We start from the raw sequence: 56734 nt of genomic DNA on the forward strand, positions 1-56734 counted from the left end.
GAGCGCGCCCTCATGCTCGACATCGGCCGCAAGTACTTCAGCCCGGACTGGATCAAGGCACTCATCAGCGAGATGGCCTACCTGAAGATGAACACGCTCCAGCTGCACATCTCGGAGGGGCTCGGGTTCGGCGTCGAGTCCGAGACCCACCCGGAGATCGCATCCCCGCAGCACCTCACCAAGGCCGAGGTCCGGGACATCCTCGACTTCGCGCGGGCGCACCACGTGCGCGTCCACCCGGACGTGGACAGCCCCGGCCACATGGACCACATCCTGGCGTTCCACCCGGAGCACCAGCTGGTGCTCCGCGACGGCACCCGGCACCCGGGGTACCTGGACATCAGCCGGCCGGGCGCGCGGGCGCTCGTGCGCGAGATCGTCGAGGAGATGTGCGAGCTTTTCGACGGCACGGTGTTCCACCTCGGCGGCGACGAGTACTTCCCCGCGCCGTGGCAGGGCACCGGGCCGGACGTGATTTCGGACGAGTCGGCCCCGCAGCTCGTCGACTATGCCCGGCAGGTCACGGGCAACCCGGCGGCGACGGCGCTCGACGCCTATGAGGCCTACCTCAACGAGCTCGCCGGGCTGGTCCGCGCGCACGGGTTCACGCCCCGCGTGTGGAACGACGACATCCGCCCGGGCGAAGGGGTGTCGCGGATCGACCCGCGCACGCAGGCGGACGTGTGGATCCGGTGGAACACGAGTAAGCCCACCGCGGCCGACTACGCGGCCGCGGGCCACGACCTGATCAACTCCAACGGTGACTACCTGTACTTCATCCTGACGTCGGAAGGGCTGGGCCAAGGGCCGTACAAGAACCCCCGGGGGATCTACGAGCGGTGGACTCCCCGGACCTTCATGGGCGCGGCTGGCAGCGCCGGTGACTTCGAGCTGCCGGCGGGGAGGCCCGTGGTCGGCGCCCATCTCTCCGTGTGGTGCGACTCGCCCGACGCCATGACGCAGGAGGAGGTCGCGGAGCAGCTGCAGGAATGGCTCCAGGTCTTCGCCCAGCAGGTCTGGGGCTCGCCCCGGCCGGTGGAGTCCTTGGCCGAGCTGAGGTCGGTCGTGCTCTCGGCCGTCGGGACCGCCCCTGCCTGACCCCGGGCCCTGGCCCCGTACAGTCGCGTCCGCACCACGAACCTGTCCTCCGGGACGCACGCGCCCATCGTCGGTTCGCGGGCTGGGTCGCCGCGGCTCCGTGGGACATCCCCTCCTGAAGGACGTCGAGTACTGGGGCATGCTGCGCGACGACCCGAGCGCGATGGAGACCCTGTTCGCGGTCTTCGCCAACGTGCTCGAGCTCGATGACCAGGGCAAGCCGGTGATCGAGAAGGACGCCGAGCGGCGGGCCGCGGGCGTGGCTCCACCGGTACTGCACCGGCCGGTTGCCCGAGGGCGAGGCGGATCGCGAGGCCTGGGAGGTTGCGCTCCACCGAGCGCGGCGCGTGCGGCACTTCCCGGCCGGTCCCGCCCTCGCGGGCACGGTGCCCTACCCTCGGCCCGTGGCCACCGACCCGCTCGCCCCCGCCACCCCTGTCGCGCCGGGGCGGGAGGCGCGCGCGCTCGTCGACCGGCACGCGCGCATGGCCGGCGCGGCGCAGTCCGTGCTCGACCACCTCGACGGTGCGGTCGTCGCCGTCGCCGCGTGGGTGCACGACGACGAGCGCCGGCGGGTGCGCGAGGAGCTCGCCCGCATCGACAGCGCCCGCCTGGGCGAGATGACGGAGCGCAACCTGCGCCTGGCCGCCGTCCAGGCGGCGGGGTACCTGACCGCCGCGGACCTGCTCGACGTCGAGGCGCGCGACCTCGCGGCCCTGCCCGGCGTGGGCGACACGACGGCGCGCGGCGTGGTGGCCGCCGTCGCGCAGCTCGCCGGCGCGGCCGCCGGCCTGCAGCCGCTGCGCATCGGGATCGACCGGGCCGGGCTGCCCACGCCCGACGGCGCCGAGCGGCTCCTGGCGCTCCTGCACCGGGTGATGCGGCTGCGGCCGCTCGTCGAGCCGCACCGCACCGCGCTCATCGACTACGCCTCGACCGTCGCGGCCGCGCTGCCGGCGGCGCGCCGCGCCCGCCACGCCGCCCGGCTCTGGCTGGCCCTGCCCGGCACGCGCCGCGCGGCGGCCGCCGCCCTCGCCTCGCTGCAGGCGTGGGACGCCTCGCCCGTCCTCGCCGACCTGCCCGCGACGCTCGACGCGCTCGGCGCCGCCGTCCGGGAGCCCGACCCCGGCGTGCTCGACCTCGCCGCCGACTTCGAGCGGCGCTCCGCCGAGTACTACACGACCCTGGTCGGCATCGTGCCGCAGGCGCAGGACGCCCTCGCCGCGCGCGGGCTCCTGCCGCAGGCCCTCGTCGACCGGGTCGGCGCGCACCCGCTCGACCTCGGCGCGATGCGGGTGTCGCTGCGCGGGTACCAGGAGTTCGGCGCGCGGTTCGCGCTCAACCAGGGCAGGGCGCTCCTCGGCGACGAGATGGGGCTCGGCAAGACCGTCCAGGCGCTCGCGGTGATGGCGCACCTGGCGGCGTGCGGTGAGCGACGGTTCCTCGTGGTCTGCCCGGCGAGCCTGCTCGCGAACTGGGCGCGGGAGGTGGAGCACCGGACCACGCTCACGGCGCACCGCCTGCACGGGGAGGGGCGCGACGCCGCGATCGCGGCGTGGGCCGCCGAGGGCGGCGTGGGTCTCACCAGCTTCGAGGGGCTCCCGGCGGTGCCGACCGACGTGGGCGAGGTGGGCCTCGTCGTCGTCGACGAGGCGCACTACGTGAAGAACCCCCGCACCCGGCGGGCGCGGGCGGTGGGCCGCTGGGCGCGCCTCGTGTGGCGGCTGCTGTTCCTCACCGGGACGCCGATGGACAACAGGCTCGACGACTTCCTCGAGCTCGTGCGGGTGCTGCAGCCGGACCTGGTCGCGCAGCTCCCGGCGCACCTGGGGCTGCTCGGCCCGGACGCGTTCCGGCGCACCGTGGCGCCGGCCTACCTGCGTCGTAACCAGGAGGACGTGCTGGTCGAGCTCCCGGGGATCATCGCCGCCGACAGCTGGGTGGACCTGACCCGCGGCGACGACCGCGCCTACCGCGACGCCGTCGCCGCGGGCAACCTCATGGCGATGCGGCAGGCTGCGTGGTCGGCCGGCGCGCACGGCGACCCCGCCGCCTGCGCCAAGCTCTCGCGGCTGCTCGAGATCGTCGATGAGGCGCGCGACGAGGGCCGCAGCGTCGTCGTCTTCTCCTACTTCCGGGCCGTGCTGGACACCGTGGCCGCGACCCTGGGCGCCCGCGGCGCGCGCGTGCACGGCCCGCTGACGGGCGACGTGCCGGTCGCCGACCGGCAGGGGGTGGTCGACGCGTTCGGCGCCGACGACGGCGGCGCCGTGCTGGTGGCCCAGATCTCCGTGGGCGGGACCGGGCTCAACCTGCAGGCGGCCAGCGTCGTGGTGCTGTGCGAGCCGCAGCTCACGCCCACCGCCGAGGAGCAGGCGGTCGCGCGGCTGCACCGGATGGGCCAGGTGCGGTCGGTCCACGCCCACCGGCTGCTCGCGGAGGACGGCGTGGACGAGCGGGTCGTGCAGCTGCTGGCGGGCAAGCAGCAGGTGTTCGACGACTACGTCCGCACGTCGAGCGTGGCGGCCGCCGCGGTGGCCGCGGTGGACGTCACCGAGGGCTCGCTCGCGCGCGACGTCGTGGCCTGGGAGCAGGCGCGCCTCGGGTACGGGCCGTGGTGGGTGGGCCTGGAGGACGGGGAGGGCGTGGCGGGGCGGGCCGCCGGCGGCTGACGCCCAGGATCAGCCGGCCGCGCGCCCGTCCGGCGCCGCGGGCAGCCGCCGGTCCGCCCACCCCGCCAGGAGCGCGAGCAGCAGGAACATCGCCGCCACGAGGCCGGCGTTCACCAGCGCGCGGCCCAGGCCCAGCTCTCCGACGTCGAGGAACGGGTACGGGTACCAGCCGACGGCCGCGCCCCGCACGAACGTGTAACCGATCCACGCGAGCGGCCCCACCACCGACCAGGCGACGGTCCGGGCGTCCACCCGCGGCCGCGGCCCGGCGAGCAGCCACACGACGACCGCGAGCACGGGCGAGGCCATGTGCAGCAGCACGTTCGACAGCTGCCCGGCCTGCGTGAGGCCGGGCACGGTGCCCGCGAGCACCGTGTTGTAGACGACGCCCGTGACGACGATGCACAGCAGGGCGTCGAGGTGGACGACGCGCAGCAGGCGGCCGTCGCGGGCGGGGTCGAGGGCGAGCAGCACCGACACGACGCCGACGCCCACGTTGGACAGGACCGTGAAGTAGGAGAACAGGCGGACCAGGCGCTCCGCCGTCGTGCCGGCCGCGCCCGGCCCGTCGACGAGGGCGATGACCAGCTCCATGAGGACGCCCCCGAGTGCCGGCAGGGCGACCAGCAGGTGCCCGGCCGACGCGGCCCGACGGCTCACGAGACGCGGCCCACCCAGGCCATCGCCTGCTTCACGATCGTGCCCTGCCCGTGGATCATCTCCGCCTGCACCGTGTCGCTGCAGGCCTCCTCGGGGGTGACCCACGCGAGGTCGAGTGCGTCCTGCTGCGGGCGGCAGTCGCCCGTCACCGGCACGACGTACGCCAGCGACACCGCGTGCTGGCGCGGGTCGTGGTAGGCGGTGATGCCCGGGGTGGGGAAGTACTCCGCCACCGTGAACGGCTGCGGCGACGCCGGGACCTGCGGCAGCGCCACCGGCCCCAGGTCCTTCTCGATGTGCCGCAGCAGCGCGTCGCGCACCCGCTCGTGGTAGAGCACGCGTCCGGAGACCAGCGCGCGCGTCATCGTGCCGAGCGGGGTGACGCGCAGCAGCAGCCCGACGGCGACCACGTCGCCCGAGTCGTCGACGCGCACCGGCACGGCGTCGACGTAGACGAGGGGCAGCTGCGCGCGCACGGCCGCGAGGTCCTCCGGCGTGAGCCAGCCGGCGGGCTGCGGCTCGTCGGGGTAGAACTCGTCGTCACCAGGGAACTCGGCCGTGTCCGTCACAGGTCGTTTCTACCAGCCCGCACCCCGCCCCACCCCGCCGCAGCGCGCGGGGACGGGTGCCCCGGGAATACTGAGGAGCGTCCCGGCGCTGTGCGCAGGAGACCCCCTGATGGAAGGACACCCATGGCCACCGTCGAGCTGACCGACGACACGTTCGAGAAGACCGTCACCGACAACGACATCGTGCTCGTCGACTTCTGGGCCGAGTGGTGCGGCCCGTGCAAGCAGTTCGGGCCGGTCTTCGAGGCGTCGTCCGAGGAGAACGCGGACGTCGTGCACGCGAAGATCGACACCGAGGCGCACCAGCGCATCGCCGCCGCCGCGGGCGTGAGCGCCATCCCGACGCTCATGGCGTTCCGCGAGGGCGTGCTCGTCTTCAACCAGGCCGGCGCGCTGCCCGCCCCCGCTCTCAAGCAGGTCGTCGAGGCCGTCAAGGGCCTCGACATGGACGAGGTGCGCTCGCAGATCGCCGCCGCGAACGACGGCGCCCCGCAGGCCTGATCGCCGCGACGCCGGCACCACGCACGACGGCCGCCCCGGGGCTTCCCGGGGCGGCCGTCGTGCGTGGTGCTCCATGTCGGGGGATCGAACTAGTGTTCGATGCATGGGTCGGCGCAGAACGTACACCGAGGAACTGCTCGCGGACGCAGCGGCGAACGCCACCTCCTACGCGGATGTCCTTCGGTATCTCGGCGTCCCGCTGCGCAGCGGCTCGTACAGTCACATCGCCAAGAGGATCAAAGAGTTCGGTATCGACACGAGCCACTTCACGCGCCAACGGCGTAAGTACACGGCTGAGGTGCTTTCGGCTGCGTCTGCGCAGTCCGACTCGGTCGCCGGCGTCCTTCGTCGCCTGGGGTTGACGCAGACCGGCGGCACTCATGCCCACATCAGCCGGATGCTGAAGAGACTGGAGATCGACACAAGCCATTTCCGCCGCGACCAGGGATCGCGGCGAGTCGGTAGCAGGTTGTCGGCGGCGGACGTCTTGGTCCGTGACCTGTCGGCGACGAGGAGGCGCCCGCCGCACCAGCTGCGCAGGGCGCTGCTCGAGGTCGGCCGGGCGTACGTCTGCGAGGGATGTGGGTGCGACGGTCAGTGGCGGGGCGCGCCGCTCACGCTGCACGTCGACCACATCAGCGGGGAGTTCCGGGACAATCGGGCGGAGAACCTACGCTTCCTGTGCCCCAACTGTCATGCGCAGACGCCGAACTTCGCAGGTCGGTCGCGAGGGCGGCACGGCCCGACGCGTGGTGTGGTCGGCCGCGCAGGCCCTGACGAGAATGCCGCCTAGCTACACTGGCGCCCGCTGGCCGGAGTGATGGAATTGGCAGACATGCGGCGTTTAGATCGCCGTGCCCTCAGGGCGTGCGGGTTCGACCCCCGTCTCCGGCACTCTCGCGAAGACCCTCAGTCGAGGCCGAGGGTCTTGCGCACCCGGGCGACGTGCCCGGTCGCCTTGACGTTGTACTGGGCCACGACGATGGTGCCGTCGGGGTCGACGACGACGGTGGAGCGGATGACGCCCACGTACGTCTTGCCGTAGTTCTTCTTCTCGCCCCAGGCGCCCCACGCCTCGAGCGCGGTGTGCTCGGTGTCGGCGAGGAGGGGGAACGTCAGGGCGTCGCGCTCGGCGAACTTCGTGAGCTTGTCCACGCCGTCGGGGGAGACGCCGACGACCGCGTAGCCGGCGCCCTGCAGGGAGGCGAGCGAGTCGCGGAAGTCGCAGGCCTCGGTGGTGCAGCCCGGCGTCATGGCGGCCGGGTAGAAGTACACGACGACGCCCTTGCGGCCCGGCTCGGCGAGCGCGTCGGCCAGCGAGAAGGTGCCGGTGGTGTGGCCGGTGCCCGTCGCGTCGGGGAGGACGGCGGGCAGCTCGAGGGCGGGGGCGGCGTCGCCGACGGCGAGACGGGTCACGGGGGCTCCTTCGGGATGCGTGCTTGAGGGCTGCGTGCGGTCGCCCGGCGACGGGTCGCGGGCGCGGGCTCGGCGTCGAGCCTAGACTCCCCGGTCGTCTAGCGTGGGGCCCGTGACCGACGCCACGCCCCGCACCACGCCCGACGGCAAGCCGCTGCCCATCCGGATGCTGCACGACCGGCTGCTGGTGCAGCCGGAGGTCGACTCGTCCGAGCGGCAGTCGACGGCGGGGCTCGTGATCCCCGCGACGGCGTCCGGGCCCAAGCGGCTCGCGTGGGCCCAGGTGGTGGCGAAGGGCGAGCACGTGCGCCAGGTGGCCGTGGGCGACCGCGTCCTCTACGACCCGGAGGACCGCGCCGAGGTGGACCTCGGCGGCACCGACTACGTGCTGCTGCGCGAGCGCGACGTGCACGGCGTCACCGAGACCGACGACGACTCGGGCGCGACCGGCCTCTACCTCTGACGGTCGCCGCCCCTGGCGTCCGTGCCCGCCGTCGCTACGGTGGGCCCATGACCGGCGACGACGCCCGACCCGCGGACCCTCTCGACCTGCTCGCGCTCGACGACGAGCTGAGCCCCGCGGAGCGCGCGACGCGCGACCGCGTGCGGGCGCTGGTGGACGAGCACGTCCGCCCGCACGTCGCGGGGTGGTTCGCGGACGGCGTCTTCCCGCGCGACCTGGTGCCCCGGCTCGCGGAGGCGGGCCTGCTCGGCATGCACCTGGAGGGCTACGGCTGCGCCGGCCGGTCGGCGGTCGAGTACGGGCTCGCGATGGCCGAGCTCGAGGCGGGCGACTCGGGGATCCGCACGTTCGTGTCGGTGCAGGGCTCGCTGGCGATGTCGGCGATCGCGAAGCACGGGTCGCCGGCACAGCGCGAGCGGTGGCTGCCGGGGATGGCGGCGGGGGAGACGATCGGCTGCTTCGCGCTCACCGAGCCCGCCGCCGGGTCCGACCCGGCGGCGATGCGGACCACCGCGACCCGCGAGGGCGACGCGTGGGTGCTCTCCGGCCGCAAGCGCTGGATCGGGCTCGCGTCGATCGCGGACGTCGCCGTGGTGTGGGCGCGTGCGTCGGACCCGACCGAGGGCGAGCACAGCGCGGAGGCGCGGCCGCGCGTCCGCGGGTTCCTGGTGCCGACCTCGACGCCCGGTTTCGTCGCGACCCCGATCGAGCCGAAGCTCTCCCTGCGGGCGTCCGTCCAGTGCGACGTCGTGCTCGACGACGTACGCCTGCCGGCCGACGCGATCCTGCCGCTGCACCCGGGCCTGGCCGGGCCGTTCGCGTGCCTCGACGAGGCGCGGTACGGCATCGCGTGGGGCGCGACCGGGGCGGCCCGCGACTGCCTGGACTCTGCGCTGCGGCATGCGGGGGAGCGGGTCCAGTTCGGCCGGCCCCTGGCGGCCTTCCAGCTCACCCAGGCGAAGCTGGTGGACATGGCGCTCGAGGTCTCGCGGGGGCAGCTCCTCGCCCTGCGCCTGGGGCGGCTCAAGGACGCCGGGCGGCTGGAGCCGCACATGATCTCGGCGGGCAAGCTCGCCAACGTGCGGGGCGCGATCGAGGTGGCCCGGACCGCCCGCACGGTCCTCGGCGGCGACGGGATCACCCTCGAGCACCCGCCGATGCGGCACGCCGCGAACCTCGAGTCGGTGCGCACGTACGAGGGCACCGACGAGGTGCACACGCTGATCCTCGGCCGGCACCTGACGGGCGTGCAGGCGTTCCGCTGAGCCGGCGCGCGCGCGACGGGCGGCTGTCGCCGAGGTCACAGACCTGACCGGGCACGACGGTTTCTCGACACGTGCTGACGGCTGGTAATGTTTCACACCGCCGGCGCCATTAGCTCAATTGGCAGAGCAGCTGACTCTTAATCAGCGGGTTCGGGGTTCGAGTCCCTGATGGCGCACCAGCAACGAGGTCCTCGCTCCGCGAGGGCCTCGTCGTGCGAGGACCGCCCGGGCGCGAGCCGTGGGCGTCCTCTGGCCACGCGCCATTAGCTCAATTGGCAGAGCAGCTGACTCTTAATCAGCGGGTTCGGGGTTCGAGTCCCTGATGGCGCACCACCCAGCCCCGTCCGGCATCGCCGGGCGGGGCTTCGTCGTCCCCGTCCGCCTGTCGAGACCACGTCCAGACGTCGTCCAGAGTTCTCCCGGTCGCCCGCGGCACGCACCGGAAAGTTCACCCGGCCTGGGAAACCTGGTGCCCCGGGTGAGCCCGGGCTGCCTGGCGGGAGCGCCCTTCCCCTCATCGACGACAGGAAGGACGGCACGCTGATGCGGCCGAACCCCTCAGGACGCCTGCGCGCGTCCACCGTCGCCGCGTGCGTCGTGGCGGCGTCGCTGGCGATACCGAGCGCCGGCCTCGCGCCGGCGACGGCGACGCCCACGAGCCCGCCCGGGACCCCGGCCGCGAGCCGGACGGCGGACGCGACGGGCGACACCACCGACGGCCGGTTCCCCGGGTTCCCCGGCTGGCCCGACGCCCCCACGACGTCGGACGGCGCCGCGAAGCACGGCACGCCGGGCAAGCCGGGGAAGCCGGGCAAGCCCGGGACGGCGCCCACGCTGACGCCGAAGGACGGCGCCCACCTCTCGGGCACCACCCGGGTCGCGGCGGCCCCGACGACGGCAGGCGACCCGGTCGGGCGGATCACGGTGGACGGGGCGGACCTGCCCGGCGCCGCCGCGACGGCCGGCACGTCCGCGCTGACGTTCGACGTCGGCAGCAACTCCGCCGACGTCGCGTTCGGCAACTACCTCGTGGTCAACGGGCACCGCGTGGCGCAGGAGCGCACGTGGGTGTCGGAGCGCGTCGAGGTGCCCGTGCCCGACGAGTGGCTGGTGCAGGGCGCCAACACGGTCGAGATCCACGCCGGCGGGATCGACTCCTCGTGCGGCGTGAACTTCGACGACTTCGTGGTGTCGGAGGTGCAGCTCGAGCTGCTCGGTGAGACCGCCGTCGACACCGGCGACGCGTTCACCTACTCGATGGGCGACGGCTCCTGCGGCAGCAACACCTCCTACGTCAAGGAGGCGACGGTGACGTTCGAGGTCGCGGGCGTGCCGGGGGCCACCACGGGCCTCGCCGCGGACGTCGACACGACGGCCCTCGCGAACGGCGCGCACGAGATCGTCGCGACCACGCGGTCCGGCGCGAGCACGACGCACACCGTACGGGTCAACAACTCCCCGGTCGGCGCGCCCGCGCTCTCGCCGGAGGACGGCACGCTGACGCGCGGCGTGCAGACGGTGACCGCCTCCGCGGCCGCGGACGGCGAGGGCGGCACGGCGTCGCTCACGGTGGACGGCGAGCCCGCCGCGGGTCCGCCGACCCTCGGCGACGGCGTCTCGGTGTTCTCGTTCGACGTCGGCACCAACTCGATCGAGACCCGCTACCAGAACCACCTGGTCGTCAACGGCACGCAGCTCGACCTGCGCGGCCCCGGTGGCCGTGACCTCGTCTCCGAGCGGGTCCAGGTGGGCGTCCCGAACCGCCTGCTGCACCCCGGGAGGAACACGATCGTGCTGGTCGCGGGCGACGTCTCCTCCTCGTGCGGCGCGAACCTCGACGACTTCACGGCGTCGGACCTCGCGCTGAGCGTCGCCGACGGCACGGTCACGCCCCCGGCCGACCTCCAGGCCACCTACGCCATGGGCGACGGCAGCTGCGGCTCCAGCACCTCCGCGCTGCCGAAGGTCGAGCTCGACTGGACGATCGACGCGGCCGGCGAGACGGCGTTCCCGGCGCTGGGCCACGGCGAGGCCACCGTGTCGTTCGCCGTCGGGTCCAACTCGCTCGACGGGTCCGCGAGCAACCTGCTGCGGATCAACGGCGTCGAGCGTCGCATCGACCAGACGATCGTGGGCGGCCGCGGGGAGATCACGTTCCCCAACGAGTGGCTGCTGCCCGGCTGGAACGAGGTCGACGTCGTCACCGGCGCGTTCGGGAACGACTGCAACCTGGACGACTTCACCATCTCCGACGTCGTCCTGACGCCGGCGTCGGGCACGGCGCAGCAGCAGAACGCCGCGGCGTCGTACGCGCTCGGCGACGGCACCTGCGGGTCCAACCTCAACTCCTTCCGCCAGGTCGACCTCCACTTCCTCGTGGACGCCCCGGCGCGCGGCCTGCGTGCCGACGTCGACACCGCGGACCTCGAGGACGGCGAGCACGAGCTCGCGGCGACGTCGACCACCGGCGAGCGGGCGACCCGCGTCCTCGAGACGGACAACACGGCGCCGAAGGTCGCGTCCTCGACGCCGGCCGCCGGTGCGAAGCTCACGAGCACCGTCCCGCTGGCGGTGGAGCTCACCGACCCCCGCGGCGTGGTCGGCGACCCGCAGGTGACGCTCGACGGCGAGGCCGTCGCGCTCGGCGCCCCGGTCGGGCCCGGCCTGCCCGCGGGCGAGCACACGCTGCGGGTGGCGACCTCCGACTCGCTCGGCAACAGCGCCACGCGCGAGATCACGTTCACGAGCGCCGGCGTCCCCGACGTCCCGTCCGACCTCGCCCCCGCCACCGGGACGACGGGCGCCGGGACCTCGGTGCAGCTCTCGGCGCGCGTGGCAGGCCCGGACGGCGGCAAGGTCACCGCGTCGTTCGCGCAGGCCGACGTGCTGCTGCCGGGCGAGGTGCGGCAGGGCACGGCGGACGCCGTGCCGACCGAGCTGAACCCGCGCGGGGCCACGAAGGCCTCCGCGAAGGGCCTGGCCGCCGGCGACGGGAAGACGCTCGCGTCCCCGCAGGCCGACGACGTCGCCTACCAGCGCTTCGACGTGCGGGTGAAGACCGCCGAGGAGCACCCGGTGGTGCGCTGGAGCGGCACCGCCGACCCGGCCCGCGAGGTCTCCCTGCTGGTGTGGGACGTGAAGGCGAAGGCCTGGGACACGATCGCGGCGTCCCGTGGCCAGGCCGAGGGGGACACCGTCCTGGTCGCGCCGGCCGGCCCCGAGCACCGCGACCGCGGCGTCGTGCACGTCATGGTCGCGGCCACGGACCCGTTCGCGGACGACCTCGACGCGGGCCCGGAGGGCTTCGCCGACCCGGCCGACTACGACTTCTCCATCGCGCACATGACCGACACCCAGTACCTGTCGGAGGGCGCGGTCGAGCCGGAGACCGCCGAGGAGCGGGCCGTCTGGGAGTCCGCGTACGCGGGCGTCACCGACTGGATCGCCGAGAACGCCGACGAGCGCAAGATCGCGTTCGTGTCGCACACCGGCGACCTCATCGAGAACAACATCCGCGAGCCGAAGGACGACGCCACGCGCGACGAGGTGACCGGCGAGTTCGAGGTCTCCTCCCGGCTGCAGGCGACGATCGACGGCATCCCCAACTCGGCCGTCGCGGGCAACCACGACAACTGGTCGGGGGCGGCCGGTGGCGCCGACTCGTACAACCGGTACTTCGGTCCCGACCGCTACCAGGCCGCGGCCGAGTCGTGGGAGAACGCCGAGTACGGGTCGTGGCGCGAGGGCGACAACTCCAACCACTACGTCCTGTTCTCCGCCGGCGGCCTGGACTTCGTCGCCGTCGGCATGGGCTACGGCGTCACCCGCGAGGAGGCCGAGTGGGCCGACGGGATCTTCGAGCGGTACGCCGACCGCAACGGCATCCTCATGACCCACGCGTACCTCGAGGCCAGCACGCAGGAGGACGGCCGGGACGCGGGCTTCGCCGCGCCGGACGGCTCCCCGCTGTACAAGTACGTGGTCCAGCCGAACGACAACGTCTTCCTCGTGCTCGCGGGCCACGTGCACGGCGTCACGACCAACGTGAAGCCGCAGGTCGGGCAGATCGCGGACGGCGTCGTGGAGCTCCTCGCGGACTACCAGGCCTTCACCGTGCCCGCCCAGCGGGTCGGCCTCGCCGGCATCGGCGGCCACGACCCGGCCGAGCGGCTGCGCTTCGGGGCGTCGTACTTCCGGCTGCTGCAGTTCGACGTCGACCGGGCCGAGATGAACGTGGACACCTACTCGCCGTTCCTCGACGACTTCGGCGCCGACGAGTGGGACCCCGACGCCCGCTACGACTCCACCGCGGACAACATGGTGCTGCCCGTGGACCTCACCACCCGCACCACGTCGTTCGTCACGGACTCGCTGGCCGTGTACGCGCCGACGCGGGTGATCGGGCGCGAGACGGTGGCCTCCGGCGAGGTCGCGGCGGTGCGCTGGGACCGCCTCAAGAAGGACACCCAGTACGCCTGGATCGTCACGGCCACCACGCGCGGGGGCGGCGTCACCGCCGCCGAGCCGGCGATCCTCACCACCGGGGGCGGCAAGCGGTGACCTTCCGCACCCGGGCCAGGACGGCGTCGCGTCGCGGCGCCGTCCTGGCGGCCCTCGCCGTCCTCGGCCTCACCGGCCTCGCCGCCGTGGCGGTGGCCCCGACCGCCGCCGCGCACGACGCCACCACCGACGCGTACGCGCGGGTCACGGCCGGCGGCGGCGCGGACGTGCACGTCGAGCTCGACCTCGAGTACGACCTGCTCATGAAGTCCGCCTGGCTCACGGCCGAGGCGTACGACGCGCGCGGCGCGGCCGCGCAGGACGCGCAGCTCGCGCAGCACGCCGACGAGGTCGCGGCCTACGTCACCGAGCGGTTCCAGGTGGCCGCCGGAGACGACCGTTGCACCCCGGCGCTCGCGGGCGACCCGACGGTCGGCGACCGCGGCGGGACGCCGTACGCCACGGTCGTGCTCGACTACGCCTGCCCGGTCGGATCCGACGGGAGCGCGGAGACGCACACGCTGTTCAGCGCGCTGTTCCCCGGCTCCGAGACCTTCGTGCACACCACCGAGACGATGGTCGCCCTCGACCTCGACGACGAGCAGGGGTCCGCCGTGCTCACGCCGTCGGAGCCGACCGTCACGACGGGGGAGCACCGGGCGGCGCACCGGCTCGGCGCGTTCTTCGTGCTCGGGGCGGAGCACCTGCTGCTCGGCCCCGACCACCTGCTGTTCCTCCTGGCGCTCATCGTCGGGTCGCGGCGCCTGCGCGACGTCGTCCTGGTGGCGACCTCGTTCACCGTGGCGCACTCGGTGACGTTCCTGCTCGCGGCGACGGGCGCCGTGCGAGCGCCCGGCGCGGTGGTGGAGCCCGTCATCGCGATCTCCATCGCCGCGGTCGCCGCCGGGCACCTGTGGGCCCTGCGGCCCGGCGCGCCCCCTCGGCCCGACACCCTGGGCGACGCGGCGCGCGAACCGCGCGCACGGTGGCACGACCTGACGCGGGCGGACGTCACGCGTCTCGCCGTCGTCTTCGCCTTCGGCCTGGTGCACGGGCTCGGCTTCGCCGGCGCGCTGGGGCTCGACGAGCCGTGGTCGTGGGGGCTGCTCGGGTCGCTGCTCGTGTTCAACGTGGGCATCGAGGCGGTGCAGCTCGGGCTGATCGCCGTGGCGTTCCCGCTGCTCGTGCTGCTGCGGCGCCGCGCGCCCCGTACCGCGCGGTGGGTGACGGCGGCCGCGGCCGCCGCCGTCGCGGCCGTCGGGCTGTTCTGGTTCGTGGAGCGCGTGCTCGGGTCGGGCTGACGGCGCGCGCCGGGCCGCGAACGGGCGGACGATGTGTCGATGATCTCCACCGAGCTCGCGGCCCGGCTGCGCGACGCGGGGCTGGTCTGGCGCCCGGCCGACGGCGACCGGTTCCGGATCGACGCCCCTGAGCTGTCCACGGACGTCTTCACCGTCAGCACGATGACGATCCAGGCGCACGAGTACCCGACGGGCACGATCCTCGGGTTCAACGGCACCACCGAGTGGGCGCTCGACTCCGTGGCCATCGAGGACGCCCTCTGGCTCCCGCGCGAGGACCAGCTGCGCGACCTGCTGCGCTCGACCTTCCTCGGGCTGCGGCGCAGCACGCCCGACGGCGCGCGGGACCGGTACGAGGTCGACGTCGAGCTGCTGGGCGAGCAGCGGACCTTCGCCGACGACGACCCCGCGGAGGCGTACGGCGCGGCCCTGCTCGCCCTCGTGGAGCTCAGCTCCTGACCGGCCGGGGGCCCGCGCCGACTACCCTGGAGCCGTGCCCGATCCCGTGACCTCCGAGCCGACCGAGCCCTCGACCGACACCGTCGACCCGCGCTACCGCCGGCAGCCGGTCAGCTTCGTGCGGCGCAGCGCGCGCCTCACGGCCGCGCAGCGCAAGGCGTGGGATACCCGGCGCGACCGGTACCTCGTCGAGGTGCCCCGCGACCTCGCGGTGACGTCCGTCGACCCGGGGTGGCGGCTCGAGCCGGCGCAGGTCTTCGGCCGGACGGCGCCGCTGGTCGTGGAGGTCGGCTCCGGCCAGGGCGAGGCGATCGTGGCGGCCGCGGCCGCGCACCCCGAGCGCGACCACCTGGCCGTCGAGGTGTACACCCCGGGCCTCGCACAGGCCATCGTGCGGGCAGGGCACGCCGGCGCCGACCCGGGGCGCGACGGCGGAGCGCCGGGCAACGAGCTCGGCAACCTCCGCCTCGCGCAGGCGAACGCGGCGGAGCTGCTCGCCACGGCCCTGCCCGAGGCGTCCGTCGACGAGCTGTGGGTGTTCTTCCCCGACCCGTGGCACAAGTCCCGTCACCAGAAGCGCCGGCTCGTCACCCCCGAGTTCGCCGGGCTGGCCGCGCGGGTGCTGCGCCCCGGCGGGGTGCTCCGCCTGGCCACGGACTGGGTGGAGTACGCGGACCAGATGGTCGAGGTGCTCGACGCCAGCGACGACTTCCGCAACGCGCACGGCCCCGGTGCCGCGGCGCCGCGCTTCGACGGGCGCGTGCTGACCGGCTTCGAGAAGAAGGGCACCGCGGCCGGCCGGGTCGTGACGGACCTGGAGTACGTGCGCCGCTGACGAGCCCGGCCCCGCGCGGGCGAGTTCTCGACGCGCCGTTTTGTGGCTTGCGCCACATGCGCCCCCTCTAGCAGGGTGTGCCTCGCGAAACGTTCTCGACCGGGGCAGCGTGGCCCCGGGCCGATCGCATGAGCCAACGGAGGCATCATGAGCGACCTGTCCACGGCGGAGCCGCCGCCAGGGGAGACCGAGTACCAGCGCGTGCAGCGGTCCGACGAGTTCCAGGGGCTGCGGCGCGCGTTCCGGAACTTCGTCTTCCCGATGACGGCCCTGTTCCTCGTCTGGTACTTCGTCTACGTCCTGCTCGCCAACTACGCCCACGACTTCATGAGCATCCGCCTGGGCGGGAGCAACATCACGGTCGGCCTGCTGTTCGGGCTCGGTCAGTTCGTCTCCACGTTCGCCATCACGATGCTCTACGCCCGCTGGGCCAACAAGAAGTTCGACGCGCGGGCCGACGCGCTGCGCCGTGAGATCGAGGAGGGCGAGCTGTGAGCGGCATCCTGTCCACGTCCGTCGCGGGTGTCGCGGGCACCCCCGTCGTCTCCGGGGCCGAGGCCACCGACGTCGGCAACCCCTGGGTGAACATCGGCATCTTCGCCGCGTTCGTGCTGGTCACGCTCGTGATCGTTTTCCGCGCGTCCCGGCAGAACAAGTCCGCCGCCGACTTCTACGCCGGCGGTCGCAACTTCACCGGGCCGCAGAACGGCACCGCGATCGCCGGCGACTACCTCTCGGCCGCGTCGTTCCTCGGCATCTGCGGCGCCATCGCGATCAACGGGTACGACGGCTTCCTCTACTCCATCGGCTTCCTCGTCGCGTGGCTCGTCGCCCTGCTGCTGGTCGCCGAGCTGCTGCGCAACACGGGCAAGTTCACGATGGCGGACGTGCTGTCCTTCCGGCTGCGCCAGCGGCCGGTCCGGATGGCCGCGGCGCTCGCCACCCTGCTGGTCGTCTTCTTCTACCTGCTCGCCCAGATGGCCGGCGCCGGCGGCCTCGTCGCCCTGCTGCTGGGCGTCGACAGCCGCGCCGGGCAGAGCCTCGTCATCGCCGTCGTCGGCGCGCTGATGATCCTCTACGTGCTGGTGGGCGGCATGAAGGGCACCACCTGGGTGCAGATCATCAAGGCGGTGCTGCTCATCGTGGGCGCCGCGATCATGACGTTCTGGGTGCTGGCCAAGTTCGGCTTCAACCTCTCCGACGTGCTCGGGGGCGCCGTCCAGGCGGCCGGCGAGGGCGGCGAGGCGCTGCTCGAGCCCGGCAAGCAGTACGGCCTGTCCGGCACCACGAAGCTGAGCTTCCTGTCCCTGGCGCTGGCCCTGGTGCTCGGCACGGCGGGCCTGCCGCACGTGCTCATGCGCTTCTACACGGTGCCCACCGCCAAGGAGGCCCGCCGCTCGGTGGTCTGGGCGATCTGGCTGATCGGCATCTTCTACCTGTTCACGCTGGTGCTCGGGTACGGCGCCGGAGCGCTGGTCGGCCCCGACGCGATCCTCAACGCGCCGGGCGGCGTGAACTCCGCGGCGCCGCTGCTGGCCTTCGCTCTCGGCGGGGAGATCCTGCTCGGCCTGATCTCGGCGGTGGCGTTCGCGACGATCCTCGCGGTGGTGGCCGGGCTCACGATCACGGCGGCGGCGAGCTTCTCGCACGACATCTACGCCAACGTCATCAAGAGGGGGAACGTCAAGCCGGACTCGGAGGTGCGGATCGCGCGCTGGACGGTCGTGGTGATCGGCGTCATCGCCATCGTGGGCGGCGTCTTCGCCCAGAACCAGAACGTCGCGTTCCTCGTGGCGCTCGCGTTCGCGGTGGCGGCCTCGGCCAACCTGCCGACGATCGTCTTCTCGCTGTTCTGGAAGCGGTTCAACACCTCGGGCGCGCTGTGGAGCATCTACGGCGGCCTGGTCTCCTGCATCGTGCTCATCGTGCTGTCGCCCACGGTGTCGGGCGACGAGAAGGCGATGTTCCCGTCCGCGGACTTCGCGGTCTTCCCGCTGACGAACCCCGGCCTGGTGTCCATCCCGCTCGGCTTCCTGCTCGGGATCGTCGGCACGTTCCTGTCCAAGGAGAAGCCGCACCCGGAGAAGTTCGCCGAGATGGAGGTCCGGTCGCTCACCGGCGCTGGCGCCGAGAAGGCCGTCGCCAAGCACTGACCGAGCACCTGGGCCGCCGTCCCGGCGGCGACCACGACGAAGGGCCCCGAGAAGACCTCGGGGCCCTTCGTCGTGCCTGGGGGCGGGTCAGCCCGCCGACGTCGCGAGGGAGCCGTCGGAGCTGAACACCAGGCCGAGGGTGATCTCGCCCTTCTGCAGCGCCGCCTTGGTGAGCGGGCCGCCGGCGTCGAGCGAGCGGAACTCGGAGAACGTCAGGCCGTAGGTGTCCTCGAGACCCGGCTGGCAGAACGGGCGCTCCGTGCACTCCGGGCCGGCGCCGAGCACCAGCCCCCCGCACGCGGCGGCGAGGTCGCTCAGCGTGGTGAGGTCGTGCGCCTCCGCGAACCCCTGGGTGACGGCGAACGCGTTCTGGTCCTGGGCGGGCGAGGGCTTGCCGAACGCGAGGCCGGCCTGCTTGCCGAGGTCGGTCAGCGCCGCGACCGTGGAGTCCAGGTCGCCGGAGGCGAGCGGCTTCGCGTCCGCGCCGTTGAGGTCCTTGTTGAGGAACTCGGTGAGCGTGCCCGTGTACTCGGGCACCATCTGGATCTGGTCGCCCTTCAGCAGCGCGGGCAGGTACGTCTCGCGGTTGCCGATGGTGGTGACGGTGGCGTCGTAGCCGGCGCTCTTGAGCACGTCGGCGTAGATGTTGCCCAGGGTGGCGCTCTCGGCGAAGTCGGCCGCGCCGATCGCGACCGTCACGCCCTTGCCGGCCGAGTCGTCCTCGGCGGCGATCCCGGCGTCCTGCACGAACTGGGCCGCGACGTCCTCGGACGTCTTGCGGTCGATGTCGACCGCCTTGTTCAGCCCGATGAGCGTGTCCGTGTCGAGCGCGGCGGACACCGTGTCGAGCAGCGGGATCAGGTCGGGGGCCTGCGCGGCGAGGTCGGCGTTCACCGCCGGGATGATGTTGTCGACGGTCTGCAGCTTCTTGTCGTCCTCGAGCACCACGAGCGCGTCGCCGGGGACGGCCTCGCAGGTGGCGGCGGCGGCGGAGCCCGTCGCGGAGGACGTCGACCCGCCGCCCCCGGCCGATCCGGGGGAGCCGCAGGCGGCGAGCAGACCCGTCGCGCCGACGACGGCGGCCAGGGCGGCCGTCGTGCGTCGCAGGGTGGTCGTGCGGTGGGAGGTCATCGTGCTCTCCGTCCGTGGGGGACAAGCGTGGGATTCGGGTGAACCGCCCTATTCGACCTCGGAGGTCCCGGCGGGGCAACCGGTTTGCCGGGCAGACGATGCGTGGGCCGCTACCGCCGGGCGGCGGCGCGCAGGGGCGCGGGGGTGACGACGCGCTGCACGACGGCGAAGATGCCGTCGAGCACGAGGGCGAGGGCCGCGACGAGGAGGCCGCCGGCGAGCACCTGCCCGTACCGCTGCGTGCCCATGCCGAGCGCGATGATCTGGCCGAGCCCGCCGCCGCCGGCGAGCGCGGCCAGCGGCACGGTGGCGCTGACCTGCACGACGGCGGTGCGCACCCCCGCCGCCACCAGCCCCGTGGCCAGCGGCAGCTCGACGCGGGTGAGCACCTGGCGGCCCGGCATGCCCAGGCCGACCGCGGCGTCGCGCGCCGAGGCGTCCGCGCCGCGCACGCCCTCGTACGTGTTGACCAGCAGCACCGGGACCGCGAAGAGCGCGGCGGCCACCACCGTGGCGCCGTCGCCGAACAGGCCCGCCGTGGCGAGCAGCAGGATGATGCCGAGCGTCGGGACGGCGCGGCTGGCGTTGGTCAGCCACACGGTGACGCCGCCGCCCCGGCGTCGGTGACCCAGCGCCGCACCGACGGGCAGGGCGACCACCGCGGCGACGAGCACGGACGCCGCCGTGAGGGCCAGGTGCTCACGGCCCAGCTCGAGGATGCCGCCCGGCCCCGTCCAGCTCAGCGGGTCGTTGAGGTAGGCGATCGCCTCGCCGACGACGCCGTTGCCCTCCGCCACGACGACGGGTGCCGCCGCGCCGGTCATGCGGCCCTCCCGCGCAGCCAGGGCGTGAGCGCCCGGCCGGCGGCCCACAGCACGAGGTCGAGGACGAGGGCGAGCAGGACGCAGGCGAGGGTCGCCGTCATGATCTCCGCGCGGTAGAAGTTGTTGCGGAAGCCCTGGAACATCAGCTGCCCGAGCCCGCCGTAGCCCACGACGACGCCCACCGTGACCAGCGCGACGGTGGTGACGGTGGCCAGCCGCAGCCCGGCCACGATGCTCGGCAGGGCGTTGGGCAGCCGGACCCGCGCCAGCACCTGGAGCGGGCCGTGCCCGACGCCTCGCGCGGCGTCCACGGCCGCCGGGTCGACGCCGTCGAGCCCGGTCACCGTGTTCCGCAGGATGACGAGCAACGCGTAGAGGACGAGGCCGAGCAGCACCGGCTGCCGGCCGATCCCCATGATCGGAGCGAGGATCGCGAACAGGGCGAGCGAGGGCACCGTGTACAGGATGGCGGCCGTCCCGAGCAGCGGCCCCGCGAGCCAGCGGACCCGCGAGGCGAGCAGCCCGAGCGGCACCGCGACGAGCGCGGCGATCGCGACCGCCTCGATCGTGAGCAGCGCGTGCTCGCTGGTGCGCGCCCACAGGACGTCGGCGTTCTCGGTCACGTACGACCAGGAGAACCACGGGTTGTCCGCAGCGGTGGTGGCAGCGCTGGTGACCATGGGCTCGACCGTAGCGGCAGCCTCCGACGCCGGGCCGGGCGACGCCCCGGCGCGCCGCAGGCCGGCGTGTGGGAAGCCCTCGATAGCCTCGCAGCCATGCCCGCCCCTGCCACCGCTCCCGCCCGGCTGTCCGCCGGCATCGAGCTCGACGCCGTCCGCAAGGCCTACCCGGACGGCACCGTCGCGGTCGACGGCCTGAGCCTGACCGTCGAGCCGGGGGAGGTGCTGGCGCTGGTCGGCCCGTCGGGCTGCGGCAAGTCGACCACCCTGCGGATGATCAACCGGCTCGTCGAGCTGACGTCGGGGCGCGTCCTGGTGGACGGCGAGGACGTCACGCAGGTCGACGCCGTGGCGCTGCGCCGCCGCACCGGCTACGTCATCCAGGACGTGGGCCTGCTGCCGCACCGCACCGTCGAGGCCAACGTGGCCACCGTCCCGCGCCTGCTCGGCTGGGACCGGTCGCGGGTCCGCTCCCGCGTCGCCGAGGTGCTCGACCTCGTCGGGCTGCCCGCCGGGCAGTACGGCCGCCGCTACCCGCACCAGCTCTCGGGCGGCGAGCGGCAGCGGGTGGGCGTGGCCCGGGCGCTCGCCACGGACCCGCCCGTGCTGCTCATGGACGAGCCGTTCGGCGCCGTCGACCCCGAGCGGCGCCGCGACCTGCAGACCCAGGTGGCGCGCATCCTGGGCGAGGTGGGCACCACCGTCGTGCTCGTCACCCACGACGTCGACGAGGCGGTCCGCCTGGGCGACCGGGTCGCGGTGCTGTCCAAGGGCGGGCACCTCGAGCAGGTCGCCTCGCCGCTGACCGTCCTCGCGCACCCGGCCACCGACCGCGTCCGCGACTTCGTCGGCGCCGGCGCGCACCAGCGGATGCTGGCGCTCGCCCGGGTGCGGCGCGAGGACCTGGAGGACGCCTCCCTCGTCGTGCAGCCCGCGCCCCCGGCGGTCCCGCTCGGTGCCAGCCTCGCCGACGCGTTCGAGGGGGTGGCGGCCCTGCCGACCTCGTCCCAGGGTCGGGTCCCCGTGACCGACGACGACGGGGCGGTGGTCGGCTCGCTGACCGCCGCGGGGATCCTCGGGGGGCTGCGTCGCGCGGCCGACGCCGCCGCGCCCGCCGCGCCCGCCACGCCGGCGGCGAGCACCGCGCACCGCGACCAGGCGGAGAACTAGGCTCGGCGCGTGACCTCGACGCGCATCGGCCTCGCCACCTGCTCCGCCCTGCCCCGGCTCGACAGCGACGACCGGCCGCTCCTCGACGCGCTCACCGAGCGCGGCGCCGTGGCCGAGGCCGTCGTGTGGGACGACCCGGACGTCGACTGGTCGGTCTTCGACCTCGTCGTCGTCCGCTCCACCTGGGACTACTCGCCCCGGCGCGACGAGTTCCTCGCCTGGGCCGACCGGGTGCCGCGCCTGGAGAACCCGGCCGACGTCCTGCGCTGGAACACGGACAAGGGCTACCTGCGCACCCTCGAGGACGCGGGCGTGCCCGTCATCCCGACGATCTGGCTCGACCCCGACCGGCACCTGTCCAAGCGTGCGGTCCACACGCGCATGCCCGCCTTCGGCGACTTCGTGGTCAAGCCCGTGGTGAGCGCGGGCGCGCAGGACGCGGGCCGCTACCAGCCGGTGTCCGCGCAGTCGCGGGCGCTCGCGATCAAGCACGCGACGGACCTGCTCGACGCCGGCCGCGCCGTGATGATCCAGCCCTACGTGACGTCGGTGGACACCGCGGGGGAGACCGGCCTCGTGTTCGTCGACGGCGAGCTGCGGCACGCGGTGCGCAAGCACGCGCTGCTCACGGGGCCCGCCCAGCCGTCGGACGGGCAGTTCGCCACCGAGCGGATGTCGCCCGCCACCGCGACCGCGGACCAGGTCGACGCCGCCGAGAAGGCCCTCGCGGTGGCGCGGGAGAACGTGGGCGGCGAGCGCCCGTTCCTCTACGCGCGCGTCGACCTCGTGACGGGCGACGACGGCACGCCCATGGTCATCGAGCTCGAGCTCACCGAGCCGTCGCTGTGGATGCAGCACTCCGGCACGGCCGCGACCCTGGACGCCTTCGCCGCGGCGATCCTCGCCCGGGCCTGAGGGCGGTCAGCGGGCGCGGTCGAGCTCGGCGACGATCGCGTCGTGGCCGCGCGAGCCGGCGAGGTCGCGGGGCAGCACGCCCTGCCCGTCGCGCACCGCGGGGTCGGCGCCGGCCTCGAGCAGGAGGCGCACGACGGCGACCTGGTCGGCCGACCCGTCGCCGAGCACGATCGCCTCGTGCAGAGCCGTCCACGCCAGGTCGTTGACGTGGTCGACGGGCACGCCTGCGTCGAGCAGGAGGCGCACCGTCGAGACGTGCCCGTGCTCGCTGGCCGGGATCAGCGCGGTGCCGCCGTACCGGTTGGTGCTCGTCACGTCGGCGCCGTGCGCGATCGTCAGCCGGAGGATGTCGTCGAGGCCCTCCGCGCCCGCGTAGAGGAACGCGGAGTCGGCCATGGCGTCCTTCGCGTCGGGGTCGGCGCCGGCCTCCAGCAGCGCGCGCACGACGTCGACGGCGCCCTGGCGCGTGGCGGTCACGAGGGCCGGGCGGTCGTCGCCGTCGCGGGCGTCGGGGTCGGCGCCGTCGCGCAGCGCGGCCGCCACGGCCTCGGCGTCGCCCCGCCCGACGGCGCGCAGGAGTGCGGCGCTCGCGGGGCCGGTGTCGGCGGACGAGGGTCCGGACGGCGAGCTGGGCACGATGGCCTCCTGCGGGGTGGGGGAGTCGGGAGAGGGCGCCGCGCACGCGGCGAGTGAGGCAGCGAGCGCCCCGGCGACGACGGCCGCCACGGCGGCGGGGGCGCGGCGTCGTGCTCGGGCCGTCACGCGGCCTCCTCGGTCGCGGCACCGGGGGTCCCGTCGTCGGCCCGGCCGAGGCGCAGCAGGTCGGGCACGGCGAGCATGAGGACGACGAGGGTGACGACGAGCGCGATCGCGGCGCCCAGCGCGGTGTGCTGCACCCCGACGCGCTCGGCGACGGCGCCGATCACCAGGGTGGCGGCGGGCATGACGCCGATCGCGAGCTCCTGCAGGCCCAGCGCGCGCCCGTGCACCGCGGGCTCGGTGGTCATGAGCAGCAGGGTGGTCTGCAGCACGCCGAAGGCGGCGCTGGCCAGGCCGATGACGACCATCAGCGCGAACGCCGTCGCGGGCTCGGTGGCGAGCGAGAACGCCACCCAGGCCAGTCCCCACACGGTGGTGCCGATCACGAACAGGGCGCCCTTGAAGCGGAAGTCGCCGAGCGCGGCGATGACGAGCGACCCGATCAGCCCGCCCACGCCCGCGCAGGTGAGCAGCGCGCCCAGGCCTGCGGCGTCGAGCCCGAACGACTCGGCGGCGAAGACGGGCATGAACGACTGGTAGACGGGCCACAGGAAGACGTTCGCCGCCAGGGTGACCAGCAGGACGGCGACCGCGAGCCGGTGGCCGGCGATGGCGCGGAAGCCGCTCGTGACCATGCGCAGCACCGACGTCGACGCGTGCCCGCCCGCCGCGGTGCGCGTGCGGAGCCCGCGCAGCGGCAGCAACAGCAGCAGTGACGCGACGTACCAGGCGGTCGAGACCCAGAGCGCGGCGGGGGCGCCGATCGCGGCGATCATGGCGCCGCCCAGCGCCGGGCCGATCACCTGCGTCATGTTCATCGCCATGGAGTTGAGCGCGTTGGCGTTGGAGAGGTTCTCCCGGCCGACGAGATCGAGCACGAGCGACATCCGGGCGGGCTGGGAGGGCGACTGGGCGATGCCGATCGCGAACCCGCCCACGACCAGGGCCCAGTAGGGGAGCAGGTCGGCGGACGCCAGCGCGGCGACCACGGCGACCGCGCCGGTGGCCCAGACGCAGGCGACGAGGAGCAGGCGGACCCGGTCGTAGCGGTCGGCGAGGGCGCCCGCGACGGGCCCGAGGAGCATCGGGGCGAGGCGCGCCGCCGTGTACACGGCGACGAGCAGCTCGGAGTGCGTGAGCTCGAACGCGAGCCAGCCGAGCACGAGCGTCTGGGTCCACACCCCGCCGAAGAAGAACAGGTTCGACGCCCACAGGAGCTGGAAGGGGCGGTTGCCGCGCAGGGAGGAGAACGCGGCGGCGGGGCCGGTCGTGCGGGCGGGGGCGGCCTGCTGAGCCACGGCGGGAGGGTCTCCTTCGGTCGCGCGGGGACCGCGTCCGCGGCCGCCTCGATGGTATACCGGAACGACCGAAGGGCCCGTCGGCGTCGCGCAGGCCGCCGCTGGGCAAAAGAAAAAGCGCCCTGTCTCCAGGGCGCTTCTCAGGGTGGCTAACCGGGCTTGAACCGGCGACCTCCTGGACCACAACCAGGCGCTCTACCGACTGAGCTATAGCCACCATGGCCGGACGCGAGCGACCGGCCGACCAGAACTATACCTGCTCCGCGGGGCTGGTCAGGACTTCGCGGTCCGTCGGGTGACCGACGTCTCCTTGATCCGCTCGGCGACGGCCCGCGCGGTCTTCGTGTCCGGGCCGGGCTGCGGCACGAGCAGGGCCTCGCGGTAGTAGCGCAGCTCGTCGATGCTCTCGAGGATGTCCGCGAGGGCCCGGTGGCCGCCCTCCTTCTTGGGGGAGGCGAAGTAGACGCGCGGGTACCAACGGCGGGCGAGCTCCTTGATCGACGACACGTCGACGATCCGGTAGTGCAGGTGCCCCACCAGCTCGGGCATGTCCCGGTCGAGGAACATCTTGTCCGTGCCCACGGAGTTGCCGGCCAGCGGGGCCTTGCCCGGGTCCGGCACCCACTCGCGGACGTAGTCGAGCACGGCCTGCTCGGCCTCGGCGAGCGTCATGCCGGCGGGCAGCTCCTCGAGGAGGCCCGACGTGGTGTGCATGTCGCGCACGAAGTCGTTCATCTGCTCGAGCGCGGCCGCGGGCGGCGCGACGACGACGTCGACCCCCTCGCCGAGCACGTTCAGCTCGGAGTCGGTGACCACGGCGGCGACCTCGACGAGCGCGTCGGCGCGCAGGTCCAGGCCGGTCATCTCGCAGTCGATCCAGACGATGCGTTCGTTCGGGTTCGCGGGGCTCACGAGGGCCAGCCTACGGTCCGCGCGCCCGTGAGCGGCCGGGGAGCACGACGAGGGCCCCGGTGCTCCGGACGGTTCGAGGGGAACGGTCCGGGCCTCGGGGCCCTCGTGGTCGCGACGTCGGCGCGCCTGCGGCGTGGCGACGGTCGCGCGTCGGGTGTCATGCGGTCAGCCAGTCGAACAGCCACCGGGTGACGCTGGTGTGCTGCTGGCGGGCGTGCGAGGTCCGCAGCTGCTTGTGCTGCTGGCGGAGTCGGAGGATGGTGCGGTGGCGCTCGGCCTCCTCGAGGCGTTCGCGCTGGATCGCCTGCACGAGAAGCAGGTTGTCCGTGGAATACATGGTGATGGTGTCCTTCGTGACGTGGGTCGTCGGTCCGGGCCAGGGACCACCCCCGCGACCGGTGTCCGACCGGCCGCGCGTCACCGCGGTGCAGGAAGAAGTCTGCCGGGAAGCCTTCGTGCAGCGCACGGCTTTTTCCCAGGTGAGCCGGGTCACGGCGTCTGCGCGGACTCGTCGGCGGGCACGGTCGCTGTCGACCGGGGCCTTATACGATGGGCCCGCGCCTCCATAGCTCAATGGATAGAGCAACGGCCTTCTAATCCGTAGGTTGCAGGTTCGAGTCCTGCTGGGGGCACCAGTCAGATCGTCAGGGGCGGTGGCCGGGACGCGTGCCGCGCGAAGGATCGCCCTGCCGTGCGGCGCGCGCGTTTGGCACGACCGGCCCCAGCGGGAAGGATGTGCCCGTGACACCTTCCCTGGAAACCCGCGCCTCGCGCCGCGCCGCGAGCAGGAAGGACGCCGGGGCCGGCGAGGAGATCGGCGTCACCGTCCACGACGTGGCCCGCGACCTGCGCCGCGACGTCGCGGCCGTCGAGCTGCCCCTGCCGATCGACGGGGCCGAGGACGCCGCGGCCTCGCGCGACCGCCTGCTGGCGCAGCTCGACGAGCACCTGCTGCCGCGGCTGAAGGAGCTGTCGTCCCCGGCCGTCGTCGTGGTGGCCGGGTCCACCGGGGCGGGCAAGTCCACCCTGTACAACTCGCTGCTCGGCGAGCCGGTCTCCGAGGCCGGGGTGCTGCGGCCCACCACCCGCGAGCCGGTGCTCGCGCACCACCCCCTCGACGCCGACGTGATGGCGACGGGCCCGGTGACGGACCTGTCCCGCGTCGTGCAGCACGAGGGCGTCCCGCGGGGCACCGCGCTCCTCGACGCCCCCGACCTGGACTCCTTCGTCCAGCAGAACCGGTCGACGGCGCAGCAGCTGCTCGAGGCCGCCGACCTGTGGCTGTTCGTCACGACCGCCGCCCGGTACGGCGACGCCCTGCCGTGGCAGGCGCTGGCCCGCGCGACCGAGCGCGGCGCGTCCGTGGCGATGGTGCTCAACCGGGTGCCGAAGGAGACGCTGACCACGGTGCGCGGCGACCTGATGCAGCGCCTGCGCGAGCACGGCATGACCGACGTGCCGCTGTTCGTGATCCCGGACGTCGGTCCGCACGAGGGCCTGCTCGACCCCGCGGTCGTGCAGCCGGTGCGGCGCTGGCTCACCATGCTCGCCGGGCCGGACCGCTCGCGGGCGGTCGTCGTGCGGACGCTCAAGGGTGCGCTGGGGGCGCTGCCCGGCTGGGTCACGTCCCTCGCGGACGCGCTGGACGCCCAGCAGGACGCCGTGCACGTCCTGCGCCGCCGCGTCACCGAGGAGATCCCCGCGGCGGAGCAGCTCGCCCGTGACGCCGTCGCCGCGGGCGTCGTGGCCGGGGCGTCGGTCGAGGCCCGGTGGCGGGAGCTCTCCGGCACGGCGGGCGTCGACCGCGTCAAGGTGCGCGGCGACCGGGCGCGCAGCACGCGCAGGGCCGGCCGCGCCCGCGAGGCCGCGCTCGACGGCCTGCGGTCCGACGTCGTCGACGCCGCCGCGCGCACCCTCGCCGCCTCCGGGGCCCGCGTGGAGGAGCGGCTGCGCGCCGTGCTCGCCGGGCCGGGAGCGCCCGCCGGTGGCGAGGCGGTGGCGCCCGACGGCGCGGCGCGCACGGCCGCCCGCGAGGCGGACGTGCCCGGCCGCGTGGCGGGGTGGTCCGAGCGCGCGGACGCCGTCGTCGCCGAGCTCGTGGGCGGCACCCAGGCGCCGCGGGTCGAGTCCGCCGTGAAGGCGTTCGGGCCGCGCGGCCTGGCGACGCTGCTCCTGGCCTCCGCCGCCGGCAGCGACGACGCCGCCCGCCTCCTGGACCGCGTCCTCGGGGACACGGCGAACGACCCGGTCACCGCCCTGCGCGAGGACCTCGGCGACCGCGCGGCCGCCGTCGTCGACGCCGAGGTGGAGGCCGTGCTGGACGACCTCGCGCCGTCCGAACCCGCCGACGACGCGGCCGCGGGGCTGCGCGTGCGACTCGCCGAGCTCAGGAGGCTGACATGACCGAGAGCCCGACCCACGACGCGACCCTGCGCGCCCGCACCGAGGACCTGGCCAAGGCGCTCGAGATCGCCGGCCCCCGTCTCGACGACACGACGTCCAAGCGCGTCACGGCCGCGGTCGAGGGCGTGCGCCAGCGCCTCGCGCTCGGCGTCGACCACACGGTGGTGGCGTTCGCCGGGGGCACGGGCTCGGGCAAGTCGAGCCTGTTCAACAAGGTGTCGCGGCTGAGCTTCGCCGACGTGGGCGTGAAGCGCCCCACGACGGCCCGCGTCACCGCGTGCTCCTGGTCCGACGACGCCGAGGCGCTGCTCGACTGGGTGGGGGTGGACCGCGAGCGGCGGATCACGCAGGGCGGCGAGCTCGACGGCGAGGACGAGGAGAAGCTGGCCGGGCTGGTGCTGCTCGACCTGCCCGACCACGACTCCGTCGAGCCGGCGCACCGCGAGGTCGTGGACCGGGTGCTGCCGTTGGTCGACCTGCTCGTCTGGGTGGTGGACCCGCAGAAGTACGCGGACGACGCCCTGCACTCCGGCTACCTGCGCGAGGCCGTGGGCTCCGAGTCCTCCATGGTCGTGCTGCTCAACCAGGTCGACACCGTGCCCGACGCGCAGCGCGAGAACCTGCTGAAGGACCTCGCGCGCCTGCTCGAGGACGACGGGCTGCGCGGCGTGTACGTGCAGGGCGTCTCGGCGCGCACGGGCGAGGGGATCGACCGCGTCCGGGTGCTCCTGGAGGAGGCGTGCGCGCGCCGGTCGGTGGCGGCCGGGCGAGCGGCGGCCGAGCTCGACGCGGCGGCCCGCCTGCTGCTGGCGCAGACGCCGGCCGAGGTGCCGTGGCAGATGGGCCCGGCCGTGGAGCGCGAGCTCGACGCGCTGGTCGCCGCGACGGGCCTGGACGCCGTCGCGACCCAGGTGGGCAACGCCGTGCGCAACGGCTACGGGCGCCCGGAGGTGCCGCCGCCGGACCGCGACGCGGTGGCGCTGTCGCGGGCCCGCTGGCTCACCCGGGCGGGCGCGTCGCTGCGCCCGGGCTGGCAGCGCTCGCTCGCGGCGTCGGTGGCGGGGGCCGACCAGCTGCGGACCTCGGTGGCGGGGGCGCTGCGGGGCGTCGCGCTCGACACCCGTGGCCCGTCGTCGGCGCGGACGCTGCGCCGCACGTCGTGGGCGCTCGGCGGGGTCGCGGTGGTGGCCGCCGTCGTGGCGGTGCTCGCGCTCACCGGCGTGCTCGACCTCGGCTCCCCCTGGGGTGGTGTGGCGCTCGGCGGCGCGGTCGTGCTGGCGGTGGCCGCCGTCGCGGTGGCGTTCGCCGCGACCGCCGCCCGGCGGACCCTGGCCCGCAAGCGGGAGCAGGCGGTCGCCTCGGCCGGCCGCGCGGCGCTCGAGCGCGTGCTCTCGGAGGGGCTCGGGGAGCCCACGCAGCGACTGTTGGTCGAGCACCGCCGGGTGCGCGAGCTGGCCCAGGCGGCGACCGAGCTCCCGACGTCGCGGCCGCTCACCGGGTCCCTGAGGCTGCCCACAGGCGGCGAGCTGGCGCCGTCGTCCACAGATGCACCCCGGAAGGGCGCCCACCGGGCCTCGCGCGACTGATCCTGGGCGCACGCCGGCGACCGTCGGCGCCGAGCCCAGGAGGAGCGCATGAACGAGGTCAGCATCACGGTCAACGGGTTCGTCGGGACCAAGCCGACGCTCCACCGGTCGCCGAACGGCGTGGAGTGGACCACGTTCCGCGTGGCGAGCACGCGCCGCGTGCGGGACGCGCAGAGCGGGGACTGGTCGGACGGCCAGACCCTGTGGTTCACCGTCAAGTCCTTCCGGACCGGCGCCCGGAACGTCGCCGAGTCGCTCGGCCAGGGCGACCCGGTGGTGGTCGCGGGCCGGCTCTCCACCGAGGAGTGGACCGACAGGGACGGCAACGAGCGCTGGCAGCTCGTCGTCGACGCGCACGCCGTCGGTCCGGACGTCACGCGCGGGCTGGCCCGGTTCACGCGCGTCGTCGACCGGACCGCGGCGGACGAGACCACGGGCCAGCCGGCCGACGCGGCCGACGCGGCCGACGCGGCGGGCCCGGTCCGGTCGGAGCACGAGGAGGATCCGGTCCCGGTCGGCGTGTGAGCGCCCCGGTCGCGTAGGCTGGTGGACCGGCCGCCATGCCGGTCCTCCAGCGTGCTCCGCTGGAGCCTCGAACCTCTCGGACCCGACCTCTCGGGTTCCCCGCGCGATCGAACGGTGGAAGCAGAGCCAGTGGCTGAGTTCATCTACTCCATGTACAAGGCGCGCAAGGCGCACGGCGACAAGGTCATCCTCGACGACGTCTCGCTGAACTTCCTGCCCGGCGCCAAGATCGGCGTCGTCGGCCCCAACGGCGCCGGGAAGTCGACGATCCTCAAGATCATGGCGGGCCTCGAGCAGCCGTCGAACGGCGAGGCGCGCCTCTCCCCGGGGTACACGGTCGGCATCCTCATGCAGGAGCCGCCCCTCAACGAGGACAAGACGGTGCTCGGCAACGTCGAGGAGGCCGTCGGCCCCCTCAAGGCGAAGATCGACCGCTTCAACGAGATCTCTGCCCTCATGGCGGAGCCGGACGCCGACTTCGACACGCTGCTCGCGGAGATGGGCACGCTGCAGGAGGACATCGACGCCGCCGACGCGTGGGACCTCGACTCCCAGCTCGAGCAGGCGATGGACGCCCTGCGCTGCCCGCCGCCGGACGCCGACGTCAAGGTGCTCTCCGGTGGCGAGCGCCGCCGCGTCGCGCTGTGCAAGCTGCTCCTGGAGAAGCCGGACCTGCTGCTGCTCGACGAGCCCACCAACCACCTCGACGCCGAGTCGGTGCTGTGGCTCGAGCAGCACCTGGCGACCTACCCGGGCGCCGTCCTCGCCGTCACGCACGACCGGTACTTCCTCGACCACGTCGCGGAGTGGATCTGCGAGGTCGACCGCGGCCGGCTCTACCCGTACGAGGGCAACTACTCCACCTACCTGGAGAAGAAGCAGGCCCGCCTCGAGGTGCAGGGCAAGAAGGACGCCAAGCTCGCCAAGCGCCTCAAGGACGAGCTCGACTGGGTGCGCTCCAACGCGAAGGGCCGCCAGACGAAGTCCAAGGCGCGCCTGGCCCGCTACGAGGAGATGGCCGCGGAGGCGGAGCGGACGCGGAAGCTCGACTTCGAGGAGATCCAGATCCCGGCGGGTCCCCGCCTGGGCAGCGTGGTCCTCGAGGCGTCGAACCTGCAGAAGGGCTTCGACGGGCGCCAGCTCATCGACGGCCTCAGCTTCACGCTGCCGCGCAACGGCATCGTCGGCGTCATCGGCCCCAACGGCGTCGGCAAGACCACGCTGTTCAAGACGATCGTGGGCCTCGAGCCGCTCGACGGCGGCGACCTCAAGGTCGGCGAGACGGTGAAGATCTCCTACGTCGACCAGTCGCGCGGCGGCATCGACCCGAAGAAGACCCTGTGGGAGGTCGTCTCCGACGGGCTCGACTTCATCAAGGTCGGCAACGTCGAGATCCCGTCCCGCGCCTACGTGGCGTCGTTCGGCTTCAAGGGCCCGGACCAGCAGAAGCCCGCGGGCGTGCTGTCCGGCGGTGAGCGCAACCGCCTCAACCTCGCCCTGACCCTCAAGCAGGGCGGCAACCTGCTGCTGCTCGACGAGCCGACGAACGACCTGGACGTCGAGACCCTCGGCTCCCTGGAGAACGCGCTGCTCGAGTTCCCCGGCTGCGCCGTCGTGGTCTCCCACGACCGGTGGTTCCTCGACCGGGTCGCGACCCACATCCTCGCGTACGAGGGCACGGAGGAGGACCCGGCGAACTGGTACTGGTTCGAGGGCAACTTCGCCTCGTACGAGGAGAACAAGGTCGAGCGCCTGGGCGCCGACGCCGCGCGCCCGCACCGCGTGACGTACCGCAAGCTCACGCGCGACTGACCGCGCCCCTGGACGCCCCCGGCACCCGTGCGGTGCCGGGGGCGTCCTGCGTCGGTCTACAAATGCCTGGGGCGAACGGACTGTCGACGGGGGATACTCCAGCGATGACCGCCACCCCGACCCGCACCCGCCCGACCTGGACCGATCTGCCGGCGCGCGTGCGAGCCGCGGTCGAGGGCCGGCTGGGTGCCTCGGTGACGGGGTGGACCAGCCACGACGGCGGCTACTCCCAGGGGCTGGCGTCCACGCTCCGCACCGCGGGCGGGCCGGTGTTCGTCAAGGCGGTGAGCGCCGAGCACCCGTTCACGGTCGGCATGTACCGGGAGGAGGCGCGCCGCGCCGCGCTGCTGCCCGACGGCGTGCCCACGCCCCGGTTCCTGTGGGCGGTGGACGCCGCGGGCGACACCGACGACGACGCCTGGGTGGCGCTCGCGTTCGAGACGCTGCCGTCGCGGACCCCGCGCATGCCGTGGGTCGCGGAGGACCTGCGCGCCGTCCTCGACCTCGCCGCCGGCGTGGCCGAGCACGACGTGGCCCCGGGACTGCTCCCGGACTACGAGACGGAGCTGCCGACGGGCCGGACGGAACGGCTCGCGGCCGAGCGCCCCCACGGGCTCGCGTCCTACGACCCGTGGCTCACGACGCACCTGGACCGGCTCGCGACGATCGAGCAGGACGCACCCGCCGCGGTGACGGGCGACGTGCTGGTGCACGGCGACCTGCGCGGCGACAACGCGCTGCTCGTCGACGCGCTCGAGAGCGCGGGGGGCACCCGCGCGCTGGCCGTGGACTGGCCGAACGCCGCCCGTGGCGCGGCGTTCTGCGACCTCGTGGGCATGCTGCCCGCGGTCCGGCTCGAGGGCGGCCCGACGCCGGAGGAGGCGCTCGCCCTCCGCCCGCTGCCGGCGGGGACCGAGGAGGGCGCGGTCACGGCCTACCTCGTCGCGCTCATGGGCTACTTCGTGCACTCGTCGCTGCAGCCGCCGCCCCCGGGCATCCCGCACGTGCGCGCGTTCCAGCGTGCGCAGGGCCAGGTGTGCGTCGCCTGGCTGCGCCGCCGGCTGGGCGACTGATCGCCGCACCCTCCGCGAGATCCGGTGGGTCCGTGCCCGGGGAGGACGCATCGTCACAGGTCAACCCTGCGCGGATCGCTGCGGGTGGGCACACTGGGCACATGACCGACCCGGACCCGACGCCCGACCCTGCACCGCGGGAGGGGGCGACCGCCCGGGAGCTCGTGGACGCGCTGGAGGTGCTGCGCGCGCGCCTGGGTGCCCTGCGCCTGCCGCTGGAGACGCCCGGGGTCGCGGCGGCGCGCACGGACCTGCACCAGGCGGTCGACCAGCTCGACGACTACCTGCTGCCGCGGCTGCGCGCGGAGCGGGCGCCGCTGCTGGTGGTCGTCGGCGGGTCCACCGGTGCGGGGAAGTCGACGCTGGTCAACTCCCTGCTGGGCGAGCCGGTCTCGGCGCCCGGCGTCCTCCGGCCGACCACCCGCGCCCCCGTGCTGGTGCACCACCCCCTCGACGCGCGGTGGTTCACCACCGACCGGGTGCTGCCGGGCCTGGCCCGCGTGACCTCCTCGGGCGCCGGGCCGCGCGGCGAGGCCGCCCCCGCGGAGGGCGGCGACCGGTCGGCGGAAGGCGCGGCCGCGCTGCGCCTGGTCGCGAGCGACGCGCTGCCCCAGGGCCTGGCGCTGCTGGACGCGCCGGACATCGACTCCGTGGAGGTCGCCAACCGCGAGCTGTCCGCGCAGCTGCTGGGTGCGGCCGACCTCTGGCTCTTCGTCACGACGGCCGCCCGCTACGCCGACGCCGTGCCGTGGGACCTGCTGGGGCAGGCCGCCCGCCGTCGCGCGCAGGTCGCGATCGTGCTCGACCGGGTGGACCCGGGGGCGGAGGTCGTGGCCGACGACCTGCGCCGCATGGTCGCCGAGCACGGGCTCGAGGGCGCGCGCGTCTTCGTCCTCGGCGAGGCGGCGGAGCAGGGGCCGGACGCCCTCGTCGACGGCCTGCTGCCGGAGGCGGCGGTCGCGGAGGTCGCGACCTGGCTCTCCGGGCTGGGCGGCGACCCCGAGGCGCGGGCCCGCGTCATCGCGGCCACCCGGGACGGCGTCGTGGACGACCTGGTGCGCCGCGCCGTCGCGCTCGCCGAGACGGCCGACGGGCAGGAGGTGGCCGACGCGCGCCTGCGGGACGCCGCGCGCCGCTACCACGCGGAGGCGCTGGCGCAGGTGGAGGCGGCGACGTCGGACGGCGCGCTGCTGCGCGGCGAGGTCCTGGCCCGCTGGCAGGACTTCGTCGGCACGGGGGAGTTCTTCCGCGCGGTCGAGGCGGGGGTCGGGCGGGCGCGCGACGCGCTGGTGCGGTTCTTCCGCGGGCGGCCGAAGGAGGGCCCGCAGGTGGAGCAGGCCATCGCGACCGGCCTGGAGTCGGTGATCCTCGACGCCGCGGAGCAGGCCGCCGAGCGCACCTACACGGCCTGGCGAGGTGACGCCGCGGGATCGGCGCTCCTGGACGGCCTCGACCTGGCGCGGGTGCCGGCGGCGCTGCGCACCGAGGTCGCCGTGCAGATCCGGGGCTGGCAGGAGGACGTGCTGGAGCTGGTGCGGGAGCAGGGGGAGTCACGGCGCGGCACGGCCCGCGCGGTGTCGTTCGGCGTCAACGCGCTCGGCGTCAGCCTCATGGTGATCGTCTTCGCGTCCACCGCGGGGCTCACCGGCGCCGAGATCGGCATCGCGGGCGGTACCGCCGTCGTGGCGCAGAAGCTGCTCGAGGCCGTGTTCGGCGACGAGGCGGTGCGGCGCCTCGCCGCGCAGGCGAAGGAGCGCCTGCAGGCCCGCGTCGAGGCGGTGCTGCGCGGGCAGGCGGCGCGCTACACGGCGCAGCTCGACGCGCTCGGCACGCAGGAGACGGGCGCGGCCGGGGTGCGCGACGCCGCCCACCGGGTGGCCGCCACCGCGCGCACCGAGCGCGCGGCCCGCACCGTCCCGGACGAGGGGGCGACACGCCCGTGGAGCGGGGGGCTGCTGCGCGGGGCCGGGACGCTGCGCCCGCCCGAGGCGCCCGACCGGGCCGCGGAGGCCGACGACGCCGGCGAGGCGCTTGGCGACGACTCCGGGCGCCGCGGGGGCTGGTGGTCGCGCTGGCGCGCCCGCGACCGGCGCGAGGAGGGGGACGCGTGAGCCGGATCGACCTGGCGGACCGTACCGCCGCCCTCGAGACGGCCGTGGCGGCCGCGAGCGGCCGCCTGGACCGCGCGCTGCTCGACGACGCGCGCGCCGTCGTCACGCGCGCCCGCGAACGGGGCGGCCTGTCCGCGGAGCACACGGTCGTCGCGCTCGCGGGCGCCACCGGCTCCGGCAAGTCCAGCGTGCTCAACGCGGTCGCCGGCGAGGAGATCGCGACCGTCGGCGTGCGGCGCCCCACGACCTCCCACCCGGTGGCTGCCGTGTGGGGCGACGGTGCCGGTCCGCTGCTGGACTGGCTCGAGGTGCGGCGGCGGCAGGAGATGGCGCTCCCCGAGGACGACGACGACGACGGCCCGGCGCGGCCGCCGCGCCGGGGGATCGCCCGGCTGCGCGGGCGGCGGGTGCCCGCCGGGATCTCGACGGGCCTCGTGCTGCTGGACCTGCCGGACCACGACTCGGTGGTCGTGGAGCACCGTGTGCGCGCGGAGCGGCTGGTGGAGCGGGCGGACCTGCTGGTGTGGGTCGTGGACCCGCAGAAGTACGCCGACGCCGCGCTGCACGAGGGCTACCTGCGGCCGCTGGCGGGCCGGTCGGAGGTGGTGGTGGTCGTGCTCAACCAGACCGACCGGCTGTCCGCCGCGGAGACCGACGCCATGCTCGCCGACCTGCGTCGCCTGGTCGCCGCGGACGGCCTCGACGGCGCCCGCGTGCTGGCGGTGTCCGCGGCCACGGGGCAGGGGATGGACCAGCTCAAGGGGCTGCTCGCCGAGGCCGCGGCGCGCCGGGAGGCCGCGACCGCGCGGCTCGCCGCGGACGCCCGGGCGGCGGCCCGGGCCATCGCCGACGCGTGCGGCACCGGGCCGGCGCCCCGCGCCGGCGAGCGGGCGGCGGGCACGCTCGTCGACGCGCTCGAGGCCGCCGCGGGCGTGCCCACGGTGGCGGACGCCGTGGCAGCGGCGCACCGGCGCGACGCCCACCTCGTCACGGGGTGGCCCGTGACCCGGTGGGTGTCCCGCCTGAGGCGCGACCCGCTGCGTCGCCTCGGCCTCCGCCGCGGGGGAGAGGGCGGTGCGCGCGAGGCCGGCGGCCCCGGGCGGGGAGCACCCGAGCGGCCGGACCTGGTGCGCAGCTCGCTGCCCACGGCCCGGCCCGCGGTGCGCGCCGCCGCCGCGTCGGCGGTCCGGCGCTACGTCGACGAGGTGACGGACGGGGCCCCGGACGCCTGGGTGCTCGTCGCGCGGGCGCGGGCGCAGGACGGGATCGACCGGCTGCCGGGCGACCTGGACCAGGCGGTGGTCGGGACGCAGCTGGAGGCCGCGCGCCGGCCGCGCTGGTGGGCCGTCGCGGGCTTCGTCCAGTGGCTGCTGCTCGCGGCCGCCGTCGCGGGCCTCCTGTGGCTCGCCGCGGCCGCGGCGATCGAGTACTTCCGCCTGCCGCCGCTGATCCTGCCCGTCCTCACCGTGGACCTCACGGGTTCCGGGGGCGGGGTGCTGGAGGTCCCCTGGCCCACGCTCCTCGCGATCGGTGGGCTCCTGCTGGGCCTGCTGCTCGCCCTGGTCGCGCGGGGGGTCGGGGCGGCGGGGGCTCGGCGCCGGGCCACCCGGGTGCGGCGCCGGCTGCGTGAGTCGGTGACGGGTGTCGCGGACCGCCTGGTGCGGGTGCCGGTGGGCGACGAGCTCGGCGCCCTCGCCCGCTGCCGTGCCGCCGCGGCGATCGCCGCGGGCTGACGACCGCGCCGATTCCTGGACGGGCCCGCTGTCGTGCGACGATGCGAGCCATGACCCGTCTGCACGTTCCCGTCCCGCTGCGCTGGTCCGACCTCGACGCGTACCAGCACGTCAACAACGTCGCGATGTTCGGCCTCCTGGAGGACGCCCGCATCACCGCGTTCTGGCGCCACGCGGACGCCGCGGACGGCGAGGAGTGGCCCACCGCCATCCTGGACACCGGCCCGCACGCGACGTCGCACACCTTCGTCGCCGGACAGCAGATCGAGTACCTGCGGCCGCTGGGCTTCACTCGTACCCCGGTGCGCGTGGAGATGTGGATCGGCGCCATCGGCGGGGCCAGCCTGGAGGTCTGCTACGAGGTGCACGACGGCGCGCCCGGCGGCTTCCCGCGCACGGCCCCGGCGTCCGGCGCAGCCCCGTACGTCAAGGCCGTCACGACGATCGTCGTCGTGGACGCGGCCAGCGGGAAGCCCCGCCGCGTGACCGAGGACGAGCGCGCCGCGTGGGAGCCGTTCCTCGAGGCGCCCGTGGCGTTCCGCCGACGCGGCTGACCCGCGTCGGCCAGGTCAGCCCAGCAGGTCCAGGACGGCGCTCTCGGCGCTCGCACGCGTCCGGGTCGGGCCGATCGTCTCGCCGTGCTCCCACAGGTCGAACAGGCGCGGGTCGATGTACGACGAGCGGGCGACCGCGGGCGTGTTGCCGAGCTCGTCGGCCACGTCGCCGACGATCCCGCGGATCACGCGTGCCCGGCCGCGTCCGGACGGGGGCGGCGCGCCGACCTCGGCCAGCGCCCGCGCGGTGAGCACGGTGGCGTGCCAGGTGCGGAAGTCCTTCGGCGTCGCGTCCGCGCCGAGGCGCTCCTTGACGTCGGCCTGCACGTCCGCGCTGGAGACGTCGTGCCAGCTGCCGGTGTCGTCCCGCCAGGCGAGCAGGTCGACGCCGCCGCGGCGCCGCTTGAGCGTCGTGACGAGGCGGGCCACCGTCGGGTCCTCCACGAGGGCGTCGCGCAGCTGCCCCGACTTGGCGGGGTAGCGGAAGTGCACGGTGCCGTCGCGCCGCACGGTGGCGTGCTCCTTGCGGATCGTCGCGAGGCCGTAGCTCCCGTGCCGAGCGGCGTAGACCTCGCCGCCCGCGCGGAAGTACGCGTCGTCGAGCAGCCGGAACGCGAGCGCGAGCACCGTCCGGCGGCCGAGGCCGGGCCGGGAGAGGTCACGGGTCACCCGGCCCCGGGCGGCCGGCAGCCGGCGCCCGACGTCGAGCACGTGGTCGTGCTTGCGCCGGGACCGCCGCTCCTGCCACTCCTCGTGGTACAGGTACTGCCCGCGTCCGGCGTCGTCCCGGCCGAACGCCTGCAGGTGGCCGTCGGGGTGGCGGCAGATCCACACGTCGGTCCAGGCCGGCGGGATCGCCAGGCGCGTGCAGCGCGCCACCTCGGCCGCGTCGTCGAGGGGCGCTCCCGCGACGTCGAGGAACACCCAGCCGTCACCCCTCGCGCGGCGCGAGTAGCCGGGCGAGGACGCGGACACACGGCGCAGTCGCACGCGCACAGTGTGCGGCGCGGCCGTGGTCCCCGCACCGCCGCCGTGGCGGCCGCGATCAGGCCGCGATCAGGAGGGCAGCCGGATCATGCCCTCCTGCGCGATGCTCGCCACGAGCCGCCCTTCGCGGTCGTAGACGCGCGCCAGGCCGAGGCCGCGCCCGCCCTGGGCGCCGGGGGACTCCTGCACGTACAGCAGCCAGTCGTCGGCGCGCGCGTCGCGGTGGAACCACATCGCGTGGTCGAGGCTCGCCATCGGCACGGTGCCGCCCACGTCGGTCCACGACTTCCCGGCCTGGCGCAGCACGGGTTCCAGCATCACCTGGTCGCAGGCGAACGCGAGGAGCGCGCGGTGCAGCAGCCGGTCGTCGGAGGCGATCGCGTGCCGGGCGCGGACCCACACCTGCTGGGTGGGCTTGGGGTCCGGGTCGGGGCCGAGGTACAGCGAGCCGCCCACGTGCCGCAGGTCGAACGCCGACTCGTGGGACCAGAACTTCGCGGCAGGGTGGTCGATGCCGTCGAGCATCTCGATCGCGGACGGGACGTCCTCGGGCGGCGGCACGTCGCCCGGCGCGGGCTCCGAGGCCTCGTAGCCCGGCTGGTCCACCTGGAACGACACCGTGAGCGACAGGATCGGCTTGTTGTGCTGGATGGCGTGCGAGCGGCGCGCGCTGAACGACCGCCCGTCGCGCAGCCGCTCGACGGCGAAGTCGATCGGGGTGTCCAGCGTGCCCTCGCGCAGGAAGTACGCGTGCAGCGAGTGCGGCAGGCGGTCGTCGTCGACGGTGCGCCCGCAGGCGAGCAGCGCCTGGGCCAGCACCTGGCCGCCGTACACGCGCCGGGCGGGGCCGGGCACGCTGTCGCCGCGCCACAGGTCGTCCTCGCCGCGCGGGCCCCAGCCGTCGACCTCGCTCAGGTCGAGCGCGGACAGGAGGCGGTCCAGGGCGTCGGGGATGGCGCCGGAGGCGGTGGCGGTGGTCGTCGTCTCGCTCACGCTCGCTCCTCGTTCACTCGTCGAAGGTGTTGATCATGCTGTGGGCCGCGCGCTCCAGGTAGTCCCAGAGCTGGGACTCGTGGATCGGCGCCAGGCCGAGCGAGTCGACGGCGGTGCGCATGTGCCGCAGCCAGCGGTCGCGGGCGTCGGGGTTGACCTTGAACGGCGCGTGCCGCATGCGCAGCCGCGGGTGGCCGCGCTGCTGGCTGTAGGTCGTCGGGCCGCCCCAGTACTGCTCGAGGAACAGGGTGAGCCGCACCTTCGCGGGCCCGAGGTCCTCCTCCGGGTACATGGGACGCAGCACCTCGTCGTCGGCGACGCCCTCGTAGAACACGTCGACGAGGCGCTCGAAGGTGGTGTGCCCGCCGACGGCGTCGTAGAACGACTCCGGAGGGGCCGCGGGTGAAGTCTGGTCCGTCACCGGGCCATCCTCCCAGACGCGAGGACGCCGCTTCTCCCGTCCTGGCGCCCGGCGCGTTAGGCTGGTCACGGACCTGCAACGACGCACTCCACGGGAGGCCCCTATGACCATCGCCTCGAACAAGGCTGACGACATCCTCGCGGCGCTCGGCGGCAGCCGGAACGTCGTCGAGCTCGAGCCGTGCATCACCCGGTTGCGGGTCGAGGTGAGCGACCCGGACCTCGTGGACGAGCCGGGGCTCAAGGCGTCGGGGGCGTTCGGCGTGGTGCGCTCGGGCCGCGTGGTGCAGGTGATCGTGGGGCCGGAGGCCGACGACCTCGCGGCCCAGATGGACCCGCTGCTCGTCTCCTGACCCCACCGGGCCCGCCCGGCGACGCCGATGCGGCGCGCCGGTCAGGCGTCGCCGTCGGCGGCCTTCTCCAGCGCGGGCAGCTCCGGCTCGTCCAGCCGCGGGAGCACCCCCGCCTCGCGCAGCTGCTCCTGCGCGAGGCGGCGCAGCTCGCGCGAGACCTCCCACTGGTCTCCGGGGCGGGTCTGCGCGTGCAGCGTGAACGTCAGGGTGGCGTCGTTGACGGCGTCGACGCCGCGCACGGACGGGACCTCGAGCAGCACGGACGAGAGCACCGGGTCGGACTGCAGGGCGTCCGCGGCCCGGCCGAGCGCCGCGCGGACCAGGTCGACGTCGGAGCCGACGGGGACCCGCACCTCGGCGACGGCCCGCGACCACTGCTGCGTCATGTTCCCGGCGCGCAGGATCTCGCCGTTGCGCACGTACCAGAGGGTGCCGTCGAAGGCGCGCACCTGCGTGACGCGCAGCTGCACCTCCTCGACGGTGCCGACGGCGCCCGACCCGAGGTCGACCGTGTCGCCGACGCCGAACTGGTCCTCGACCAGCAGGAAGATGCCGGAGATGAAGTCCTTCACGAGCGCCTGGGCGCCGAAACCGATCGCGATACCGACGACCCCGGCGGACGCGATCAGGGGGGCGACGTTGACGCCCACCGACTGCAGGATCATCAGCAGCATGATCGTGCCGACCACGATGTTGGCGGACGACCGCAGCACGGAGCCGACGGTGCGGGCCCGCTGCGCCCGCCGCTGCTTGGCCAGCGGGTTGGCCATGGCCAGCGCGTCCTCCACGAAGGGGGCGCGGTTGAGGTACCGGCGCCACGCCGCCGAGGGCGAGGGGCCCTCGGTGGTCTTCGTCCCCGCCCCCGTGGCGATGCTCTCGGTGACGTGCCCGATCACACGGCGCAGCAGCGCCAGGACGATGCCGCCGATCACCAGGATGACGAGGATCTGCAGCGGCCAGCCGGTGAACCACTCCCAGAACTTGGACCCGGCGTCGGCCGCGGCCTTCGCGCCCTCGTCGAGGATGGAGGTCTCGCTGGGGTCGGGGCTCGGGCTCACCGCCGCAGGGGCAGCGGTCCGGAGGGAGAGGATCGCGGGAGTCACCCGACCACGGTAGCGAGGGCCGCCGTCGTGACGAAACGCCCGCCGGCCCCGGGCGCCGCAGCGTGGGCGGACGGCCTGGTCGCGCGGGGGATGGCAGGATCGTTCCCGTGAGCAAGGACAAGCCGACCACGGACGAGACGCCCGACGACGCGCGCGCCCAAGCGCCCGAGGCGGCGGCCGAGTCCTCGTCCGGGTCGCCGTCGTCGCCCGCCGCCACGAAGGAGCGCGAGGAGCCCGCCGCGCAGGACGCGGACAAGTCCGACGAGAAGGCCGACGAGAAGGCCGACGAGAAGGCCGACGAGAAGGCCGACGAGAAGGCCGACGAGAAGGCCGACGAGAAGGCCGACGAGAAGCCGGCCGAGGAGCCCGCGGACCCGCCGTCGGCGGAGGCGCCCGCCGCCGGAGCCGCGCGCGCGGACGAGCCGGACGACGCCCTGCGCGAGCTGGCCGCGGCGTACGGCGTGCTCACCGAGCACCACGGCTTCGGCGGGGACGTGGTCCGCGCCCCGGCGTCGACGCTGATCTCCGTCCTCGGCGCCCTGGGCGTCCCGGCGGACTCGCCGCAGCAGGTGACGCACAGCCTGCAGCGCGCGCAGGACGACGCGTGGCGCACGGTGCTCCCGCACACCGTCGTCGTGCGCCAGGGCGACGGCGCGCACGTGCCGGTGCACGTCACGGACGGCGCGGCGGTCCACGTGTGGCTCGAGGTGGACGGCGCGGAGCCGGCGGCCCGCGACCACGCGGTGCGCCCGCGCCGCGACCTGGAGCAGCTCGACGTCTTCGTCGAGCCCCGCACGGTCGACGGCCGTCGGGTGGGGCGCGCGACGTTCGCCCTGCCCGCGGACCTGCCCCTCGGCTGGCACGCCCTGTACGCGCTCGCCGAGGGCCACGAGACCCGCACCACCGTGGTCGTCACGCCCGGCCGGCTGGAGCTGCCGGCGGGCCTGGACGACGACCAGTGGTGGGGCTTCCTCGTCCAGCTGTACTCGGTGCGCTCGAGCACGTCGTGGGGCGTGGGCGACCTCGCCGACCTCGCGGACCTGGCATGGCTGACGGCGCACCGGGGCGGGGCCGACTTCGTGGGCGTGAACCCGCTGTCGGCCACCGAGCCGGTGACCCCGCTGACCCCGTCGCCGTACCTGCCGACGAGCCGCCGCTTCCTCAGCCCGCTCTACGTGCGGGTGGAGGACATCCCGGAGACGGCCTACCTGTCCGCGGCGGACCGTTCCCTCGTGGAGTGGGCCGCCGACCCGGTGCGCGACCTCGTCGCCGACCCGGGCGCGCTCGACCGCGACGCGGTGTGGGAGGCCAAGAAGGCGGCCCTCGAGGTCGTGTTCACGGCCCCGCGCCGCGCGGCCCGGCAGGCGGCGTACGAGGAGTTCGTCGCCGAGGAGGGGACGGGCCTGCGAGACTTCGCCACCTGGTGCGCCATCGTCGAGCACCTGGGCTCGCGGCCCCGGCCCGACGAGCTGGGCGACCCGGCCTCGCCGGCCGTCGCGGCGCTGCGCGAGCGGCTGTCCGAGCGGGTCGAGTTCTACGTCTGGCTCCAGTGGGTGGCCGACGAGCAGAAGCAGACCGCCCAGCGCGTGGCGCGCGAGGCCGGGATGCGGATCGGGATCATGCACGACCTCGCCGTCGGCGCGCACCCGCAGGGCGCGGACGCCTGGGCGCACCGCGACGTGCTGGCGCGCGACGTCTCCGTCGGCGCACCCCCCGACATGTACAACCAGCAGGGCCAGTCCTGGTCGCAGCCGCCGTGGAACCCGCGTGCGCTCGCGAAGGCCGGCTACGCCCCCTACCGGGACATGCTGCGCACCGTGCTGCGGCACGCGGGTGCCCTGCGGGTGGACCACGTGATCGGCCTGTTCCGCCAGTGGTGGGTGCCCGCCGGTGCCGCGCCGTCCGACGGCACCTACGTGCGCTTCGACCACGAGGCGCTGGTCGGGATCCTGTGCCTGGAGGCGCGTCGCGCGGGAGCCGTCGTCGTGGGGGAGGACCTCGGCGTCTTCGAGCCGTGGGTGCGCGACGAGCTCGCCGCGCGCGGCGTCCTGGGCACCTCGGTGCTGTGGTTCGAGAAGGAGGACGGGCGGCCGCTGGAGCCGGAGAGGTACCGGCGCGCGTCGCTCGCCACCGTCGGCACGCACGACATGCCGCCCGCGGCCGGCTACCTCGCCGGGGAGCACGTCGACCTGCGGGAGCGCCTCGGGCTCCTCGCCGACGACGCGCAGGAGCTGCGCAGCCTCGCCCGCACGGAGCGGGACTCCGTCGTGCTGGCCCTCGCCATGCGGGGCCTGGTCTCGGACCACCCGTCCGAGCGGGAGATCGTCGAGGGCCTGCACCGCTACCTGCGCCGGTCTCCGGCGGCCCTGGTGGGCGTGCAGCTCACCGACGCCGTCGGCGAGCGCCGGACGCAGAACCAGCCCGGCACCGACCAGGAGTACCCGAACTGGAAGGTGCCGCTGGCCGACGGCTCCGGCAACGTGGTGCTGGTGGACGACCTCTTCGAGAACGCGCGCCTGCGCTCCCTCGTCCAGGCGGTCCGCACCGCGCGGTAGCGCCGCCCGGACGCACGGAACCCCGCCCGGTCGTGTGACCGGGCGGGGTTCCGTCTGTCCGGGCGTCGTCAGCGGGCGTCGACGGCCTGCGCGGCGAGCGCGCGCTCGGTGCCGGCGAGCTGCTCGACCACCATGCGGCGCAGGGCGGCCGGGGCGTCCGCGTGGGCGTCCAGCCAGCCGCGGACGGCGTCGCGCAGCGCGGCCGACGCGAGCGGCGCCGGGTAGAGGCCCTCGATGAGCTCCTCCGCGATGTGGTAGCTGCGCGTGGTCCAGATCGGCAGCAGCGCGTCGACCCAGCGGGCGGCGAACGGCTCCAGCACGGCCGGGTCCGTCACGTGCACGAAGCCCGCGGCCGTGGAGCGGATGATCGCGTTCGGCACGTCCGTCTGGTCGACGATCGACGCGAACGCGGCCTCCTTGCCCTCGACCGTCGGCCGGGCGGCGCGCGCCCGGGCGGCGGCCTGGCGGCCGGTCGCGGTGTCGTCCTGCGCGAGGGCGGCGTCGATCTCCGCGTCCTCGGCCGCGCCGAGCAGCACGAGGCTCTCGAGCAGCTCCCACCGCAGGTCGGTGTCCACCTCGAGGCCGCCGAGGGCGACGGACCCGTCGAGCAGCCCGCGCAGCGGCGCCGCGTGCTCGGAGGTCGACGCCAGCGCCGCGAAGAACTTCACGAGCTGCAGCTGCAGGTCGGAGCCCGCCTCGGCGTCCTGCGCGAGCGCCCAGAGGCGGTCGCCGATGCGCGCCAGGGTCGCGGCGCGGCGCTCCGGCGCCACATAGGACCGGGCGGCCAGGCCGAGCTGGTTCATCGTGGTGCGGACCGTCGTCGACTCCGTCTCGGCGGCGATGTTGCCGAGCACCAGGTCGACGTACGACGACGCGGGCGTCTCGCCGTCGCGCACCGCGTCCCAGACCGAGCCCCAGACGAGGGAGCGGGCCAGCGGGTCGCTGATGTGCGACAGGTGCTCGACGGCCACCGCGAGGGACTCGTCGTCGAGGCGGATCTTCGCGTACGCGAGGTCGTCGTCGTTGAGGAGCACGAGCGCGGGGCGCTCGCGGCCCACGAGCCCCGGCACCTCGGTGCGCTCGCCGTCGACGTCGATGACGACCTGGTGGGTGCGCACCAGCGCGCCGTCGACCAGGTCGTAGCAGCCGATGCCGAGGCGGTGCGGGCGGATGGTCGGGTAGTCGGCGGGCGCCGACTGCAGCACGGCGAAGCCGCTGATGCGGCCCTCGGCGTCGACCTCGATCTCCGGGCGGAGCGTGTTGACGCCCGCCGTCTCCAGCCACGCCTTCGACCAGGCGGCGAGGTCGCGGCCGCTCGTGGCCTCGAGCTCGACGAGGAGGTCGCGCAGCTCGGTGTTGGACCACGCGTGCTTGCGGAAGTACGCGGAGACGCCGGAGAGGAACTCCTCGCGGCCGACCCACGCGGCGAGCTGCTTGAGGACCGACGCGCCCTTGGCGTAGGTGATGCCGTCGAAGTTGACCTGCACGTCCTCGAGGTCGCGGATCTCCGCGACGATCGGGTGGGTGGAGGGCAGCTGGTCCTGGCGGTAGGCCCAGGTCTTCTCCATGGCGGAGAACGTGGTCCAGGCGGCCTCCCACTCGGTGGCCTCGGCGGTGGCGAGCGTGGACGCGTACTCGGCGAACGACTCGTTCAGCCAGAGGTCGTTCCACCACTTCATCGTGACGAGGTCGCCGAACCACATGTGGGCCAGCTCGTGCAGGATCGTCACGACCCGGCGCTCGCGGATCGCGTCGGTGACCTGGGAGCGGAAGACGTAGGACTCGGTGAAGGTCACGCAGCCCGGGTTCTCCATCGCGCCCATGTTGTACTCGGGCACGAAGAGCTGGTCGTACTTGTCGAACGGGTACGGCACGCCGAAGGTCGACTCGTAGAACGCGAAGCCCTTGCGGGTGGTCTCCATGATGTAGTCGGCGTCGAGGTGCTCGGCCAGCGACGAGCGGCAGAACACGCCCAGCGGGATCGTGCGGCCGTCCGACGACGTGAGCTCGCCGCGCTGCACGGCGTAGGGGCCGGCGACGAGGGCCACCAGGTAGGACGAGATGCGCGGCGTCGGCTCGAACGCCCACGTCGCGGTCGGGACGTCGGCGTCCGTCGCGTGCGTGGCGTCGGCGGGCTCCGGCGTCGGCTGGTTCGACACGACCTCCCAGGCGGCGGGGGCGGTGACGGTGACCTGGAACGGCGCCTTGAGGTCGGGCTGCTCGAAGGTGGCGAAGACGCGGCGGGCGTCCGGCACCTCGAACTGGGTGTACAGGTAGACCTCGCCGTCGACCGGGTCGACGAAGCGGTGCAGGCCCTCGCCCGTGTTCGTGTAGGCGCAGTCGGCGACGACGCGCAGCTCGTTCTGCGCGGCGAGGTCGGCGAGCGCGATGCGCGAGTCGGCGAACACCTCGGCCGGGTCCAGCGCGCGGCCGTTGAGCACGACCTCGCGCACGGTCGGCGCGACCAGGTCGACGAAGGTGCTCGCGCCGGGGGTGGCGGAGAACCGGATGACGGTGGTGGACGCGAACGTGGTCGGGCCGGTGGTGAGGTCGAGGTCGATGGCGTACGACTCGACGTCGGTGACGACGTCGGCGCGCTCGATCGCCTCGGCGCGGGTCAGGTTCTCTCCGGGCACGGGTTCTCCCTCGTTTCAAGGTGGTGCAGCGCGTGATGGGCGCGCAGGCTCGCGCACGATGATGCCACCTCGAACCAGGGCCGACGCACGGAATTGCCCCGTTCCTGCGGGGACGGGTTCGACCGTCGAGACCGGATCGTGACATCCTGCCCGGTGCGTCGTCGCGGCGAGGGTGCCCAGCACCGCCCGACGGCGCCCGAGGAGTGACTGGAGGGAGTCCAGATGTCCGGCACCGTTCCGCCGCCCCCGCCGGGGCACGACGGCAGGCCGCCGACCGTGCCGCCGGCCGCCGGCGTGCGTCGCGTGGCGTCCGCGTACCAGAGCCCGTCCGCCGTCGACCCGATGGCGGAGGTGCCGCTGCAGCAGGTCACCGCGCCGGCCGCCATGGCCGCGCCCGCCGCGCCGACCGCGCACGCCCCCGTCCCGCCGCCGCCGGACGCCGCCCCGAGCACGACGCCGGCCCCGCCGGTGTACCAGCCCACCCAGCAGATCCCGCCCGCGTCGTACGGCCAGCAGCCCTCCTACGCGCCGGCGCCGCCGAGCGTGCCCGCGGGCCAGCCCGGCTACCCGGCCCAGCCCGGCTACGCCGCCCCGACCGGCTACCAGTCCGGCTACGAGCCCGCGTACCAGGGCGGCTACCAGGCCGCGCAGGCCCAGCCGGTGGCGGCCACCCAGGTGCAGCAGCCGGTGTACACGCAGCCCGCACCGGCGGCGCAGCCGCCGGGCGGTGCCTACCCGGGAGCCGGCGCCGCCGTGCCCCCGCCGCCGGAGCCGCCGCGCCGCCGCAGGCTCTCTGCGGGCTGGATAGCGTTCATCGCGATCGACGTCGTCCTCATCGCCCTGGCGGCGGTGTTCGCCGTCCAGATCCTCACGTCGTCGTCCCCGAACCCGCCCGATGCGGGGGCCGACGCGGTCACGACGCCGGCCCCGTCGGTCTCCGCGTCCGAGGACGCGCCGATGCAGGGCGCGGCGCTGGCGAAGTTCGCGGCGCCGTCGAAGAACATCACGTGCACGATCTACGCGGACGGCGTGTCCTGCGGCATCGCGCAGCTCAACCAGCAGCCTGCTCCGGTCGACGGCTGCGACGGCACCACGGGGTACGTGGCGACGGTCGACTCGGACGGCAACGTCAAGCTGCCGTGCGTCCCCACGGACCAGCAGCCGAAGAAGGCCGGCGGGAAGGTCGACACCCTCGACTACGGCAAGTCGCTCACCGAGGGCGACTTCACGTGCACGAGCGAGCAGACGGGCATGTCCTGCACCCACGACCCGACGGGCAAGGGCTTCAGCCTCGCCCGCGCGGGCATCGGCCAGAGCTGACACCTCGGACGGACCGACACCCCTCCACCGCCGGAGCGCGGGCGCACGACGCCGGGCACGAGGGCGGGGGAGGGGTGTCGACGTCGTGAGGGGGCCGGGTCCGGTCGGACGGCGCGCCTCGCGAGAGGCGCACCCCGGCCGCCCGGCCCCCGCCGATCACCAGATGCGGACGCGCTCCTCGGGAGCGAGCCAGAGCGCGTCGTCGGGGCCCACGCCGTAGGTGGCGTGGAACTCGTCGACGTTGCGCACCACGCCGTTGCAGCGGAACTCGTTGGGCGAGTGCGGGTCGGTGGCGATCCGGCGCACCATCTCCTCGTCGCGGCCCTTGGACTGCCACACCTGGGCCCAGCCGAGGAAGATCCGCTCGAGGCCGGTGAGGCCGTCGACGACGGGGGCGTCCTCGAGCGCGGCGCCGAGCGCGATGCGGTAGGCCTTGATCGCGATGGACAGGCCGCCGAGGTCGCCGATGTTCTCGCCGATGGTGAGCGCGCCGTTGACGTGCGGGCCGTCCTCGGGCAGCTGTGCGGGGCGGAACGCGTCGTACTGGGCGATGAGTGCGGAGGTCCGCTTCTCGAACTCGGTGCGGTCGGTCTCGGTCCACCAGTCCTCGAGGCGGCCGTCGCCGTCGTACTTGGAGCCCTGGTCGTCGAAGCCGTGGCCGATCTCGTGCCCGATGACGCCGCCGATGCCGCCGTAGTTCACGGCGTCGTCGGCGTCCGGGTCGAAGAACGGGGGCTGCAGGATCGCGGCCGGGAAGACGATCTCGTTCATGCCCGGGTTGTAGTACGCGTTGACGGTCTGCGGCGTCATGAACCACTCGTCGCGGTCGATCGGGCGGCCGATCTTGCCGAGCTCGTGGTCCTGCTCGAAGGCGTGGGCGCGGCGGACGTTGCCGACGAGGTCGGCGGCGTCCACCTCGAGCGCGGCGTAGTCGCGCCACTTCACGGGGTAGCCGACCTTGGGCGTGAAGCGCTCGAGCTTCGCGAGGGCCTTGACCTTGGTCTCGGGCGTCATCCAGTCGAGCTGGTCGATGGACTCGCGGTAGGCGGCCACGAGGTTCTCGACGAGCGTGTCCATCCGCTCCTTGTGCTCCGGCGGGAAGTGCCGCTCGACGTACTGCTCGCCGACGGCCTCGCCGAGCGCGCGCTCGACGAGCGCGACGCCGCGCTTCCAGCGGTCGCGCACCTCCTGGGCGCCCGACAGGGTGCGGCCGTAGAAGTCGAAGTTGGCCTCGACGGTGGCGTCGTCGAGGTAGGCGGCGCGGGCCGTGAGCAGGTGGTACGCGGCCCACAGCTTCCAGTCGGCGAGCGGCTCCGACCGCCACAGCTCCGCGAACCCGGTGGCGAAGGACGGCTCGCGCACGACGAGCGAGTCCAGCGACCCGGCGGGGGCACCGAGCGCGGCGGCCCAGGCGCGCCAGTCGAAGCCCGGCGCCTGCTCGACGAGGTCGGCGAGCGTCATCGGGTTGTACGTGAGGTCGGCGTCGCGGTCGCGCACGACGTCCCAGTGGTGCCCGGCGAGCTTCGTCTCCAGCGCGAGGACGCGCACGGCGGCGTCCTCCGGGTCGGCGCCCCACGCGGAGCCGGCGGTGACGCCGGCGAGGCGCAGGATGCGCGCCAGGTGCGGGGCGTACTTCTCGCGCACGGGCGCGTACTGGTCCTCGCGGTAGTACGCCTCGTCGGGCAGGCCGAGGCCGCCCTGCACGAGGTACGTCACGTAGGTCTCGGGGTCCTTGGCGTCGTTGTCGACGTAGAACGCGACGGCGCCGCCGCCGCCGGTGCGCTGCAGGGCGCCGAGCACGTCGACGAGCTCCGCGGGCGAGGTCGCCGCGGCGATCCGGGCGAGCTCCGCGGCCACCGGCTCGGTGCCGAGCTGCTGCACCTTCTCGGTGTCGAGGAAGCTGGCGTACAGCGCGCCGATCTTGGCGGGCGTGGACGCGGGGTCGAGGTCCTCGGTGGCGGCGAGGTCGGTGATGATGGCGCGGACCCGCTCCTCGGAGAGGTCGTGCAGGGCACGGAACGCGCCGTCCATGGCGCGGTCGGCGGGGATCTCGTGCTGGGCGAGCCAACGCCCGTTGACGTGGCGGTAGAGGTCGTCCTGCGGGCGGACGCCCTGGTCGAGGGCGGAGAGGTCGATACCGGACCGCAGCCCGGTGGCGTCGGCAGTCATGGCGTCACCCTACGGCGCCCCACCCCCACGGCGTGGGGGAGAATGGGCGCCATGCGTCTGCACATCGCCGCCGATCACGCCGGATACGAGCTCAAGGCCCATCTCGTCGACCACCTGCGTGCCGCCGGGCACGACGTCGTCGACCACGGGGCGCACGAGTACGACCCGCAGGACGACTACCCCGCGTTCTGCATCGCAGCGGGCGAAGCGGTCGTGGCGGAGCCGGGCTCGCTCGGCGTCGTCATCGGCGGGTCGGGCAACGGCGAGCAGATCGCCGCGAACAAGGTCGTGGGCGTCCGCGCGGTGCTCGCGTGGTCGCTGGAGACGGCGCGCCTGGGCCGCCAGCACAACGACGCCAACGTCATCGCCGTCGGGGGCCGCATGCACCCCGTCGACGAGGCGACCGCGTTCGTCGAGGCGTTCGTCGCGGAGCCGTTCAGCGGCGACGCCCGCCACCAGCGCCGCATCGACAAGCTGGCCGCGTACGAGGCGTCGCACGACGTCTCCGCCATCTCCTGACCCGCCCGACCGACGTGCCGGAAGGTCACACCGTCCACCGCCTCGCGCGGGCCCTGGACGGGCTCTTCGGCGGGCGGACGCTCGCCGTCTCCAGCCCGCAGGGCCGGTTCGCGGGCGGCGCCGCGCTGCTCGACGGCCGTCGCGTGGTGGCCGTCGAGGCGTGGGGCAAGCAGCTGTTCTGCGCCTTCGCGCCCGCGGGCGCGAAGGGCGGCGACGGGGCCGACGACGTGCGCTGGCTGCGCGTGCACCTGGGCCTCTACGGGGCGTGGACGTTCGCGGGCGACGGCAGCGCCGACGTCGTGCACGCGATCGGCGCGCCGCGGCGCCGCATCGGCGAGCGGGAGACCACGCCGGACCTCCCCGCCGGGGACGCTCTCGCCGCGGAGGCGGGGGACTGGGCGCCGCCCGCCCCGCGCGGCGCGGTGCGCCTGCGGCTGGTGGGTGCCCACGCCGTGGCGGACCTCACCGGGCCGACGGCGTGCGATGTGGTCACGGGCCGCGAGAAGGCTGCCGTCGAGGCGCGCCTCGGGCCGGACCCGATCCGGGCCGACGGCGGTCGCGGGTCGCCGGAGGCGTCCCGGGCGGCGTTCGTCGACCGCGTGCGGCGCTCGCGCGTGACGGTCGGGCAGCAGCTCATGGACCAGGCGGCGATCGCCGGCGTGGGCAACATCTACCGCGCCGAGGCGCTCTTCCGCGCCGGGCTGGACCCGCTGCGGCCGGGGCGCGACGTGCCCGGGCCCGTGCTCGCCGCGATCTGGGACGACCTCGTGGTCCTCATGCGCGACGGCGCGGCCACGGGCGCGATCGTCACGACCCGCCCGGAGCACCGCGTGCCCGACGGCGTGCACGGCGCCGGCCGCCGCACCCGGCAGAACACCGACGGCACGGCGGGCGCCGTCCCCGCCGACGAGGCGTTCTACGTCTACCACCGCGACGGGCTGCCGTGCCGCGTGTGCGGCGCCCCCGTGCTCACCAAGGAGCTGGCCGGGCGCAACCTGTTCTGGTGCGGGGTCTGTCAGGCCTGACGGTCCAGCAGCCCGGACAGGTGGCGGCCGGGGGCCTCGCCCCACTCCGCCCACTCGTCGTCGGTGGCCTCGGCCAGCGCCCCGCACCACGCCCACGCGCGGTTGACGGCGTGCGTGGTGCCCGCGGCGCGGCGCAGGTCGTCCCAGCCGCCGTGGGGGCCGTCGTCGAACCCCGGCAGGCCGCGCGCGGCGAGCCACGCCGCCCACGACGACCGGTACGCGGCCTCGACGGGCTCCCAGGCGACGCCGGCGTCCCGGGCCACGGCCGAGGACACCTCCAGCACCTCGAGGGGGTGCGCCCACTGCGCGTCGCCGAGGTCGAAGACGTGCAGCGCGCCGCCGGTCTCGAACACGTTGCCGGGGTGCAGGTCGCCGTGCTGCAGGGTCGCGGGCAGCGGACCCGCCGCGAGGGCGCCGGCGGCGTCGAGGACGGCGGGCCGCGCGCGGTCGAGGGCGGCGGCGGTCGCCTCGTCGAGGCGCGCGGGATGACCGGGCGGCAGCGCGCGCAGGCGGCCCAGGACGGTGTCGAACCGGCCCGGCACGGTGCCGGGGGAGCAGTCGGGCAGGCCGGTGGCCAGGAGCTCCTCGCGGCGCGCGGCGACGTCCTGCTGGAGGCGCGCGAACCGCGTGAGGACGGCGCCCCAGTCGGCTGCGGTCGGTGCCCGGCGCTCGCGGAGGGTCGCCCCGCGGTCGGCCGTGAGCATCCATCCCCTCGCGGCCTCGACCGCGAGCGGCGCGTCGACCTGGTCGGGCGCGATCTCGGCCAGCAGCAGCTGCAGCGCCGGCTCGTGCGCCGCCGCCCGGCAGTCGGCCTTGAACCAGACGCGTCCGCCGTCGGTCTCGAGCACGAGCTGGGTGGACCAGGGGCGCACCCGCGTCTGGTCGGCCGGGGCGGCGGTGCGCATGCCCCGGCGGGCGAGCGCGTCGTCGGTCCAGGCGGCGACCTCCGCCCGCCAGGCGGCGGAGGTCACCGCGGTCGAGAACGCGTCGGCCATCAGAACACCCAGCCGCACGCGGGGGCCAGCGGCCACCCGAAGGCCGCGCTCGCGTGCGCGAGCGCGCCGGCGGAGCGCTCGACGACGAGCCCCGCGCCCGCCAGGGCCGCGAGGGACGTCCCGCCCAGGAAGGCGGCGCCGAGCTCCCGGACGTCGAGCTCCAGGTCGGGCGCGGCCTCGGTGCGCTCGCAGGAGGCCTCGCCGAACGCGGCCGCCCGCACACGCCACGCCCCGGCGTTCTCGGGCAGGCGCGCGTCGGTGACGCCGAGGACCACGTCGACGTCGGCCTGGTAGCGGCGCCCGGCGAGGGCGGCGGGGACGTCGACGACGCGCACCCACACGTTGTCGGTGACACGGGCGCCGGCGGCGCGCGGGTCGACGAGCAGGCTCATGACCGCGTCGTCGACGGGCAGCAGGAACGGGTCCGTGCTGCTCATGAGGTCGAGGTCGAGCAGCACGCCCCACAGGGCGCGGGCGGCGGCCGCGTCGAGGGCCACCACGTCGCCCAGGTGCACGGTGCCGCGCGGCCCGGTGACCTGCCAGTCCATGGTGCGGCGGAACGTCGCGTAGCCGCGGGGCTCGCCGTCCCGCTCGACGACGACGACCCGCAGCGACTCGCGCCCGCTCGCGCGGAACGACTTCGGGTCGGCCCAGTAGCTCTCCCAGAGGGCTTCGGACTCCCGGGTGGCCCAGCCGGGCCGGTTGATCCCCGCCGGTCCGGCAGGCATCCCGGGAGCCTGGTGCAGGCGCGCGACGAGCTCGCCGTGGCTGGCGCGGTCGCCGTGCTCCACGCGGACGGTGTGGTCGGCGGCGCCGGGGACGTCGCGCAGCGCGGCGCCGCGCGGGACGCTGATGCGGAGGTCGTCGGCGGCCTTGCCGTACCCGAACCGGCCGTAGATGGGGGCCTCCGCGGCGAAGAGCGCGGAGAGGGGCTCGCGGCAGCGGGCGAGGTGGTCGTCGATCATGGCCGTGAGCAGCCCTCGGCGGCGGTGCTGGGGGTGCACCCCCACCCACGTGAGGCCGGCGGTCGGCAGCGTCGCGCCGGGCACGGGGAAGTGGGCGAACGGGTACGACGCGCGGATCGCGGCGAGCCCGCCGCCCGGGGCGTCCTCGGCCTCGACGCCGACGGCCCGCTCCCAGGTGAGGGGCAGCGGCAGCTCGTCGAAGTCCGCGACGGCGTGCGGGTCGGGGAAGGCCCAGGTGTCGAGGTCGAGCAGCGCGCCGCGGTCGTCGGCGGTGAGCTGCCGGGAGCGGTACCCGGCGGGCAGGGAGGAGCGAGAGCGGTCGGAGGTCACCGCCCGATCGTGGCGCGGAGCGTGCCTCGGGGCCAGCGGAATTCGGCGCCGCCCGTGGCCGCGCGGACGATTCCCCGTCGTGCCGCCGCCGGGGTGGGCGGCGGGCCGTAGGGTCGCCGTGTGCACGCCGCCGAGGAGCCCGCCACCGCGCCGACCGAGGAGCCGCTCGACGGCCCCGAGGAGTACGCCGCCGAGGTCCTGGCCCTGGTACGCCGTATCCCGTCGGGCCGGGCGATGACGTACGGCCTGATCGCGGAGATCGTCGGCGAGCGGCTGGGGCGCGGCGGCCCGCGACAGGTCGGGAACGTCATGGCGGGGTCGGGGGACCGCTACGCGCACCTCGTGCCGGACGGCGCGGCGGTGATCGGTCCCGTGCAGGACAACCACCCGGTGCCGTGGTGGCGGGTGGTCAACGCCGCGGGCTCGCCGCCTGCCCGCCACGTCACCGCGGCCCTCGACGCGTTGCGGGCGGAGGGCTGCCCGCTCAGCCGCGACGGGCGGCGCGTGGACCTGCGCCGCGCCGTCTGGTTCCCGGAGGACGACGGCGCGGCACGCTAGCGGGTCAGGCCTTCGACGGCGCCACCCGCGCGGCCACCGAGCCGGCGGCGGCGCGGACACGGGCTCCGAGGGGCGTGCTGCCGTCGACGGCCTTCCGGGCGGCCTGCGAGGTCGCCAGCACCGTGAGCATCGACGACGGGTCGCCCTGCAGCAGCAGCGTGGTCAGGGCGGTGTCGTCCCAGCGCGCGAGGTCGCGGGCCACCTTGTCCGCGGGGCCCACCAGGGCGATCTCCTCGACCAGCGCGGTGGGCACGGCGCGCGCCGCGTCCTCCTTGCGGCCCGCGAGGTAGAGCGCCTGCACCTCGTCGAGCTCGGTGGCGTAGCCCAGGCGGTCGAGGGACGCCTTGTGGAAGTTGGCCTCCTTCGAGCCCATGCCGCCCGCGTACAGGGCGATGTGGGGTCGGATGACGTCGGCGGCGGCCTCGACGTCGTCACGCACGACGACGGGCACGGTCGCCAGCACCTCGAAGCCCGACGCGGGGGTGCGCTCGTCGGCGCGCTGCGCGAACCCGGCGGCCAGGAGCTCGCGGTGCTCGGCGTCGGCCTTCGGGGCGTAGAAGCCGGCCATCCAGCCGTCGGCGACCTCTGCGGCGAGGGCCACGTTCTTGGGGCCCTGGGCCGCGAGCACGATGGGGATGTCGGCGCGGCGCGGGTGCACGGTCGGCTTGAGCGCCTTGCCGAGACCGGTGGCGCCGGGGGCGTCGGCGGGCAGGGGCAGGCGGAAGAACTCGCCGTCCGCGGTCACGGGGCGCTCGCGCGCGAAGACCTGGCGCACCACGTCCACGTACTCGCGCGTGCGCGCCAGGGGACGGCGGTACGGCTGGCCGTACCAGCCCTCCACGACCTGCGGGCCGGAGGCGCCGAGGCCCAGCACGAAGCGGCCGCCGGACAGGTGGTCGAGCGTGATCGCCTGCATCGCGGTGGCCGTGGGCGTGCGGGCCGCCATCTGCGCGATGCCGGTGCCCAGCCGCAGGCGCCGGGTGCGCGACCCCCACCAGGCCAGCGGGGTGAACGCGTCGGACCCGTAGGCCTCCGCCGTCCACACCGAGTCGAGGCCGAGCGCCTCGGCCGCGACGAGCGCGGGGACGATGCCCCTGGGGGGCTTGCGGGACCAGTAGCCGGTCTGGATGCCGATGCGCAGGGTGCTCATGGGGCGGGGGTGCTCCTCGTCGAGATGGGACCGCCGGAATGTGTCCGGTACCCGCAGTACGGGGTAATGCCCGTCACACCCTAGCCGACGCCGTGCGTGCCACGGGAGCGCCGCTAGGTTCGGGGGATGGCGACGATCGACGACGCGGCCCGTGCCGCCGCGGCGCTGCCCGAGGTCACCGAGACGACGACGTTCCGGAACCGCGCGTGGGCGGTGTCCGGGCGGGTGTTCACGTGGCTCCGGCCGTTCACCAAGGCCGACCTGCGGCGGTTCGAGGACGACCCCGTGCCCGCGGGGCCGATCCTCGCCGTCGTCGTCGACGACCTCGGCGAGAAGGAGGCGGTGCTCGCCGCGCGCCCCGAGGCGTTCACCATCCCGCACCTCGACGGCGTGCCCGTCGCCCTGGTGCGGCTGGACGTCACCGATGCCGCCGCGCTCCGGGAGCTGCTCGTGGACGCGTGGCTCGCGAAGGCGCCCCGCCGGGTGGCCGCGGCGCACCCGGAGCTGCTGGCCTGAGCCCCGGGCCGTGCCCGGGGCAGGGCGGCTCAGCGCGACGAGCGCGAGCGCTCGGCCACGGTGTTGAGCAGGGCGGCGCCGGCCGCGGCGTCGTCCACGGTCACGACGAGCGAGCGACCGCCCGTGCGCTCGACGAGCAGCGCCTCGCCCGTGCGCAGCACCACGCCCACGCGCCCGCCGCGGCCGACGCGCCAGCCCCACCCGCCGAACTCGGCGAACGGCCGGACCTGGACGACGGACGCGCCGAGGACCTCGTCCGCCGGCACGTGCGTGCCCGGCCAGCCGAGCGCGGAGCGCACGGTGAGGCCGGAGGCGTCGACGCGGACGGTGAAGGCGAACATCGCCGCGAACAGGCCCGCCAGGAGGGCGGGGACCACGAGCATCGCCCAGGTCTCGAGCGCGACGGCGAGCACCGCGGTCACGAGGATCGCGCCCGTGCCCACGGCGAGCCCGGGGCCGCCGGTCGCGCGCCGGAGCCAGACCGCGCGCTCGCCGTCCCGCAGGGCGGTGCGGGGCGCGTCGTCCGCGACCGGCGCGGTGGCGTGGAGCGGCCGGTCCTTCGGGACGAGCAGGGCCGCCACCACGGCCGGGACCAGGGGCAGGAGCACCGAGGCGACCATGGTCCAGCCCTCGAGCGTGGCCTGCGAGGCGTCGGCGAGGCCGCGCTGCGGGCCGAGCGAGGTGAGCACGACCATCCCGGCGAGCCCGCCCGACCACACGCACCCGGCGGCGGCGAGCCGCCGCGTCGAGACGGCCGACCCC

At 74.9% G+C, this 56734-nt stretch carries 49 protein-coding genes, 5 tRNA genes and 1 pseudogene (2 of these 55 running past the window's edge); 34 read left to right on the top strand and 21 right to left on the bottom strand.

The window, feature by feature from the left end:
- Together ACFU9A_RS09605 and ACFU9A_RS09610 are read left to right on the top strand one after the other, a co-directional pair.
- Positions 1–1098, top strand: the 3' portion of a protein-coding gene (locus tag ACFU9A_RS09605; protein WP_430574999.1) for a glycoside hydrolase family 20 protein. The gene continues 525 nt to the left of window position 1, outside the view; only the last 1098 of its 1623 coding nucleotides appear in the window; its start codon lies beyond the left edge, outside the window; it ends in the stop codon at positions 1096–1098.
- 404 nt (positions 1099–1502) lie between these two features.
- Positions 1503–3770, top strand: a complete 2268-nt coding sequence (locus ACFU9A_RS09610; RefSeq protein ID WP_430575000.1) for a DEAD/DEAH box helicase — start codon at positions 1503–1505, stop codon at positions 3768–3770.
- A 9-nt stretch (positions 3771–3779) separates the two neighbouring features.
- On the opposite strand, the gene ACFU9A_RS09615 is transcribed toward ACFU9A_RS09610, so the two are convergent.
- The gene (locus tag ACFU9A_RS09615; protein ID WP_430575001.1) at positions 3780–4430 is read right to left on the bottom strand and encodes a Pr6Pr family membrane protein; all 651 of its coding nucleotides are present in this window, start codon (positions 4428–4430) and stop codon (positions 3780–3782) included.
- Positions 4427–4999: an NUDIX hydrolase family protein gene (locus ACFU9A_RS09620; protein WP_430575002.1), complete on the bottom strand. Its 573-nt coding sequence runs from the start codon at positions 4997–4999 to the stop codon at positions 4427–4429. The genes ACFU9A_RS09615 and ACFU9A_RS09620 overlap by 4 nt, the downstream gene beginning before the upstream one ends.
- Before the next feature lie 123 nt (positions 5000–5122).
- On the opposite strand from ACFU9A_RS09620, the gene trxA reads away from it, so the two are divergent.
- From trxA to ACFU9A_RS09635, 3 genes are all read left to right on the top strand, one after another.
- Positions 5123–5500: a thioredoxin gene (trxA, locus tag ACFU9A_RS09625; RefSeq protein WP_430575003.1), complete on the top strand. Its 378-nt coding sequence runs from the start codon at positions 5123–5125 to the stop codon at positions 5498–5500.
- Positions 5501–5603: 103 nt separating this feature from the next.
- A complete protein-coding gene (locus ACFU9A_RS09630; protein WP_430575004.1) occupies positions 5604–6293 on the top strand; it encodes an HNH endonuclease in 690 nt (229 codons plus the stop codon).
- An 18-nt stretch (positions 6294–6311) separates the two neighbouring features.
- A tRNA-Leu gene (locus ACFU9A_RS09635) sits at positions 6312–6394 on the top strand.
- A 15-nt stretch (positions 6395–6409) separates the two neighbouring features.
- Here the strand turns inward: ACFU9A_RS09635 and ACFU9A_RS09640 are convergent.
- A complete protein-coding gene (locus ACFU9A_RS09640) occupies positions 6410–6916 on the bottom strand; it encodes a peroxiredoxin (protein ID WP_430575005.1) in 507 nt (168 codons plus the stop codon).
- Positions 6917–7082: 166 nt separating this feature from the next.
- Here ACFU9A_RS09640 and ACFU9A_RS09645 point away from each other — a divergent pair, with 166 nt between their 5' ends.
- The 10 genes from ACFU9A_RS09645 to ACFU9A_RS09690 all read left to right on the top strand — a co-directional run bounded on the left by ACFU9A_RS09645 (position 7083) and on the right by ACFU9A_RS09690 (position 17892).
- On the top strand, positions 7083–7379 hold the full coding sequence (locus tag ACFU9A_RS09645) for a GroES family chaperonin (RefSeq protein ID WP_380326038.1): 297 nt from the start codon (positions 7083–7085) through the stop codon (positions 7377–7379).
- Positions 7380–7426: 47 nt separating this feature from the next.
- A complete protein-coding gene (locus tag ACFU9A_RS09650) occupies positions 7427–8644 on the top strand; it encodes an acyl-CoA dehydrogenase family protein (protein ID WP_430575006.1) in 1218 nt (405 codons plus the stop codon).
- A gap of 103 nt (positions 8645–8747) precedes the next feature.
- A tRNA-Lys gene (locus tag ACFU9A_RS09655) sits at positions 8748–8823 on the top strand.
- 78 nt (positions 8824–8901) lie between these two features.
- Positions 8902–8977 (top strand) — tRNA-Lys (locus ACFU9A_RS09660).
- Between the two features lie 210 nt (positions 8978–9187).
- Entirely contained in the window at positions 9188–13204 is a 4017-nt protein-coding gene (locus tag ACFU9A_RS09665; protein ID WP_430575007.1) for a metallophosphoesterase, read from the top strand.
- On the top strand, positions 13201–14445 hold the full coding sequence (locus tag ACFU9A_RS09670) for a HupE/UreJ family protein (RefSeq protein ID WP_430575008.1): 1245 nt from the start codon (positions 13201–13203) through the stop codon (positions 14443–14445). Before ACFU9A_RS09665 ends, ACFU9A_RS09670 begins: the two co-directional genes overlap by 4 nt.
- 39 nt (positions 14446–14484) lie before the next feature.
- Positions 14485–14904 carry a pilus assembly protein CpaE gene (locus ACFU9A_RS09675; RefSeq protein ID WP_430575009.1) on the top strand — a complete coding sequence of 140 codons (420 nt, stop codon included), beginning with the start codon at positions 14485–14487 and terminating at the stop codon, positions 14902–14904.
- A gap of 34 nt (positions 14905–14938) precedes the next feature.
- Positions 14939–15739 (top strand): tRNA (guanosine(46)-N7)-methyltransferase TrmB, encoded by an 801-nt coding sequence (gene trmB, locus ACFU9A_RS09680; protein ID WP_430575010.1) that lies wholly within the window; start codon positions 14939–14941, stop codon positions 15737–15739.
- A gap of 147 nt (positions 15740–15886) precedes the next feature.
- A complete protein-coding gene (locus ACFU9A_RS09685; protein ID WP_430575011.1) occupies positions 15887–16234 on the top strand; it encodes a DUF485 domain-containing protein in 348 nt (115 codons plus the stop codon).
- Positions 16235–16239: 5 nt separating this feature from the next.
- A complete protein-coding gene (locus ACFU9A_RS09690; RefSeq protein WP_430575369.1) occupies positions 16240–17892 on the top strand; it encodes a cation acetate symporter in 1653 nt (550 codons plus the stop codon).
- An 87-nt stretch (positions 17893–17979) separates the two neighbouring features.
- Here the strand turns inward: ACFU9A_RS09690 and ACFU9A_RS09695 are convergent, their stop codons facing one another.
- The 3 genes from ACFU9A_RS09695 to ACFU9A_RS09705 all read right to left on the bottom strand — a co-directional run bounded on the left by ACFU9A_RS09695 (position 17980) and on the right by ACFU9A_RS09705 (position 20527).
- Complete coding sequence (locus tag ACFU9A_RS09695) at positions 17980–19023, bottom strand: glycine betaine ABC transporter substrate-binding protein (RefSeq protein WP_430575012.1); 1044 nt, start codon at positions 19021–19023, stop codon at positions 17980–17982.
- Between the two features lie 110 nt (positions 19024–19133).
- Positions 19134–19847, bottom strand: a complete 714-nt coding sequence (locus ACFU9A_RS09700; protein ID WP_430575013.1) for an ABC transporter permease — start codon at positions 19845–19847, stop codon at positions 19134–19136.
- A complete protein-coding gene (locus tag ACFU9A_RS09705) occupies positions 19844–20527 on the bottom strand; it encodes an ABC transporter permease (protein ID WP_430575014.1) in 684 nt (227 codons plus the stop codon). The genes ACFU9A_RS09700 and ACFU9A_RS09705 overlap by 4 nt, the downstream gene beginning before the upstream one ends.
- Positions 20528–20623: 96 nt before the next feature.
- On the opposite strand from ACFU9A_RS09705, the gene ACFU9A_RS09710 reads away from it, so the two are divergent.
- Together ACFU9A_RS09710 and ACFU9A_RS09715 are read left to right on the top strand one after the other, a co-directional pair.
- Positions 20624–21697, top strand: coding sequence for an ABC transporter ATP-binding protein (locus ACFU9A_RS09710; protein WP_430575015.1), 1074 nt, complete (start codon positions 20624–20626; stop codon positions 21695–21697).
- A gap of 9 nt (positions 21698–21706) precedes the next feature.
- A complete protein-coding gene (locus ACFU9A_RS09715; RefSeq protein ID WP_430575016.1) occupies positions 21707–22612 on the top strand; it encodes a RimK family alpha-L-glutamate ligase in 906 nt (301 codons plus the stop codon).
- A 6-nt stretch (positions 22613–22618) separates the two neighbouring features.
- Here ACFU9A_RS09715 and ACFU9A_RS09720 read toward each other — a convergent pair whose 3' ends face one another.
- From ACFU9A_RS09720 to ACFU9A_RS09740, 5 genes are all read right to left on the bottom strand, one after another.
- A complete protein-coding gene (locus ACFU9A_RS09720; RefSeq protein ID WP_430575017.1) occupies positions 22619–23374 on the bottom strand; it encodes an ankyrin repeat domain-containing protein in 756 nt (251 codons plus the stop codon).
- Positions 23371–24669 carry an MFS transporter gene (locus tag ACFU9A_RS09725; RefSeq protein WP_430575018.1) on the bottom strand — a complete coding sequence of 433 codons (1299 nt, stop codon included), beginning with the start codon at positions 24667–24669 and terminating at the stop codon, positions 23371–23373. The genes ACFU9A_RS09720 and ACFU9A_RS09725 overlap by 4 nt, the downstream gene beginning before the upstream one ends.
- Before the next feature lie 144 nt (positions 24670–24813).
- Positions 24814–24886: transfer RNA gene (locus ACFU9A_RS09730), tRNA-His, on the bottom strand.
- A gap of 56 nt (positions 24887–24942) precedes the next feature.
- Entirely contained in the window at positions 24943–25581 is a 639-nt protein-coding gene (gene orn, locus ACFU9A_RS09735) for an oligoribonuclease (RefSeq protein WP_430575019.1), read from the bottom strand.
- Positions 25582–25738: 157 nt separating this feature from the next.
- Positions 25739–26074, bottom strand: coding sequence for a hypothetical protein (locus tag ACFU9A_RS09740; RefSeq protein WP_430575020.1), 336 nt, complete (start codon positions 26072–26074; stop codon positions 25739–25741).
- A 66-nt stretch (positions 26075–26140) separates the two neighbouring features.
- On the opposite strand from ACFU9A_RS09740, the gene ACFU9A_RS09745 reads away from it, so the two are divergent.
- The 9 genes from ACFU9A_RS09745 (at position 26141) to ACFU9A_RS09785 (ending at position 37378) form a co-directional block, all read left to right on the top strand.
- Positions 26141–26216, top strand: a tRNA-Arg gene (locus tag ACFU9A_RS09745).
- 106 nt (positions 26217–26322) lie between these two features.
- Entirely contained in the window at positions 26323–27984 is a 1662-nt protein-coding gene (locus tag ACFU9A_RS09750) for a GTPase (RefSeq protein WP_430575021.1), read from the top strand.
- A complete protein-coding gene (locus tag ACFU9A_RS09755; protein WP_430575022.1) occupies positions 27981–29570 on the top strand; it encodes a GTPase in 1590 nt (529 codons plus the stop codon). Before ACFU9A_RS09750 ends, ACFU9A_RS09755 begins: the two co-directional genes overlap by 4 nt.
- A gap of 48 nt (positions 29571–29618) precedes the next feature.
- Positions 29619–30095 carry a single-stranded DNA-binding protein gene (locus ACFU9A_RS09760; protein ID WP_430575023.1) on the top strand — a complete coding sequence of 159 codons (477 nt, stop codon included), beginning with the start codon at positions 29619–29621 and terminating at the stop codon, positions 30093–30095.
- A gap of 129 nt (positions 30096–30224) precedes the next feature.
- Complete coding sequence (gene ettA, locus ACFU9A_RS09765; RefSeq protein ID WP_430575024.1) at positions 30225–31907, top strand: energy-dependent translational throttle protein EttA; 1683 nt, start codon at positions 30225–30227, stop codon at positions 31905–31907.
- Positions 31908–32011: 104 nt separating this feature from the next.
- The gene (locus tag ACFU9A_RS09770) at positions 32012–32980 is read left to right on the top strand and encodes a phosphotransferase (RefSeq protein WP_430575025.1); all 969 of its coding nucleotides are present in this window, start codon (positions 32012–32014) and stop codon (positions 32978–32980) included.
- Positions 32981–33081: 101 nt separating this feature from the next.
- On the top strand, positions 33082–35091 hold the full coding sequence (locus ACFU9A_RS09775; protein WP_430575026.1) for a dynamin family protein: 2010 nt from the start codon (positions 33082–33084) through the stop codon (positions 35089–35091).
- Positions 35088–36824, top strand: coding sequence for a GTPase (locus tag ACFU9A_RS09780; protein WP_430575027.1), 1737 nt, complete (start codon positions 35088–35090; stop codon positions 36822–36824). The genes ACFU9A_RS09775 and ACFU9A_RS09780 overlap by 4 nt, the downstream gene beginning before the upstream one ends.
- A 50-nt stretch (positions 36825–36874) precedes the next feature.
- Positions 36875–37378: an acyl-CoA thioesterase gene (locus tag ACFU9A_RS09785; RefSeq protein WP_430575028.1), complete on the top strand. Its 504-nt coding sequence runs from the start codon at positions 36875–36877 to the stop codon at positions 37376–37378.
- 15 nt (positions 37379–37393) lie between these two features.
- Here the strand turns inward: ACFU9A_RS09785 and ACFU9A_RS09790 are convergent, their stop codons facing one another.
- The 3 genes from ACFU9A_RS09790 to ACFU9A_RS09800 form a co-directional block, all read right to left on the bottom strand.
- Entirely contained in the window at positions 37394–38368 is a 975-nt protein-coding gene (locus ACFU9A_RS09790; RefSeq protein ID WP_430575029.1) for a DNA topoisomerase IB, read from the bottom strand.
- A gap of 66 nt (positions 38369–38434) precedes the next feature.
- Positions 38435–39358, bottom strand: a complete 924-nt coding sequence (locus ACFU9A_RS09795) for an acyl-CoA thioesterase (protein ID WP_430575030.1) — start codon at positions 39356–39358, stop codon at positions 38435–38437.
- A gap of 13 nt (positions 39359–39371) precedes the next feature.
- The gene (locus tag ACFU9A_RS09800) at positions 39372–39779 is read right to left on the bottom strand and encodes a globin (protein WP_430575031.1); all 408 of its coding nucleotides are present in this window, start codon (positions 39777–39779) and stop codon (positions 39372–39374) included.
- 103 nt (positions 39780–39882) lie between these two features.
- Here ACFU9A_RS09800 and ACFU9A_RS09805 point away from each other — a divergent pair, with 103 nt between their 5' ends.
- Positions 39883–40131: a glucose PTS transporter subunit EIIB gene (locus ACFU9A_RS09805; protein WP_430575032.1), complete on the top strand. Its 249-nt coding sequence runs from the start codon at positions 39883–39885 to the stop codon at positions 40129–40131.
- 41 nt (positions 40132–40172) lie between these two features.
- Here the strand turns inward: ACFU9A_RS09805 and ACFU9A_RS09810 are convergent, their stop codons facing one another.
- Complete coding sequence (locus ACFU9A_RS09810) at positions 40173–41234, bottom strand: mechanosensitive ion channel family protein (protein WP_430575033.1); 1062 nt, start codon at positions 41232–41234, stop codon at positions 40173–40175.
- 300 nt (positions 41235–41534) lie between these two features.
- On the opposite strand from ACFU9A_RS09810, the pseudogene ACFU9A_RS09815 reads away from it, so the two are divergent.
- Both ACFU9A_RS09815 and malQ read left to right on the top strand, forming a co-directional pair.
- Positions 41535–41756 (top strand): annotated as a pseudogene (locus ACFU9A_RS09815) (hypothetical protein); the annotation flags it as partial.
- Entirely contained in the window at positions 41669–43789 is a 2121-nt protein-coding gene (gene malQ / locus ACFU9A_RS09820) for a 4-alpha-glucanotransferase (protein WP_430575370.1), read from the top strand. The pseudogene ACFU9A_RS09815 and the gene malQ, both read left to right, overlap by 88 nt.
- A gap of 68 nt (positions 43790–43857) precedes the next feature.
- On the opposite strand, the gene pepN is transcribed toward malQ, so the two are convergent.
- The gene (gene pepN / locus ACFU9A_RS09825; protein ID WP_430575034.1) at positions 43858–46425 is read right to left on the bottom strand and encodes an aminopeptidase N; all 2568 of its coding nucleotides are present in this window, start codon (positions 46423–46425) and stop codon (positions 43858–43860) included.
- 222 nt (positions 46426–46647) lie between these two features.
- On the opposite strand from pepN, the gene ACFU9A_RS09830 reads away from it, so the two are divergent.
- Positions 46648–47745, top strand: coding sequence for a hypothetical protein (locus tag ACFU9A_RS09830; protein ID WP_430575035.1), 1098 nt, complete (start codon positions 46648–46650; stop codon positions 47743–47745).
- Positions 47746–47901: 156 nt separating this feature from the next.
- Here the strand turns inward: ACFU9A_RS09830 and ACFU9A_RS09835 are convergent, their stop codons facing one another.
- Positions 47902–49914: a M13 family metallopeptidase gene (locus ACFU9A_RS09835; protein ID WP_430575036.1), complete on the bottom strand. Its 2013-nt coding sequence runs from the start codon at positions 49912–49914 to the stop codon at positions 47902–47904.
- Positions 49915–49965: 51 nt separating this feature from the next.
- On the opposite strand from ACFU9A_RS09835, the gene ACFU9A_RS09840 reads away from it, so the two are divergent.
- Together ACFU9A_RS09840 and ACFU9A_RS09845 are read left to right on the top strand one after the other, a co-directional pair.
- Complete coding sequence (locus tag ACFU9A_RS09840; protein WP_430575037.1) at positions 49966–50433, top strand: ribose-5-phosphate isomerase; 468 nt, start codon at positions 49966–49968, stop codon at positions 50431–50433.
- 14 nt (positions 50434–50447) lie between these two features.
- Positions 50448–51458 carry an Fpg/Nei family DNA glycosylase gene (locus ACFU9A_RS09845; protein WP_430575038.1) on the top strand — a complete coding sequence of 337 codons (1011 nt, stop codon included), beginning with the start codon at positions 50448–50450 and terminating at the stop codon, positions 51456–51458.
- On the opposite strand, the gene ACFU9A_RS09850 is transcribed toward ACFU9A_RS09845, so the two are convergent.
- Positions 51449–52453: a phosphotransferase gene (locus tag ACFU9A_RS09850; protein ID WP_430575039.1), complete on the bottom strand. Its 1005-nt coding sequence runs from the start codon at positions 52451–52453 to the stop codon at positions 51449–51451. The two genes, ACFU9A_RS09845 and ACFU9A_RS09850, sit on opposite strands and share 10 nt — an antisense overlap.
- Complete coding sequence (eis, locus tag ACFU9A_RS09855) at positions 52453–53748, bottom strand: enhanced intracellular survival protein Eis (protein ID WP_430575040.1); 1296 nt, start codon at positions 53746–53748, stop codon at positions 52453–52455. The genes ACFU9A_RS09850 and eis overlap by 1 nt, the downstream gene beginning before the upstream one ends.
- A 120-nt stretch (positions 53749–53868) precedes the next feature.
- On the opposite strand from eis, the gene ACFU9A_RS09860 reads away from it, so the two are divergent.
- Positions 53869–54306 carry an MGMT family protein gene (locus ACFU9A_RS09860; RefSeq protein WP_430575041.1) on the top strand — a complete coding sequence of 146 codons (438 nt, stop codon included), beginning with the start codon at positions 53869–53871 and terminating at the stop codon, positions 54304–54306.
- 4 nt (positions 54307–54310) lie between these two features.
- Here ACFU9A_RS09860 and ACFU9A_RS09865 read toward each other — a convergent pair whose 3' ends face one another.
- Positions 54311–55447 carry an LLM class F420-dependent oxidoreductase gene (locus ACFU9A_RS09865; protein ID WP_430575371.1) on the bottom strand — a complete coding sequence of 379 codons (1137 nt, stop codon included), beginning with the start codon at positions 55445–55447 and terminating at the stop codon, positions 54311–54313.
- 135 nt (positions 55448–55582) lie between these two features.
- On the opposite strand from ACFU9A_RS09865, the gene ACFU9A_RS09870 reads away from it, so the two are divergent.
- Complete coding sequence (locus ACFU9A_RS09870) at positions 55583–55972, top strand: hypothetical protein (RefSeq protein WP_430575042.1); 390 nt, start codon at positions 55583–55585, stop codon at positions 55970–55972.
- Positions 55973–56001: 29 nt separating this feature from the next.
- Here ACFU9A_RS09870 and ACFU9A_RS09875 read toward each other — a convergent pair whose 3' ends face one another.
- A protein-coding gene (locus ACFU9A_RS09875; protein ID WP_430575043.1) for a DUF1648 domain-containing protein crosses the window boundary here: on the bottom strand, positions 56002–56734 show its 3' portion. The gene runs 278 nt beyond the window's last position; the window shows 733 of its 1011 coding nt (coding positions 279–1011); its start codon lies beyond the right edge, outside the window; the stop codon is at positions 56002–56004.

The sequence above is a fragment of the Isoptericola sp. NPDC057653 genome, from assembly GCF_042799955.1.
Taxonomy (GTDB): Bacteria; Actinomycetota; Actinomycetes; order Actinomycetales; family Cellulomonadaceae; genus Isoptericola.

What these genes read in the sequence shown, in the direction of transcription:
- ACFU9A_RS09830 (WP_430575035.1), top strand. Translation starts at nt 46,648, where the DNA reads ATGTCCGGCACCGTTCCGCCGCCCCCGCCGGGGCACGACGGCAGGCCG.
- ACFU9A_RS09755 (WP_430575022.1), top strand. Translation starts at nt 27,981, where the DNA reads ATGACCGAGAGCCCGACCCACGACGCGACCCTGCGCGCCCGCACCGAG.
- ACFU9A_RS09705 (WP_430575014.1), bottom strand. Translation starts at nt 20,527, where the DNA reads ATGGTCACCAGCGCTGCCACCACCGCTGCGGACAACCCGTGGTTCTCC.
- ACFU9A_RS09650 (WP_430575006.1), top strand. Translation starts at nt 7,427, where the DNA reads ATGACCGGCGACGACGCCCGACCCGCGGACCCTCTCGACCTGCTCGCG.
- ACFU9A_RS09770 (WP_430575025.1), top strand. Translation starts at nt 32,012, where the DNA reads ATGACCGCCACCCCGACCCGCACCCGCCCGACCTGGACCGATCTGCCG.
- ACFU9A_RS09685 (WP_430575011.1), top strand. Translation starts at nt 15,887, where the DNA reads ATGAGCGACCTGTCCACGGCGGAGCCGCCGCCAGGGGAGACCGAGTAC.
- ACFU9A_RS09775 (WP_430575026.1), top strand. Translation starts at nt 33,082, where the DNA reads ATGACCGACCCGGACCCGACGCCCGACCCTGCACCGCGGGAGGGGGCG.
- ACFU9A_RS09695 (WP_430575012.1), bottom strand. Translation starts at nt 19,023, where the DNA reads ATGACCTCCCACCGCACGACCACCCTGCGACGCACGACGGCCGCCCTG.
- ACFU9A_RS09785 (WP_430575028.1), top strand. Translation starts at nt 36,875, where the DNA reads ATGACCCGTCTGCACGTTCCCGTCCCGCTGCGCTGGTCCGACCTCGAC.
- ACFU9A_RS09710 (WP_430575015.1), top strand. Translation starts at nt 20,624, where the DNA reads ATGCCCGCCCCTGCCACCGCTCCCGCCCGGCTGTCCGCCGGCATCGAG.
- ACFU9A_RS09850 (WP_430575039.1), bottom strand. Translation starts at nt 52,453, where the DNA reads ATGGCCGACGCGTTCTCGACCGCGGTGACCTCCGCCGCCTGGCGGGCG.
- ACFU9A_RS09665 (WP_430575007.1), top strand. Translation starts at nt 9,188, where the DNA reads ATGCGGCCGAACCCCTCAGGACGCCTGCGCGCGTCCACCGTCGCCGCG.
- ACFU9A_RS09805 (WP_430575032.1), top strand. Translation starts at nt 39,883, where the DNA reads ATGACCATCGCCTCGAACAAGGCTGACGACATCCTCGCGGCGCTCGGC.
- ACFU9A_RS09700 (WP_430575013.1), bottom strand. Translation starts at nt 19,847, where the DNA reads ATGACCGGCGCGGCGGCACCCGTCGTCGTGGCGGAGGGCAACGGCGTC.
- ACFU9A_RS09870 (WP_430575042.1), top strand. Translation starts at nt 55,583, where the DNA reads ATGGCGACGATCGACGACGCGGCCCGTGCCGCCGCGGCGCTGCCCGAG.
- ACFU9A_RS09645 (WP_380326038.1), top strand. Translation starts at nt 7,083, where the DNA reads ATGCTGCACGACCGGCTGCTGGTGCAGCCGGAGGTCGACTCGTCCGAG.
- ACFU9A_RS09760 (WP_430575023.1), top strand. Translation starts at nt 29,619, where the DNA reads ATGAACGAGGTCAGCATCACGGTCAACGGGTTCGTCGGGACCAAGCCG.
- ACFU9A_RS09630 (WP_430575004.1), top strand. Translation starts at nt 5,604, where the DNA reads ATGGGTCGGCGCAGAACGTACACCGAGGAACTGCTCGCGGACGCAGCG.
- trxA (WP_430575003.1), top strand. Translation starts at nt 5,123, where the DNA reads ATGGCCACCGTCGAGCTGACCGACGACACGTTCGAGAAGACCGTCACC.
- ACFU9A_RS09675 (WP_430575009.1), top strand. Translation starts at nt 14,485, where the DNA reads ATGATCTCCACCGAGCTCGCGGCCCGGCTGCGCGACGCGGGGCTGGTC.
- ACFU9A_RS09840 (WP_430575037.1), top strand. Translation starts at nt 49,966, where the DNA reads ATGCGTCTGCACATCGCCGCCGATCACGCCGGATACGAGCTCAAGGCC.
- ACFU9A_RS09835 (WP_430575036.1), bottom strand. Translation starts at nt 49,914, where the DNA reads ATGACTGCCGACGCCACCGGGCTGCGGTCCGGTATCGACCTCTCCGCC.